The organism is Phaeodactylibacter sp. (assembly GCF_040219495.1).
Taxonomy (GTDB): domain Bacteria; phylum Bacteroidota; class Bacteroidia; order Chitinophagales; family Saprospiraceae; genus Phaeodactylibacter.
Genome location: NZ_JAVJSK010000116.1, coordinates 1 through 57671, shown reverse-complemented (window position 1 = coordinate 57671; position 57671 = coordinate 1). Strand labels below are relative to the sequence as shown.

General features: G+C 50.2%; 43 protein-coding genes (1 of these 43 running past the window's edge). 16 read left to right on the top strand and 27 right to left on the bottom strand.

Annotated elements, in window-relative coordinates:
• The 3 genes from RIC19_RS18060 to sucC all read right to left on the bottom strand — a co-directional run.
• Window positions 1-724: part of a hypothetical protein coding region (locus RIC19_RS18060; RefSeq protein ID WP_350179753.1), annotated on the bottom strand (this coding region is incomplete at its 3' end). 1100 nt of the annotated region lie to the left of the window's left edge; the window shows 724 of its 1824 annotated nt.
• Window positions 725-1839: 1115 nt separating this feature from the next.
• Complete coding sequence (locus RIC19_RS18055; protein ID WP_350179752.1) at window positions 1840-2013, bottom strand: DUF6435 family protein; 174 nt, start codon at window positions 2011-2013, stop codon at window positions 1840-1842.
• Between the two features lie 120 nt (window positions 2014-2133).
• A complete protein-coding gene (gene sucC, locus RIC19_RS18050) occupies window positions 2134-3336 on the bottom strand; it encodes an ADP-forming succinate--CoA ligase subunit beta (protein WP_350179751.1) in 1203 nt (400 codons plus the stop codon).
• A 208-nt stretch (window positions 3337-3544) separates the two neighbouring features.
• On the opposite strand from sucC, the gene RIC19_RS18045 reads away from it, so the two are divergent.
• On the top strand, window positions 3545-4063 hold the full coding sequence (locus RIC19_RS18045; RefSeq protein WP_350179750.1) for a DUF4442 domain-containing protein: 519 nt from the start codon (window positions 3545-3547) through the stop codon (window positions 4061-4063).
• A 4-nt stretch (window positions 4064-4067) separates the two neighbouring features.
• Here the strand turns inward: RIC19_RS18045 and topA are convergent, their stop codons facing one another.
• Complete coding sequence (gene topA, locus RIC19_RS18040) at window positions 4068-6656, bottom strand: type I DNA topoisomerase (RefSeq protein ID WP_350179749.1); 2589 nt, start codon at window positions 6654-6656, stop codon at window positions 4068-4070.
• Between the two features lie 276 nt (window positions 6657-6932).
• Here topA and RIC19_RS18035 point away from each other — a divergent pair, with 276 nt between their 5' ends.
• Window positions 6933-10271, top strand: a complete 3339-nt coding sequence (locus RIC19_RS18035; protein ID WP_350179748.1) for a WG repeat-containing protein — start codon at window positions 6933-6935, stop codon at window positions 10269-10271.
• A 178-nt stretch (window positions 10272-10449) separates the two neighbouring features.
• On the top strand, window positions 10450-11268 hold the full coding sequence (locus RIC19_RS18030; RefSeq protein ID WP_350179747.1) for an NINE protein: 819 nt from the start codon (window positions 10450-10452) through the stop codon (window positions 11266-11268).
• A 121-nt stretch (window positions 11269-11389) separates the two neighbouring features.
• Here the strand turns inward: RIC19_RS18030 and RIC19_RS18025 are convergent, their stop codons facing one another.
• From RIC19_RS18025 to RIC19_RS18000, 6 genes are all read right to left on the bottom strand, one after another.
• The gene (locus tag RIC19_RS18025) at window positions 11390-13045 is read right to left on the bottom strand and encodes a TonB-dependent receptor (protein WP_350179746.1); all 1656 of its coding nucleotides are present in this window, start codon (window positions 13043-13045) and stop codon (window positions 11390-11392) included.
• Between the two features lie 76 nt (window positions 13046-13121).
• On the bottom strand, window positions 13122-16235 hold the full coding sequence (locus RIC19_RS18020) for a tetratricopeptide repeat protein (protein ID WP_350179745.1): 3114 nt from the start codon (window positions 16233-16235) through the stop codon (window positions 13122-13124).
• Between the two features lie 254 nt (window positions 16236-16489).
• Entirely contained in the window at window positions 16490-17737 is a 1248-nt protein-coding gene (rocD, locus tag RIC19_RS18015) for an ornithine--oxo-acid transaminase (protein ID WP_350179744.1), read from the bottom strand.
• Between the two features lie 17 nt (window positions 17738-17754).
• Window positions 17755-18375, bottom strand: a complete 621-nt coding sequence (gene pncA, locus RIC19_RS18010; protein ID WP_350179743.1) for a bifunctional nicotinamidase/pyrazinamidase — start codon at window positions 18373-18375, stop codon at window positions 17755-17757.
• 15 nt (window positions 18376-18390) lie between these two features.
• Complete coding sequence (locus tag RIC19_RS18005; protein ID WP_350179742.1) at window positions 18391-19866, bottom strand: DUF389 domain-containing protein; 1476 nt, start codon at window positions 19864-19866, stop codon at window positions 18391-18393.
• A 10-nt stretch (window positions 19867-19876) separates the two neighbouring features.
• Window positions 19877-20527, bottom strand: a complete 651-nt coding sequence (locus RIC19_RS18000) for an ABC transporter ATP-binding protein (protein WP_350179741.1) — start codon at window positions 20525-20527, stop codon at window positions 19877-19879.
• A 220-nt stretch (window positions 20528-20747) separates the two neighbouring features.
• Between RIC19_RS18000 and RIC19_RS17995 the strand changes: the two genes are divergently transcribed.
• Entirely contained in the window at window positions 20748-21611 is an 864-nt protein-coding gene (locus tag RIC19_RS17995) for a hypothetical protein (RefSeq protein ID WP_350179740.1), read from the top strand.
• A gap of 111 nt (window positions 21612-21722) precedes the next feature.
• Window positions 21723-22598 carry a mechanosensitive ion channel family protein gene (locus RIC19_RS17990; protein ID WP_350179739.1) on the top strand — a complete coding sequence of 292 codons (876 nt, stop codon included), beginning with the start codon at window positions 21723-21725 and terminating at the stop codon, window positions 22596-22598.
• An 83-nt stretch (window positions 22599-22681) separates the two neighbouring features.
• On the opposite strand, the gene RIC19_RS17985 is transcribed toward RIC19_RS17990, so the two are convergent.
• Window positions 22682-24442, bottom strand: coding sequence for a sodium:solute symporter (locus tag RIC19_RS17985; protein WP_350179738.1), 1761 nt, complete (start codon window positions 24440-24442; stop codon window positions 22682-22684).
• A 506-nt stretch (window positions 24443-24948) separates the two neighbouring features.
• On the opposite strand from RIC19_RS17985, the gene RIC19_RS17980 reads away from it, so the two are divergent.
• The 8 genes from RIC19_RS17980 (at window position 24949) to RIC19_RS17945 (ending at window position 34164) form a co-directional block, all read left to right on the top strand.
• Window positions 24949-25686 carry a ThuA domain-containing protein gene (locus tag RIC19_RS17980; protein WP_350179737.1) on the top strand — a complete coding sequence of 246 codons (738 nt, stop codon included), beginning with the start codon at window positions 24949-24951 and terminating at the stop codon, window positions 25684-25686.
• A gap of 314 nt (window positions 25687-26000) precedes the next feature.
• Window positions 26001-26264, top strand: coding sequence for an acyl carrier protein (locus RIC19_RS17975; protein ID WP_350179736.1), 264 nt, complete (start codon window positions 26001-26003; stop codon window positions 26262-26264).
• Window positions 26248-27750 (top strand): amino acid adenylation domain-containing protein, encoded by a 1503-nt coding sequence (locus tag RIC19_RS17970; RefSeq protein ID WP_350179735.1) that lies wholly within the window; start codon window positions 26248-26250, stop codon window positions 27748-27750. The genes RIC19_RS17975 and RIC19_RS17970 overlap by 17 nt, the downstream gene beginning before the upstream one ends.
• Window positions 27750-28883, top strand: a complete 1134-nt coding sequence (locus tag RIC19_RS17965) for an acyl-CoA dehydrogenase family protein (protein WP_350179734.1) — start codon at window positions 27750-27752, stop codon at window positions 28881-28883. The genes RIC19_RS17970 and RIC19_RS17965 overlap by 1 nt, the downstream gene beginning before the upstream one ends.
• A gap of 12 nt (window positions 28884-28895) precedes the next feature.
• Entirely contained in the window at window positions 28896-30233 is a 1338-nt protein-coding gene (locus tag RIC19_RS17960; protein ID WP_350179733.1) for an NAD(P)/FAD-dependent oxidoreductase, read from the top strand.
• 36 nt (window positions 30234-30269) lie between these two features.
• A complete protein-coding gene (locus RIC19_RS17955) occupies window positions 30270-30971 on the top strand; it encodes a class I SAM-dependent methyltransferase (RefSeq protein ID WP_350179732.1) in 702 nt (233 codons plus the stop codon).
• Window positions 30972-31011: 40 nt separating this feature from the next.
• Window positions 31012-31380 carry a hypothetical protein gene (locus tag RIC19_RS17950; RefSeq protein ID WP_350179731.1) on the top strand — a complete coding sequence of 123 codons (369 nt, stop codon included), beginning with the start codon at window positions 31012-31014 and terminating at the stop codon, window positions 31378-31380.
• A 258-nt stretch (window positions 31381-31638) separates the two neighbouring features.
• Window positions 31639-34164 carry a hypothetical protein gene (locus tag RIC19_RS17945; protein ID WP_350179730.1) on the top strand — a complete coding sequence of 842 codons (2526 nt, stop codon included), beginning with the start codon at window positions 31639-31641 and terminating at the stop codon, window positions 34162-34164.
• Between the two features lie 30 nt (window positions 34165-34194).
• On the opposite strand, the gene RIC19_RS17940 is transcribed toward RIC19_RS17945, so the two are convergent.
• Together RIC19_RS17940 and RIC19_RS17935 are read right to left on the bottom strand one after the other, a co-directional pair.
• The gene (locus RIC19_RS17940; RefSeq protein WP_350179729.1) at window positions 34195-37347 is read right to left on the bottom strand and encodes a glycosyltransferase family protein; all 3153 of its coding nucleotides are present in this window, start codon (window positions 37345-37347) and stop codon (window positions 34195-34197) included.
• 12 nt (window positions 37348-37359) lie between these two features.
• Window positions 37360-39396: a glycosyltransferase gene (locus RIC19_RS17935; RefSeq protein ID WP_350179728.1), complete on the bottom strand. Its 2037-nt coding sequence runs from the start codon at window positions 39394-39396 to the stop codon at window positions 37360-37362.
• A 71-nt stretch (window positions 39397-39467) separates the two neighbouring features.
• Here RIC19_RS17935 and RIC19_RS17930 point away from each other — a divergent pair, with 71 nt between their 5' ends.
• Both RIC19_RS17930 and RIC19_RS17925 read left to right on the top strand, forming a co-directional pair.
• Window positions 39468-40487: a glycosyltransferase family protein gene (locus RIC19_RS17930; RefSeq protein WP_350179727.1), complete on the top strand. Its 1020-nt coding sequence runs from the start codon at window positions 39468-39470 to the stop codon at window positions 40485-40487.
• Entirely contained in the window at window positions 40477-41298 is an 822-nt protein-coding gene (locus RIC19_RS17925) for a hypothetical protein (protein WP_350179726.1), read from the top strand. Before RIC19_RS17930 ends, RIC19_RS17925 begins: the two co-directional genes overlap by 11 nt.
• A gap of 24 nt (window positions 41299-41322) precedes the next feature.
• Here the strand turns inward: RIC19_RS17925 and RIC19_RS17920 are convergent, their stop codons facing one another.
• The 7 genes from RIC19_RS17920 to RIC19_RS17890 all read right to left on the bottom strand — a co-directional run bounded on the left by RIC19_RS17920 (window position 41323) and on the right by RIC19_RS17890 (window position 48368).
• Entirely contained in the window at window positions 41323-42153 is an 831-nt protein-coding gene (locus RIC19_RS17920; protein WP_350179725.1) for an ABC transporter ATP-binding protein, read from the bottom strand.
• A 62-nt stretch (window positions 42154-42215) separates the two neighbouring features.
• Window positions 42216-43010: an ABC transporter permease gene (locus RIC19_RS17915; RefSeq protein ID WP_350179724.1), complete on the bottom strand. Its 795-nt coding sequence runs from the start codon at window positions 43008-43010 to the stop codon at window positions 42216-42218.
• Between the two features lie 197 nt (window positions 43011-43207).
• Complete coding sequence (locus RIC19_RS17910; protein WP_350179723.1) at window positions 43208-44611, bottom strand: sulfatase family protein; 1404 nt, start codon at window positions 44609-44611, stop codon at window positions 43208-43210.
• Window positions 44612-44831: 220 nt separating this feature from the next.
• Window positions 44832-45470, bottom strand: coding sequence for a sulfotransferase family 2 domain-containing protein (locus tag RIC19_RS17905; RefSeq protein WP_350179722.1), 639 nt, complete (start codon window positions 45468-45470; stop codon window positions 44832-44834).
• Window positions 45471-45482: 12 nt separating this feature from the next.
• A complete protein-coding gene (locus RIC19_RS17900; RefSeq protein WP_350179721.1) occupies window positions 45483-46502 on the bottom strand; it encodes a glycosyltransferase family protein in 1020 nt (339 codons plus the stop codon).
• Between the two features lie 12 nt (window positions 46503-46514).
• The gene (locus tag RIC19_RS17895; protein ID WP_350179720.1) at window positions 46515-47339 is read right to left on the bottom strand and encodes a sulfotransferase; all 825 of its coding nucleotides are present in this window, start codon (window positions 47337-47339) and stop codon (window positions 46515-46517) included.
• A 135-nt stretch (window positions 47340-47474) separates the two neighbouring features.
• Window positions 47475-48368, bottom strand: a complete 894-nt coding sequence (locus tag RIC19_RS17890; protein ID WP_350179719.1) for a hypothetical protein — start codon at window positions 48366-48368, stop codon at window positions 47475-47477.
• A gap of 274 nt (window positions 48369-48642) precedes the next feature.
• On the opposite strand from RIC19_RS17890, the gene fucP reads away from it, so the two are divergent.
• A complete protein-coding gene (fucP, locus tag RIC19_RS17885; protein ID WP_350179718.1) occupies window positions 48643-49866 on the top strand; it encodes an L-fucose:H+ symporter permease in 1224 nt (407 codons plus the stop codon).
• A 113-nt stretch (window positions 49867-49979) separates the two neighbouring features.
• On the opposite strand, the gene RIC19_RS17880 is transcribed toward fucP, so the two are convergent.
• From RIC19_RS17880 to RIC19_RS17850, 7 genes are all read right to left on the bottom strand, one after another.
• Window positions 49980-50207: a family 10 glycosylhydrolase gene (locus RIC19_RS17880; RefSeq protein ID WP_350179717.1), complete on the bottom strand. Its 228-nt coding sequence runs from the start codon at window positions 50205-50207 to the stop codon at window positions 49980-49982.
• Between the two features lie 66 nt (window positions 50208-50273).
• Window positions 50274-52157 (bottom strand): membrane protein insertase YidC, encoded by a 1884-nt coding sequence (gene yidC / locus RIC19_RS17875; RefSeq protein ID WP_350179716.1) that lies wholly within the window; start codon window positions 52155-52157, stop codon window positions 50274-50276.
• A gap of 185 nt (window positions 52158-52342) precedes the next feature.
• Window positions 52343-53566 (bottom strand): pyridoxal phosphate-dependent aminotransferase, encoded by a 1224-nt coding sequence (locus tag RIC19_RS17870; protein WP_350179715.1) that lies wholly within the window; start codon window positions 53564-53566, stop codon window positions 52343-52345.
• Window positions 53567-53662: 96 nt separating this feature from the next.
• The gene (locus RIC19_RS17865) at window positions 53663-54454 is read right to left on the bottom strand and encodes a hypothetical protein (protein WP_350179714.1); all 792 of its coding nucleotides are present in this window, start codon (window positions 54452-54454) and stop codon (window positions 53663-53665) included.
• Window positions 54455-54544: 90 nt separating this feature from the next.
• On the bottom strand, window positions 54545-55171 hold the full coding sequence (locus RIC19_RS17860; RefSeq protein WP_350179713.1) for a helix-hairpin-helix domain-containing protein: 627 nt from the start codon (window positions 55169-55171) through the stop codon (window positions 54545-54547).
• A 3-nt stretch (window positions 55172-55174) separates the two neighbouring features.
• Complete coding sequence (locus RIC19_RS17855) at window positions 55175-56017, bottom strand: OmpA family protein (protein WP_350179712.1); 843 nt, start codon at window positions 56015-56017, stop codon at window positions 55175-55177.
• Between the two features lie 490 nt (window positions 56018-56507).
• Window positions 56508-57176, bottom strand: coding sequence for a hypothetical protein (locus tag RIC19_RS17850; RefSeq protein WP_350179711.1), 669 nt, complete (start codon window positions 57174-57176; stop codon window positions 56508-56510).
• Window positions 57177-57671 lie beyond the last annotated feature (495 nt).

The window sequence follows — 57671 nt, the reverse complement described above, 5'->3', positions numbered from 1 at the left end:
GGCTGGGATTGATTAAACGAAGTAAACGGTCGGGGTTACCCGCACCTTCGCAGAACTCAACCGTTTCGGAGGGATGAGTAGGCGCATCCGGAATAGCTTCTACATAACCCGAAATCTCAATGTCATTGGTCGCATCTGCGAGACCGTTGCCAAACCAGAAACGATTGAAATCTGCGGAGGGATCCACGCTGTTGCCATAACCATACAATCGGAAGCTGACCGCGTTGCTACTGGTAGTGCAATTATCGAACAAACCAGTGGTGGTCAGATCAAAAGTGACCGTTTCGTAATTACCTGTACCATTGATGGTGCTGGTGTGAGAGCCAATCAGGGTGACAAAGTTGTCGCCGCCAGCATCGGTGAATAGCGCGAACTCATTGGGTCCATTGCCCTGACGTCCAATTTGGATAGTCAGCTCCGTCAGCTGTAAGCCAAAGCCGGCCTCGGGGCGGATGGATATTTTAACGTACTCGGAAGCCGAACGTGCGCCGACCAGGGTGGTATTGTCAAAATCCCGTGAAATGTAAACATTGTCGAAACCGCCTGCTGGAAAAGCGATAATGCCCGCGGCTCGACGGACGTCACCGGTGGTAGCACCGATACCAGTGGCGTTGAAGGTAGCTAAAGTAGGTCCTTCATCGCCATTGAATCCATCAAAGTCCCAGGCTTTCAGCAGCGTCTGCCCGGAAATCGGAATGGTGAAAGCTACTATGCAGATTAACATCAGTAGCTGCTTACAGCCAGCTGCTGAAGAAGATCGTGGATTTAACATCCCCTCAAGTGAGGCAAGCGCCAACAAGCTCGCTCGCCTGAAAAGCGCCGGATGGGCTTTACTGTCAGGCTTTCGCCTTCGAAAAAAAGTGTTAATGTAGTTCATAAAGAGTAATTATGGTTGTTTAGAGTTCATTTATGACCATAGGTCAGTTATGGGCATAAGTATATCATTTGGTTTGTTGACCATTCATTGCATTGTATCGTGGCGATTGCTAACCTAATACTCTGCCAACTCAAGATTTATAAATGCTGACTTGGCAGACTATACCCTAAACCTATGCCTAGCAGAGACCGGTTAAAAGCCGCTACGACCAGATATGTGCGCAACTTTTCAGTCTCCCGCACTCCTGAACATAAGAAGTAAGGATCATTCATACTGATTTAGTACCAAGAGCTCACCCCAACAGGAACTTACACAGGCACACTACCGGCAATTGACGGCGAATGACTCCCTAATCATTGCTATTGATAGGAAGGCAGGAACCGAGAATGCCTCGCAGATCACTACGGATGGAGCATTATCGTGCTATTATTTTGCAAAGAAAGAACCATTTTGCACCTTTCGGTAAGGAGGGAGTTATTGCGCAAAGTTCCAAGATATGCAGGACACTGCATTCTGAATAAAGGAAGTCAGGATAATGACTTTTAACCTCATCAAAAAGAAGCACACAACATGTCTAAGGTATTCTTTCTTTAAACTACACCAATAAATTTTGACTGTTGTTGTAATGTATACAGCCTAAAACCTACACTATCCAATAATTACTAAAGCCATAAACGTGCCATTAGAAACAGTTTGATAGTTGCTGGGAGGGGGTACTTCGATCTAAGCGAAGCTTTGTTTTGCTCTTTCAGAAGGCTAACCCTAAAGTAAAAGAGACGCGTGCATATTTGTATAGGACTTTGTCAAATATAAGGAGGATTTTGAAGAGTTCAAAGCATAACAATGCAACAATAAAAAAAAGGTGCTGCTTTTATCTTTTTGATGACAAAACACTACATTATGACAATAAATGCATAAATTTTTTATCCCGGAATCGTAACATCACAGAAGAAGCAACACTGTTACTTTTCATTTTTCAGGTCCTCGATTTCCTGGGCGACCCTTTCTGCTTCAGCTGACTTCTCTGCGTAGGCTTTAATATCTCCGCTACGCTGTATCTGCATAGCTTCTTCCATCAGTTTCAGGTATTGCTTTTCCAGTTTCTTGACCGGGTCTTTTTTGAATAGTCCGAACATAATTTTTGCTTTTGGTCAGGAAACAGCAAAGGCGCAAAATGGTTGCAAAAAGAAAGCCGGATACTGCTTCAAGAGCAATACCCGGCTATGGTATAGTTTTTAGCGGTCAGCTACCTGTAATCAGGCAACGGCCTCCTTGACCAGGTCTGCTGCTTCCTGAAGAAGGATAGCCGACTTCACAGCAAGGCCAGATTCATCAATTAGCTTCTTCGCTACATCTGCGTTTGTACCCTGGAGGCGCACGATGATGGGCACATTGATGTTGCCCATATTCTTATAGGCATCTACAACGCCCTGTGCCACACGATCACAGCGGACAATACCACCGAAGATATTAATCAGAATGGCTTTGACTTCCGGGTCTTTCAGGATGATCCGGAAAGCCTGCTCCACCCGCTTTGCATCTGCGGTACCTCCTACGTCGAGGAAGTTGGCCGGCTCGCCACCGGACAGCTTAATGATATCCATTGTAGCCATAGCCAGGCCTGCACCATTAACCATACAACCCACGTTTCCGTCGAGCTGCACATAATTCAGGCCATATTCCTTAGCTTCTACTTCAGTGGGGTCCTCTTCATCCGTATCACGGAGCTTGGCGAGGTCCGGATGACGGAACAGGGCATTATCGTCGAGGGTCACTTTGCAGTCTACCGCGATAATACGGTCATCACCGGTCTTGAGGCAGGGGTTGATTTCGAATAGTGACGCATCCGCTCCTACAAAAGCTTTGTAGAGTGAGCTGATAAACTTCACCATTTCTTTCATTGCCTTTCCATTCAGGCCAAGATTGAAGGCGATTTTACGCGCCTGAAAGCCCTGAAGGCCCTGAGTGGGGTCAATGTATTCTTTGTGCACGAGGTGCGGGGTTTCTTCCGCAACTGTTTCAATATCCATACCACCTTCAGTGGAATAGATGATAACGTTGCACTTCTTCTCTCGGTCCATAAGCACAGAGACGTAGAATTCATCGCACGCATCAGGAGAGGGCACGTAGGCATCTTCGGCAACCAGGATCTTTTTCACAAGCTTGCCCGGCCCTTCCATGCCACCCGGTGTCTGCGGGGTTTTGAGCATCATGCCGAGAATAGCACTTGCGTTTTCTTTGAGCCCTGCTTCATTTTTCACCAGTTTTACGCCACCGCCCTTGCCGCGTCCTCCGGCATGAATTTGAGCTTTGACTACTGCGAAGCCAGAGCCTGTTTTTTCTTTGATCGTTCCGTAAGCGGCAGCAGCTTCTTCCAGTGTATTGGCTACGAGGCCTTCCTGTATGGCTACGCCGTAGCTCTTCAACAATTCTTTTCCTTGGTATTCGTGAAGGTTCATGCGCTAATTAAATATGGTTAGTGATGGATGCCCAAATGTAGTGATTTTATACAGCTATCTGAAGCAATTGAAGGCAAAATGGCAAAGTTAAGCCCCTTGACTATCCGGTCTTTTTTGTACTTTGAGTGGTCGTTTACGGTCCGGCGGTCAGGTAATAGCCTGACTATCAGCTGAACGGTGCTTTTATTTTAAAAACCAAAGTGTTGTTATGACTGCAAATACCTCTGCCACAACTACGGCTTCCACCGCACCGGAAATGCAAAAGTTGATCCGGGATTTTACAGCCCCCTGGAAAATGCGCCTTTTTTTCCTGAAGCGGCTTCCTTCCTGCTTGTTTTGGGGCGTACGGGTGGAATCCTGTGACACAGACACCTGTGTGGTCAGCATCCCCTACCGCTGGACTACTCAGAACCCCTTCCGGTCTGCTTACTTCGCTGCACTAAGCGGGGCTGCTGAACTGTCAACGGGTACACTGGCACTTCTTGCCCTTGCCGGTAAGGGCAAGGTCTCGATGCTTATCACCGGGTTTGAGGCACGTTTTATCAAAAAAGCCGACACCCGCACCTACTTTACCTGTAGTGCGGGTGCCGAAATCAGGGCTGCAGTGGACACCGCTATTGCTACCGGTGCAGGGCAGGAAGTAACCGTACGCACCACAGGCAGGAACACCCGGAGGGAGGCGGTCTGTGAAGTACAGCTCACCTGGTCCTTCAAGCAAAAACGTTAGCGGTCTACTTTTTCTTTTTAGCAGGAGCTTTCTTCGCCCCTGCTCCCTTTTTCTTCGCCGGCTTCTTCTTCGGCGCTTTGAAAGTGCCCGGCATTTCCGCTTCGATAATGCCTTTGACTTGCTCAAGGGTCAGTTCCTTCGCTGCTTCAGGCGTCATCCGCTCTCCATCCACTTTGGGGATTTTTACGCTTTTCTTTTTGTAGCGTATAAATGGCCCCCATCGGCCATTCTCCACTGCGATCTTTTCTTCATCCCAGCGGTGGATGTAGCGATTGGCTTCCTTTTCAATCTTTTTCTCAATGAGCTCATGCATGTCTTCGATTGAGATATTCTCGAAGTCATACTTTCGGGGCACATTCACAAATAAGCCATCGTATTTGAGGAAAGGCCCAAACCGGCCCTTGCCTTTTGTAATAGGCTTACCTTTGTAAGTGCCCACCGGCGCATCTTCTTTTTGTTTCGCTTTGACCAGCTCCAAAGCCCGCTCCCGGGTCAGTTCCAGTGGGTCTTCTCCTTTCGGGATAGACACAAAGAACTTTTCCCCCATCCGCACATAAGGGCCGTACCGGCCTATACCGATTTGCACCGGCTCCCCTTCGTACTCGCCCATATCCCTGGGCAGTTCAAACAGCTTCAGAGCTTCCTCAAAGGTGATGGTCTCCATAGACTGCCCGTGGCGCAGGTTGGCATACTTGGGCTTTTCCTCTTCTTCCAGTTCATCGGGCGCACCAATTTGCGCTACCGGGCCATTGCGGGTCATACGGGTCAGCAGGGTGCGGCCCGATTCAGGGTCTTTGCCCAAAACCCGTTCCCGGGTGGGGCGCTCTGCATTTTCCAGGGTTTTTTCCACGGTTTCGTGAAAGGGCCCGTAAAAAGCCTTGAGGATATTGGTCCACTCCTTGCTCCCTTCAGCGATGGAGTCAAACTGCTTTTCAATATCAGCGGTAAAGCTGTAGTTCATGATATCCTTGAAGTGCTCACTCAGGAAATCAGCTACCGTGATCCCCATATCTGTAGCAAACAGGCGATTTTTGACGGCGCCCGTTATCTCGGTCTTCGTCTCTTTGTTGATCTCACCGCTCTTAGTGAGGGTCAGTAACTGGTATTCACGCTCGGTGCCATCACGGGTCTCTTTGGTAATATAGCCCCGCTCCGGCTCCATAATTTTACTGATCGTTGGCGCGTAAGTAGAAGGGCGGCCAATGCCAAGTTCTTCGAGCTTCTTAACCAGCGCTGCCTCCGTATACCGCGACGGTGGCCGGGTAAACCGTTCGGTAGCGATCATGTTGAACAGGTTCAGTGACTGCCCGATTTTCAATGGTGGCAGCATGCCTTTTGCTTCCTGATCTTCGTCCTCATCATCGGTCGACTCCAAGTACACTTTGAGGAAGCCATCGAACTTCAACACCTCCCCTTCTGCTTTCAGATAGCTATCAGGCATCGTAGAAATTCCGATTTTAACGATGGTCTTCTCCAGTTCAGCATCTGACATTTGCGAAGCAATCGTCCGCTTCCAGATCAGTTCATAGAGGCGCTGCTCATCGCGGTTGCCGGACACATTCTGATTGGAAATATAGGTTGGCCGGATGGCTTCGTGCGCTTCCTGTGCGGAGGCAGACTTGCCTTTATAGCGCCGTGTCTTCAGATAGTTAGCCCCATAAAGGTGTTCGATTTCCTTGGCAATACTTTTCAGCGCCACTTCGCTCAGGGACACCGAATCGGTACGCATGTAGGTAATGTGGCCAGCCTCGTAGAGGCGCTGCGCAACGCTCATGGTGCGTTGTACACTATAGCCCAGCTTCCGGCTGGCTTCCTGTTGCAGAGTAGAAGTCGTAAACGGTGCGGTAGGGCGGCGCTTCAGCGGCTTCACATCAATATCGGTGATGCTGAAGATCGCATCCCGGCACTGCTTTAGAAATTGCTCGGCATCTTTCTCGGCAGAAAAGCGGGACGGGTTTTCCGCTTTTAGCTTCACGGACTTGCCCTGCTCGTTTTTTACATCAAATAGTGCATTGACACGGAAAAAGGGTGCGGACTCAAAATTCATAATTTCCCGCTCCCGTTCTACCAACAGCTTTACCGCTACGGACTGCACCCGGCCCGCCGACAGCTTACCTTTGATCTTTTTCCACAGGATTTCGGATAACTCATACCCCACCAGCCGGTCCAGGATACGGCGGGCCTGCTGAGCATTCACCAGGTTTACATCCACCAGGCGGGGCTGGGTAATGGCTTTTTGGATAGCCGGCTTGGTAATTTCCCGGAATACGATCCGCTTAGTGGAAGCTTCATCGAGGCCCAGGACCTTGCACAAATGCCAGGAAATGGCTTCTCCTTCGCGGTCTTCATCCGTGGCGAGCCAGACCTCGTCCGACTTTTTCGCAAGGTCCCTGAGTTCCTTTACCACCCGCTTTTTGTCCGCTGAGACGACGTACTTGGGTTCGAAATTATTTTCGATATCCACGGCTCCGCCCCGCTTGTCCAGATCACGGACGTGACCGAAGCTCGACTTGACGGTGAAGTCTTTACCGAGTATCTTTTCTATGGTCTTCGCCTTGGCCGGCGACTCTACTATTAATAAGTTCTTTGGCATAATTCTTTATTGGTACAAAGCGCTCTTACGACTGCAAATGTATAAAAAACATGAATTGTTCAAACCCCACAGCGGTCAGATCCCCCTTATATACGCAAAAAACTGGAATCTAAGTGTATATTTGTGATAACATACAGTTCTTAATTTTCTTCATATATAACAAATCGCAACTGAGCGAAGGAGCAGTCTTTTTAAAGTAAAATTAATTCCCTCGTTTTACGTTATTAGGGCACTCTGATTCCTCAATTTTTTAAAAGCGGTTTCCATCTTTTGCCTATGCGCCTGTTTTTCATCCTGATCTCCATACTGCTTTTTGGCGGCACACTGCCGGGCCAGCGGTATTTCCCGATCAAGAAAGACAACAAGTGGGGGCTTATTGATGCCTCCGGTACCCTGGTTCAGGCCCCTGTCTACGATGCGATTGGCGAATTCAAGCAATTTGGCTACGCTGTCATGCAGTTTGAAGGGAAAGTGGGGCTGCTCGGGGCCAACGGCCAGCGTATTCTGCAACCTAAATACGAAGACATCAAAGTCCTGGATTCCACCCTCATCGCGGTGATGGACGAAGAAGCCTGGATGGTCGTCAACCTCTTCGGCAAAGTCGTATTGGAAAAAGGCTATGAGCGGGTTCATGTGGTACGGCAGCATTTCCTCACCTACCAAAAAGAAGGCAAATGGGGCCTGACCAATCAATTTGGGCACCGCCTCGCTCCCGCTGTCTATGATGAAATCAAAGCCTTTGACAATAACTGCTTCCTGACCCGCAAAGGCCAAAACCTGGGCCTTCTGTCCGGGACCGGCCGGGTGATTATTGACAACCGGGCAGAAGATATTCAGGTGTATCAGGATAGCCTGTTCTTTTTCCGCGAAGACTACCACTGGGGCGCTGTTGACTTCTATGGTATTGAGCGCATACCTGCTGTATTCAAAGGGTACAGCAAAATTGACAACGGCTACATCAAACTGAGCAGCGAAAAGGGCAATAAGGTCTTTAGCCTGTACTGCAATCGTATCATCACCCCGGACTGGCACCACGACTACTACAGCTTTTCGCCCCGTTACCTGATTGTAAAGGAAAGCCGCCGCCTCGGGCTCATCAACTGGTGCGGGCAGGAAGTATTCCCCCCGGTTTACAACGAAATACAGCCCTACACCCGTGACCACTTCCGGGTCAATAAGGACGGGCAGTGGGGCGTGGCGGACAAGGCAGGCACTTTACTCATCCCGCTGGCCTATGACTACATCGCACCGCTGAGGGGCAAGGTCTGTGTTGTAAAAAAAGAAAATCAGTTTGGCCTGGTCCATATTGACGGTACCGAAATCGTCGCGCCTGAATACGACCGTATCGTCCTCGAAAAGCAGGAAGCAAAAGCCTACACACGCACTCCGGATGGCCCGGAAAAACTGACGTTGCTCACCTTAGATGCTGAAGGGCGCTTAAGAGATGCCAATAAGTTGGAGCAACATTTCCAGGTCAAAATTGGCAGCAAAGAAGTCAACAAGAGCCCCACCAGGGAGTTGGGCGCTAACGCTCAAAACAGCCAACTGTTGGAACAATTCGAGTGGTTCTACGCTCCGGAAGAGGACCGCTGGGGCCTGCGGCGGCTCAATGACGGAGGCGTGCAAATCGAGCCCATGTTTTCCTTTGTTCAGGTTGAACATGCACTCGGCCTGACTCTGGTAGGCATCCCACAGTCTCATACCAATGGCTTTGACCGGACCCATTTCCGGTTTGACCGGACGTATGGTATTGTGAATAATGCGTTGGGGCTTCTGGTCACAGAGTTGGAGTTTCTGGATATCCGCCTGAGTGATTTTCGGCAGGGTGGACAGCTGGCCCGTTGTGTATTTAGTAACGGCCGCCACGGATTGATTGACTCCACCGGCCGGGTTGCGCGACGTGATTTAGCTTTCATCGGCCTCTTTGTTAACGGAGTGGCTCGTTTTAGTTTTTCGGGCCAACTCTCAGGCAGTGTGGAAGCTGAACTTCACCTCGGCAGCATCAATCAGTACCTGAGAAGCCTTGCGGCACCCAGCATCATGCAGGATTACACACAGTACGATATTAAATTCAAAGCCGATGCCAACCTGATCTGCGAAGGCTGTGAATGGGGCTATCTGGACCAAACCGGAGCAGTGGTGGTCCCGCCGCAGTACACCTTCGCCAAAGATTTTGTGAATGATGTGGGGATTGTAGCCTGCCACGACAAGTGGGGCATGGTGAACCAGAAGGCAAAAGTCATTCTCCCCTGTCAGTACGATGGGGTCCACTTCATGGAAAACACAGACAATCAGATGGTCCGGGTCTACATACAGGAGCCCAAGTATGGGCTGGTAGATACACTGGGGCAAATTACGGTAAGCGCGGTGTACGATGAGCTGGGCTACTTCAGTGAAGGCCGGCTGGCTGTACGCCGCAACGGGCTATGGGGCTTCGTCAACACCGATGGCATGGAGGTTATCCCCTGCCGCTTCCGGGAAGTTCAGAATTTCAGTCAGGGGCTCGCGGCCGTCCGCCTGGGCTCTGGCTGGGGCTTTATTGATAAGCAGGGGCGCATCATCATTGATTTGCAGTACCGGCGCGTGGGCAGCTTTTCGGATGGGCTGGCGTGGGTCGCTACGGATGAAGGGGTGGGCTATATCAATGAAGCAGGCCATAAAGCCATTCCCCCAAATTTTGACCGGGCTTATGATTTCCAGCAGGGTACTGCGAGAGTAGTGGTAGATCAGGATTACGGGCTCATTGATGTTGCCGGAGACTACATACAACGGCCCAAATACAACCACATCGGGCCATTTGATGCCAACGGCCTGGCCATTGCACAGGATGGCGGGCACTCGGTGCACTACGCGCTGATTGACCGACGGGGCACTGCGGTTACCAACCAAAAATTCAAAGCCATCACCCCGTTTGAGGAAGGGCTGGCTGTTGTCAAAACCAAAAATGGATATGGCTACATAGACGTCCGCGGCAATCTGGTCATCGAAGACCGGTTTTCTAAAGCAAGCTCATTCTCCGAGGGCTTTGCAGCCGTTCAGTTAGATGGGCAGTGCGGCTATATCGACTTATCCGGACAAGTGGTGGTCCCCTGCAATTATTCCAAATGCCTGGACTTTGAGGGCGGGCGGGCAGTCGTTTACAAAGGTATGCGCCGGGCCGGGCTGATTGACCAATCCGGTAATTTGCTCATTGAGCCCAGCCTTGACCGCCTGCTGAATTTCCAGGAAGGGCGGGGGCTTGTGCGTGACGAACAATACCGGTTTTACTACATCACCGAACAGGCGAGCCCGTACAACGGGTACTACGAGCAGGCCACAGAGTTCAAGTACGGGGTAGCGGTGGTACAGATTAATGGCAAATGGGGCATTATCAATCAGAAAGGCATTGAGATCATTCCGCCCCGCTACGACAAAATCGAGTCTTTCCGAGATGGCTACGCCCGGGTGAGAATTCAGGGTTTTAATGGCCTGGCCAGTCTTGAAGGCGAGCTGCTGGTACAGCCGGACTACGAATACATCAGCTACGCGGGTGAAGGGCTGTACCGGGTAGAAAAGGGAGACAAAATCGGGTATTTTGACCAATCCGGACAGTGGGTTTGGGCTCTGAACCGGTAAGCAAACCCAGCTCCTCCCCTTCAGCTGCTGAAGGCTTATGTCCGTAAATGCCCCCAGATTTATCTATTTTCTGCCGTCCTTGGCATAAGGTTATTGAAAAAGGCTGAGTGATGCCTTATTTTAGCTGCCTGGTTAATCCGGTGCCGTACACTGGGACAATTTTGAAAGCATTCCACCTATGAAGAATAAGAACGTAGCAGGCTTTTTGGCATTAATTTTTGGTTTTTTTGGTGTTCACCGGTTTTACCTGGGGCAACGCGCTTTCGGTATACTCTACATGATCATTGCATTCTTTGCTATTTTAATTACCGCTGAAGAAGGAGTGCCCTTTATCCTTGCTCCTGCCATACTTGCACTTGTGGATGCCGTTCTCTTCTTTGCCATGCCCAAAGAAGACTTTGACCGCCGGTACAACAAAGCGCGCAACTGGTACGGGCGGCATTACCAAAACTCAGACCGGTTCCCGGCACCAAGCCGCCGCCGAAGGGTACATCAATCTGAGTTTGAAATCATCAAGCGGCGGGGAATTCAAAACTTCCGGGATTACCGATTTGATGAAGCTGCCGAAGATTTTGAACAAGCGTTAAGCCTCGACCCTGAAAATGCTGCCATTCATTACAACCTGGCGGCCACTTATTCTATGCTGGAGGACGAACAACTGGGCTTTCAGCACCTCGAAGACGCTGTAGAGTACGGATTTGATCAGGTGGAGAAGATTCATAACCACGATGCCCTCGCCTTCCTTCGCTCCCGCCCCGCTTTTCAGTCTTTCGTAGATAATGGTTATCAGATGCCCCTACCGGGGCTGGAAGCTCCGGAAGAAGAACTGGAGCTCGAGCCTGCCCCTCAGCAGCCCGATCAGTCAACACCAGACAGCAACAGTGCACAACTCCTGGAGCAAATCGTTGAACTGGGCAAACTGCGCGACCGCGGTATTCTTACCGATGCAGAATTTGCGCAGCAGAAAGAAAAAATCCTGTTGAAGCAGAAAGGATAAGAGCTGCTATGTTTAGCTCTTAACAACATTCACGTTACCAAACACGACCCGGTGCCAAAAAAAATCAGGCATGAATCTAAAGCGATTCATGCCTGATTTTTTGATACTTTGCGGGCGACTGCTAGAACCGGAATGTCACGCCCACCATGGCATTGATGCCCAATATGGGATAGCGGAACCAACGCTCCCGACGGTTATTCGCCAGGTTGTTGATTTGCACAAACCCGCCAAACTTTTCAGAGAAGAAAAAGTCTGCACCAAGGCTCAGGTCAAACAAGCCGTTCAGGTTGTCGGCTTCCATGGTTTCCGGGTTCAGATAAGGCACACCGTTTTCCAGGAAAAAATCACCTTTTACAGTCAATCGGTCCTCAAGCGTAGTGTAACGCAGCCCTACATTCACAGACAAAGCAGGCAGGTGCCATGGCTTTTCCTCATTGTCCAGGCTGTAGATATTCTGGCTAAAGGAGCCAACAGCTTTGAAGCCTTCGAATATAGGAGCAGTAACAGAGCCTTTAATGGTCACGATACTGCCGTCATCATAGACCACATCGAAGCGGGGTATATCATCAAAGGGGTCAAACAAGCGGAAGGTTGCCAGGTCATCCACTGCCTGATACCCCACCTGAAAATCATAATCGATGCCTTCCACATTACCCCGCACCCCACCGTAGTAACTGTAGTACAAGGTGTTCCGGATACTCAGTGGCGAGCCCACAAAGGGGTTGTAAGTAGCCAGGCGCCGGTAGGTATTCTTCTGCAGCGTACCGTCAGCACCAACGTAGGCATTCACGATGCCTTCCAAAATGACTGCCGTAGCTTCAATATCCGGGAAAAAGGTGAAGTTATCGTCGTTGGCAGCCAGGTTGAAACCCAGCTTCACGCGGAAGCGGTCTGCATGATAGGTATAGTTAGGGCGCAGGAAGAAGTTGTTCAGCGTTTGGTCGCCCTCTATATCGTCATAGCTGGTGAAGTCGGTCTGAATTTCCACAGACAAAGGGTGGGTATCATCAAACCACTTGGTGCCCCGGAATACGAGGTCGAAACCATTCTCCCGAGAGGGAGAGTAGCTATCGTTCATCAGGTAGGTTTTGAAGCCGGCATAGTAGTTGAAGTCAGCTTCTGTGCGGGCACTGTTGTAGATGCTGGCCTCGCCGTCAAAAATAGAAAAACGCTGCCGCACCGTTTCCTGATCAAAGGTGATGGTTTCGTCAAGCGCCTCTGCGACTTCGTTGTAGCCGTAGTAGTGTACGGTATTGGAGGTATATTCCAAATGGGCATTGACCGCAAAGCCCTGATCGAAGTGGTAGGTGCCGTCTACCCCGCCGTTGCTATTGCTGAAGCGCTGATTCTCTACATTCTGCCCGTTGTTGGCTGAATGGTGATTGGCAAAGAGGTCAATACTGAGGTTCTCATTGTTATTGATATTGTAGTAGCCCTCTCCGAATAAGGCAGCCGGGAAGCCGCCCCCGGCTTTCAGGTAGCCGTTATAGCCCGCTTCCGTTTTTTCGCGCTTCATAGACAGGGGGCGGATTTTGGGCGGCAGGTACTCTACGGGCAGGGTGCGGGTGAATACATTATACTCCAGGCGCCGGCCGGTCGTATCCAAGGGCGGCAGCTCCGGGTCTACGCGGTAGCGTTCCGCATCACCAAGGCGGGCATCGAAGCTTTTGATGATATCGATTTCTCCGGAAGCCAGATCGTCCGGGTCCTGAGCAAAAGCAGGGGTTGAAAAGGCGAAGCCAATCAGCAGGAAAAATAAGAACTTGCAGTATTTCATCGGGCTATGCGCTATTTTTCTGAAGATTAAAGGAATAGTGCGCCGTGCCTCAAAGGCACGGGCTGAGGTTTCGGAATTAATTACCACCATCGGTATCCATGAAGCTGTCGTCTTCCGGGCTGGTATTCAGGCGGCTCGACTGATTGATGAGGCTATTGATGGTTTGCAGTTTTTCCCGGGCTTCGTTGACCAGTTTAGGGTCGCCATCGTAGTTTTCCAGGAGGGCTTCCAGGGCAGCGCGGGCGTTGTAGAGGTCGCCTTTCTCCCGCAGGATATCCGATAACAAGATGACACTTTTAGCCACCCAAAACGGATAACCGGAGCTCTCCTTATTGGCATTGATACAAATCTCCTGTGCCCGCTCAAGGTCTCGCCGCAGGTAGAAAACATAAGCTTTGAGGTAACGAGCCTCAGCAGTTTGTTCGTTATCGCTCAGCCGGATGACCTCATTGAAAGCCGTGAGGGCGTTCTCGTAATCCTGCCGGTCGTATGCCATCTTACCCAGATAAAAATTAGCCGTGGCAATCTGTAATTGTGAAGCGTTAGGATTGGTAGCAACCTTGCGGGCCAGGGTGTAAACCGCATCGTTTTTGCCTACCCGGTAAGCCGAGCGCAGTGCGCCCAGCTGTGCTTCAAACCGTTGCTCTGCCGACTGAGCGACCTCTTCCAGCTCCGAGTATAAATCGAAGGCCAGAAGGAAGTCTTTTTCGTGGTTGTAAGCGATCAGTGCCGCCTTTTCGAGCGCCTTCACAAAGTAAGAGCTTGGCCCTTTATCCACTACGGCAGCATAGTCTTGCAGGGCACTGGAATACTGCCGGAGTACCGCATATGACTCCGCCCGGTGGTAGGTGGCAGGCAGGATGTACAACCCGCGCGGGAATTTGCGCAGGTAATCCGTATACGATTGTACGGCGCGCTCGTAATTCGCATTCTCAAACTGCGATTCCGCCGCCCGGAAGTTGATAGAGTCCCGGACTTCGTTCTCCACATTGCCCTGCACCGTTTCCAGAAAGGCGAAATAGGCATCCGGCTGACCGAGGTCATCCACATAGATTTCCTCCAGAGCTGCCATAGCCAGGTTCGACTCATTGGCGTCAGGGTTGGCTGAAAAGACCTGCTTATAGTAATTGATCGCGCCCTCCAGGTTGCCCTGATTGTAGCTAATAAGGCCCAGGCGGATCAGCGCTTTAGTCACCAATTCCGATTTGCCCTGATACCGGCGCAGCAATTGTTTGAGCGGTTCTGCCGCTTTGCTGAGCTGCCCGATTTCCTGGTACGTAGACCCCAGGGCCAGCAAGGCATCATCGGCGTATTCAGATTCCGGATATTCCCGCTCAATGCGTTCCAGGGCAAGGATTTTGCTGCTCGTCCGGCCCAGGAGGCCTTCAATAATAGCCTTTTGGTAGAGGGCGTACACAAAGCCTGTGTACTGCTTATTGACGGCCCGGTCGTAGTAGTTGACCGCCCGCAGGTACTGATTGCGCTTAAACAGGCAGTCGCCCGCCCGCAGCGTAGCATCCCCCAGCACCTTATCCCGCACTTTTGAATTGCGGATAAAAGACCGGTTGCGGTCGATACCATTCACAGCCTCTTCAAAAAACCCGAGAGCTGCCGTGAAGTTATCTTGTTTGAGATAATTGTACCCCTGCGTGTAGTTGGCCGTAAAAATGGAGGCCTCATCCGGCATATTGCTCAGGGTTTTGGCCAGCGTAAGGTATTGATTGAGCAAACGGATGCTGGCGTTGTAGGCCCCCTCCCGGTGCGCAATATCCCCCAGCCAGTAAATCGCAGTAGCCCGGGTGCGGGCATCAATAGAGACATCCAGTGATTTTTCGAAGTATTGCTTAGCAGCATCAATCTCTCCGTTTTGCAATAGCTGCAAGCCCCGGTAGTATGCTACCTTTTGGTAGGTTTCCTGAAGCTGAGGCGTACGGTTGGGCAGCGACTCGATGATGTCCATCGCCTGCTGATAATCCCGGTAGCTGAGGAAAATTTCACTCATCAGCTCCTGTGCTTCGATGTAGTAAGGCGACTCCGGGCGCAGTTCCTTCAGGGCATTGATGGCCTCGCGCGGATCTTTCAGCTCATAGCTGAGTTTGGCGTAGTTCCAGAGGGCTTCTTCCTGAATACTTTCATCGTAAGGCATCCGCTTGGCATTACCAAAAGCCGTACGTGCGTCCTGCCGTTGATTGACCCGCAGGTAGGAATCCCCGAGGATGAACATGGCGTTCTGGCCGATCTCTGAATCTACAGTAACCAAATCCTTCAGGTACTGAATTGCCTTGGGGTAGTCCCCTACCTGATAATAGGTATAGCCAATCTGATACAGCTCTTCTTCCCGCAGCCGGCTGTTGCGCTCGGCGTAGTATTTCAGGTATGGCAGGGCTTTTTGGTATTGCCCTTTCTCAAAGTAGGACTGTCCGATGAGCTGTTTGATTTCGGTTTCCTTGCGCACGCCCTGCTGCTTGACGCGTGGCTCAGCGTAGGCAATCAGCTCATCAAACCGGCGCTCGGCAAAGTAGATTTGTGCCAGGTAGTAAGGCACATGGGGCTGATACTTGCGCGAGCGCTCCACAATGCGGAACTGTGCGATCGCAGCATCATAGCTGCCCTCAAAGAAATAGCAGAGCCCCAGGTAGTAATTGGTGGGATAGTAATAGTCGTTCTCCAGGTCTTTGATGCTCCGGAAGTTGGACTTGGCCTGGCTGAATTTTTTCTCTACAAAAAGAGCATAGCCCAGCTTAAACTTCACTTCTGCTTTTTGCTCCCGGCTCATACCGGTAGTCGGCACTTTGGAGAAAAAGTCGATTGCCTTCTCGTACTCCCGGGCGTTGTAGTAATAATTCGCCACTTCTATCAGGGCCTGATTGGCGATGGTATTGGGCGCGTATTTCCGCACGAATTCCAGGATCAGCTTTTCGCCATCCGGGGCCTGCATCCGGACGGCCGTCCGTGCGATATTGAGCTCCGATTTGGTCCTTAGCAGCTCAGCATCCGGTTCGTTGACGGGCAACAGCAGGTGATAAGCGCTTTCAAAGTGTTGCCTGGCTTTACCATAAATGCCCTGATCAAACATCAGCTCACCGGTCTTGTAGGCCTCATTGGCTTCTGTAAAGATGGCTGTTTGCTGGGCCCGAACGGACCAGCCCAACAACAGGAACATAAAAATTGGGGCGATTCTTTTTAACATGCTTAAGCGTTTTGTCATCGTTTTGCTTGGACGATTGGAACGGTTGTGTGAATCACGAATTTATAAAAAAATAATCCGTACACCAGCTTTTTGTAACTCCTGTACCGACAAATAACGCCGGGTTGATGGGAAAAATTACGTTTGGTGCGGGTAGATCAATCCGCGTTTTGCCCGCAGCGTCAGTTGTGGGTATAGAAAAGCCAGGAACCACTGACTGTAGCAACGATTCCTGGCCCTGCCTAACCTCTACGCTGCTAAGAGCGGAAGTTCAGGATAGTATCTTCAATAATATCGCAGCATTCGCTGAGCTGCGCCTCCGTCATGATCAAAGGTGGCGCAAAACGGATTTTGTTGCCATGCGTGGGCTTGGCCAAAAGGCCTTTTTCCGCCAGTTTCAGGCAGATATTCCACCCTGTCTTGCTATCTTCCTCATCATCAATAACGATGGCGTTAAGCAGGCCTTTGCCGCGCACTAGAGTTACGAGGTCCGTTTTATCGACCAGGTTTTTCTGCATTCGGTCCCGGAAAATTTGCCCCAGTCGCTCGGAGTTCTCCGCGAGTTTCTCGTCCCGGACCACTTCCAGTGCGGCCATGCCCACTGCACAGGCGATCGGATTGCCGCCAAAGGTAGAACCGTGTTCTCCCGGCTTGATGGTCAGCATAATCTCATCTCTTGTCAGTACAGCCGAAACCGGGAATACGCCACCGGAAAGGGCTTTGCCCAGGATAAGAATATCCGGCTTGAAGCCCTCATGCTCACAGGCGATGAGCTTGCCCGTACGGGCAATACCGGTCTGCACTTCGTCGGCGATAAACAGTACATTGCGCGACCGGCAGAGATCGTATGCTTTGCGCAGGTAGCCTTCATCGGGCACCACCACCCCGGCTTCCCCCTGAATGGGCTCTACCATGAAGCCCGCCACGTTGTCATCCTGAAGGGCCTCTTCCAGTGCGGAAAGGTCGTTGTAAGGGATAATTTCATAACCTGGCATATACGGCCCAAAGCCAGCGGTACTGCTGGAGTCGGTAGAAGAAGAAATGGCCCCCAGAGTACGGCCCCAGAAGTTGCCGGTCACAAAAATGATCTTGGCCTGATTAGTGGGTACGCCTTTGACTTCGTAGGCCCACTTGCGGCACAGCTTGATTGCCGTTTCGCCCGCTTCTACTCCGGTATTCATAGGCAGGACGCGGTCGTAGCCGAAAAATTCAGTGATGAACTTTTCGTAAGGCCCCAACATATCATTGTGGAAGGCACGGGAGGTGAGTGTCAACTGCTCTGCCTGCTTTTTGAGGGCATTCACAATATGTGGGTGGCAATGCCCCTGATTGACCGCAGAATAGGCAGCCAGGAAATCATAGTATTTTTTGCCTTCAACGTCCCAGAGGTAAGCGCCCTCTCCCCGGGCAAGCACTACAGGCAGCGGATGATAGTTGTGCGCACCGTAACGGTCTTCCAAATCGATATAGTCTTTCGAGGAGCGTAGTGTTTCCTGTTGTACCATGGGTTATTTGTTTCTTATTAGATAGTTATAATCTGGTCTGACTGCGCAATGATAGCACCTTTTTCGCGCATTTCCGAAAGGGCTTTATCCGAATCGCCTTCATTGAGATTGACGCCACGGCAGCCGTCTTCCACGAGGTAGGTTTTGAAGCCCAGCCCGAGGGCATCAAGTACGGTAAATTTCACACAAACATCAAGGGCCAGCCCCAGAATACCAACCTCTTTGATACCTTTCTCTTTGAGGTAGTCGCCCAGACCAGTGGCCTTGCGGTGCCCATTATCAAAGAACCCACTGTAACTGTCAATCTCGGGGTCGGTCCCTTTGACAAACACCTTTTCGAAGGCATCGGTGTTGAGCCCGGGAGCGAATTCAGCGCCAAAACTACCCTGCACACAGTGAATAGGCCAGAGAATTTGTTCCAGCCCATTGAGCTTGATCACATTCCCCGGATAGCGCCAGGGATGCATGGCGGCAAAACTTTTGTGGTTCGCCGGGTGCCAGTCCTGGGTTGCCACCACCAGGTCGAAATGGGGCATCAGCTCATTGGCAACCGGGATGACCTGATCACCTTCTTTGACTTCCAGAGCGCCGCCCGGGCAGAAGTCGTTTTGTATATCAACACAGATTAATGCTCTCATGACACATGGATAGTTTTAATACGAAATCAGTTGCAAAGTATCCAGCCCTGCACTTATCCGGAGAATGCGTTCGAGGCGGTCTTTGTTTAGGGGCGTGGCTTTTCGGTTGGCCCAGTCTACCATAAAAACCGGAGGCAGCTGAACGGTAGCCGAATCGTTGACAGCCCGGACTTCCGGAGCGTATTGGATAGCCTCTATATCCTCCCCAAAAGCTTCCCGTGCCAGCCGGAGGCTTTTCGCAATGAGTGTGGAATCGCTCTCGCGCCGGGCCAATTGTTGCCTGAGGGCTTCGGTTTCTTCCACAGCCGTATTGGCGATCCGGCGCTCCGACTCCAGCAGGCCTACCACTTCCTGCCGTTGTGCCTGCAGGGAGGTTTTGATGTCTTCCAGGCTCATTTCTGCCTGCATGGGGAAAAGGCGTACAGGGGTATTTAAGTCATATTGCGCGTGCAGCAACTCTTGATAATAGAGTATGGAGTCTTCGGATATGCGCCGGCCGAGCAACTGAAGGATAAGCTTATTGGTATCCTGGTCGATACTAGTCAGCTCGTAATTAATACACGCCCGGGGGAAGTAGGTCTCCACAAAAGCTTTGACCTCTGCCTTATCCTGCTGCATTTCGTATAAGTTATAGAGGATGATCCCACTGGGCAGGGAAACCAACAGGCTGAAAAACGCCGTAATCATCCGGTTGCGCCGGGCTTCCCGGGCATCCACGTAGGATTTCAGAGGGAACCGCAGCAGCCGGATGATGATGTAGGTCGTCAGCGCAATAAAAAAGGAGTTGAGGAAAAACAGATAGAAAGACCCTCCGATGATCCCAAAAGCACGGTTGAGTTCGGCTGAGAACATTTGGGGCTCCATACTGCCTTTTTTAATCCAAAGCTCAAAGACCTCAGCCACCCCAAACCCGGTCACACATAGCGGCGGCATCAAAGCCGTAGCAATCGCTACGCCCGGTATGGCGTTCGTCTTGTCCTTTCGGGTGGAAGATATGATACCGGCAAAACCTCCGAAAATAGCCACCAGGCCATCCAGGAAAGTGGGCGAAGTCCTGCCCTGTATTTCCGGGGTGACATTACCGAAAGGCGTGACAAAAAAGTAGAGGGTGCTTACAAACAGCGCAATCAGGATAGCGATCGCAAAGTGCCGCATGGAGGTGAACATGGAGTCCTTGTCATTGATGGCTACGCCCAGACCAATGCCCAGTATCGGCGACATCAGGGGCGACACCAACATCGCGCCGATAATTACGGCCGGCGAGTTCAGGTCAAGCCCGAGGGAAGCAATCATAATGGAGCACCCGAGGAGCCAGGCGTTAGCACCCTGCATGCGCTTGTTGTTACGGATTGCAATAATGGTGCCTTCGCGGTCGAGCCCGGATTCAAGGTCGAGCAGGGTGTGGAACCACTCTCGTGTGGCCTGCCAGAGGTCAGACAGGGCCTCGCCGATGGTTCTGGAAGACGAATTGGGTGTAGGAGTCGATGCCATAGGGTTTGGTTTAGCTAATCAAGCCATCCTTCATTTCCAGCCGCCGGTCGCTCATCTGCGCCAGTTCTTCGTTGTGGGTGACGATTACGAAGGTCTGCTGGAAATCGTCCCGGAGCTGAAACAGCAACTGATGCAGTTCCTGAGAAGAAGAAGAATCAAGATTACCGGAAGGCTCATCTGCAAAAACAATGCCCGGCTGGTTCATCAGCGCGCGCGCCACAGCCACCCGCTGCTGTTCCCCACCGGAAAGCTGTCCAGGTTTATGCTGCAGGCGGTCGCTGAGCCCCAGGTAGTCCAGCAGTTCACCTGCCCGTTTGCGGGCCTCGCCTTCCGGCTTTTTGGCGATCAGGGCAGGCATGAGCACATTTTCCACAGCGCTAAATTCCGGCAGCAGGTGGTGGAACTGGAAAACGAAACCAATATTCAGGTTGCGGAAGGCCGCCAGCTTTTTGGTGCCCATTTTCTCAACTGCCGTGTCATTGATCAGCAGCTCACCACTGTCCGGGCGGTCGAGGGTGCCTAAAATATGGAGCAGGGTGCTCTTTCCAGCTCCAGACTTCCCGACGATGGAAACAAACTCCCCTTTACCAATCGAGAGGTCTACTCCTTTGAGTACCTGAAGTTGCCCGTATGCTTTTTGAATGCCTGATGCCTGAATCACAAGCCGTGGATTTTGTGAGCGGTAAAAATAGAAAAAAGTGGGAGGTTTCCGCCAGGTCAGGGGTATTCCTGCACGGCTTTTTATAAAAAACCGAGATCCTTAAATGATGAGTCCTTCGTGTGTTAAATCTTTTTCTGAAGCACAGAAAAAACAGGTGCCAATCGTTTTTACTTAGGAATGTTTATTATATGTCGCCCTCATATTTCAAAAAACTCCTGTTATGAATTTACATGACCGCTTTCTACAGCTCGATCTTCAATATGGCCTTGTCGGTGGAAAGGCAACAGGCACTTCTGGACAACTTCCCAAAATAGCTATCAAACGCTACTTTTTCGTAATACCCCTGTTCTTATGGCTCGGAGTTCTACCTCAACTATCCGCCCAGCAATCCTCCAGTTTGGAGCTTCACCTGCTGGCTGGGCGGAGTGATGCCGTGTGGATTGATAGGGATCACCCATTACCTATAAGCGGAAGCGGTGTTGTAAACTCAGGGGCATCACCAACCTTCGAATTCCAACTGCGCCATACCCTACCCCTTTCAGAACACTGGCGGTGGGTGAATGGCCTGGCTTTTGGAGTGGACTCCTACAAATTAAATCCTTATGTAGATAAGGACTTCAACCGCTACGGATCAGAAAATTCTGATTATTTTATTAATGCAGGCATCTACCACTTTGCCTTGCTCACTGCCATGCGTTATGACCGGTCGTTCAATGAGAAGCATGGCTTTTGGGTGCAGTTAGGGCTTCAGGCGACCTATTTTGTACGGGGTTATGTTGATATAGAACTGGCTGCTTTTATTGGTAATGGTCAAGCTGAAGAGCTTTTCCATTCTGAATTGATCATCAATGATGCTAACGAGATCGCCTTTGCACCTGAAATCCAGCTCGCCTACCGCCGCACCCTGGGGCAAAGCCGGTGGAAGCTGTTCCTGGGCACCAGTGTTGTTATTTCCAGGTTTGAATCCGCACAAGGCACCTTTCAAATCTTTGGAGACAATGAGGTGCGATCTGGAACATTGCAAAAAAGATGGCTGAAGGCGGGGCTTAATTTGGGGGCTCAGTATGCGCTTGCTAAGCCTTAGAATAGAATTTAGTACCTGAAAAGACGAATTCGCCACCAAACCAAACTATCGGTATCATCCCGGGTTCAACAAAAAGAAGGGCACCTAATCCTATATTCCAAATTTTAGAACATGTGGCAAGAATTCGTTTCCTCGTTTGAGGAATTTCAAAACTCCCTCATTGATCAATCACCGGAGATTGCCTTGGGCATATTGATGTTGATTGCATTTACGTTTCTGGGGATATTTCTGCGTTCAGTTACCCAGAAAAGGCTTTCCAGGCGGGTGGAAGACCGGTTGTTGGTGAATTTTATCGGGAGGATGATTTTCTTGGTTTTCCTGATTTGTGGGATCACCATTTTCTTAAATCAAATAGGTCTTGGCAAAACAGCAAGTGGGTTGCTAGCTGGCGCAGGTGTATCGGCTATAATTTTAGGTTTCGCTTTTAAAGATATCGGAGAGAACTTTCTTGCCGGCTTTTTCCTGGCTTTCAGCAGGCCTTTTGGAACCGGCGATTACATTGAAGTCGAGGGTCTGACAGGCATAGTAAAAGCCTTGAATTTTCGCAACACCCACATCCGGACATTTGAAGGGAAAGATATATTTATCCCTAATGCCATGCTAATCAAAAACCCTTTGATCAATTACACACGCGATGGGCTGTTGCGGCACGATTTCGTGATTGGCATCGATTACGGCAATGATATCCTGGAAGCCCGGCGGCTTATTCTAAAGTCCATACGAGCTGACCAGCGAATCGAGCAGGGAAATGACCTCGAACCCTTTATGCTACTGGAAGAATTCGGTACGAGCACGGTGAACATCCGCGTATTCTACTGGATCAATTCCTATAATTTCACAGGCCAAATAGCCCGTTTGAAAACAGAAGTCATGAACAGCATTCTTCTGAATTTAACCAAAAACGGATTTAGCCTCCCTGCTGATATTGTTGAGCTGAAAATCTACCAGGAAGGGAAGCCTATTCCTGTGCAGCTGATGAAAAATTAGAATACGCGCCTTTCGAAAGCTTGCTGCGTTGATGGGATGGTAATCTGCCGCCAACACCCAATACGCCGGCGGCAGATCACCCACTACCAGAAATACCCTACCACCACCGCCGTAATCAACAGCAGGATAATCGCCAGGTAGCGATAGTTTTGGTACCAGGGCAAGCTACGCAGTTCCGCCGTTTCTTCCCGGAACAATCGGCGGTTCCAGGTCAGGCTATTGACCTGCTCTTCAGTTGGAGCGGGAGAAGAAAGGCTCACCAGAGCATGCACGATCAGGCAAAGTATCCACATGATGAAAGCCATGGTCAGGAAGTGGATATCGGTAAGGGCGGCAATCCAGCCGGCCGGGGCTTCACCTTCGGGCAGCCCGCCTACGTAGACCTTTAGTATGAGCATAATCACCGCGAAAACAAAGCCAAAAAGCAGGCTAACGATAGAACCTCTCGCACTTGCCCGCTTCCAGAAGAGGCCAAGGACAAAGGTGGCTACTGCCGGAGGCGCTGTATAACTGATCACCAGCTGCAGATACTGCCAAAGCGAGTCGGAGACCTTCTCAATAAAGGGCACCCAGGCAGCGGCCAGTACGACCAGGACGATAGTCGCAATCTGCCCGGCACGTACCAACTGCTTGCTGGTCATGCCAGGTCTGATGTTGCGAATAAAGTCCATGGTGATCAGTGTGGAAGCCGAGTTAAAAGTAGCCGAGACTGAAGACATCATAGCGGCCAGCAAGCCAGCGACCACCAGCCCGAGGATGCCGGAAGGCAGCAGTTGCATGAGCAGCACCGGGTACGTCAGGTTGGCACACTCAGAAAGGTCCTGGCAGGGCGTCCCATCTGCGGTGATGTAGTTGAGGCCGGAAATATCGAGTTCGGAATAAACCAGGAGCGCCAGTACACCGGGCACTACCATAATAAAGATGACCGGCAGTTTGAGCAAACCGGCAAACAGGGCACCCCAGCGGCCGTGGTTGAGGTCGCGCGCACCGAGCACCCGCTGTACCATGAACTGGTTGTTGGCCCAGAAATAAAACCCGAGCAGCGGCACACCGGTAAGCAAACCGTACCAGGGCATAAACTCATCATTGCCCGGCCGGACCAGGCTGAAGGCTTCTTCGGCATTGCTGGGCGCATAATGTCCCGCGGCCTTTGCCGCTTCCACACTGGCGACTCCGCCGGATTGAATCTTTTCGGTGAGCGCGGCCATCATATCACCCCATCCGCCACCGAATTCCTGGAAGGCGAAGTAGGTGAGCAGGCAGGACCCAATGACCAGAAGAATAGCTTGAATGACCTCGGTCTGAATCACCGAGTTCAATCCACCGGGAATGGTGTAAGCTGCCGCTGCGATGGCCAGCAGAAGAATGATTTGGTAGGAAGGCAGAGATGGGAACAACAGCTTCAGCACAATACTGCCGACATAAAGGCCGGCTGCGGTATCCACCATGACATTACCGACGATGGTAATGAAAGAGAAATAGTACCGTGATTTCCGGTCGTACCGCTTTTCCAGGAACTCGGGCATGGTGTATACGCCCGATTTCAGGTAAAACGGCAGGAAGAAGATGGCAAAGAAAATCAATACTACCACCGCAAACCACTCGTAGTTGTAGACGTGGATGTTGGTTTTGTAGGCATCGCCCGCCAGGCCAATCAACGTAGAACTGGAAATATTGGCAGAAAACAAGGCAATCCCCACAATCGGCCAGGTCATGCCTCTGCCGGCCAGGAAGTAATCTTCGGAACTGTCACGTTTGCCATGATAGATACCGTACCCGATAATCAAGACGGCATAAGTGAGCATGATGCCGATATCAAGCCCACTGAGCTGAAATTGGTTCATAATTTAGTTTGGTTAGTTTAACGTTTGTTTTGGTAAAATTTGGTCACAGAGGCATGGGCTAAAATAGAGCTTTTTTGGTTTCTGCAAGTAATTTGTGCCGCCTTTTGATAAATACGGAACAGAACCTACGGCAGTAGACAAAAAAAGAGCGGCGTCCTAAGACCCGCTCTTGTAAGAAATCACCCGACTGTTATTAAGAAGGAGTTGCCCCCTTCAAAATATACATTCTTATATGTCTTCAGAGGTTATGACCTCATTTATTACCTGTTTGAGATAGCAAAGTTAAAGAAAACAAGCCAAATGTTAAAACATTCTTAACATATTCACCAATTTCATTTAATTTTTACGCTAATATGAAACTAGAGAATATTCGCTATCTACACACTATTATATACAGAAAAAGGGTTCGTTTTGTTCCCGCGCAGCCAAATTTCCGACACCAAAAGGAGCCTTCTTTTACAGAAGAAAATACCGTTTTTTGTAGCTTTGAGAAAAATCAAATTAACATGCGACAGCCAACCTGCTTACGGATTATCCTCCTGCTTTTCATCCTCCCTGTGCTGAGCAGTGCACAGTCCGGCCCAATGAAAATCCTGGTCTTTTCAAAGACTGCTGGTTTCCGGCACGCCTCTATTGAAGATGGGCAACAGGCCTTGTTGCGGTTAGGGGAGCAAATGGGGATTCAGGTGGATACGACCGAAGATGCCCGGTTCTTCAATGCAGCGCAATTGAACAGCTACGGCACGGTGGTTTTCCTTAATACTACCGGCGACATTCTGAATGAAGCACAGGAGGCTGCATTTGAAGCCTACATCCAATCGGGCGGTGGCTATATGGGCATACATGCCGCCACCGATACAGAATATGACTGGCCCTGGTACGGCAGGCTCGCCGGCGCTTACTTCGACGGTCACCCGTCTGGCCCGAATGTACGCGAAGGGAAGGTCACGGTCATAGACCATGAACATCCCTCAACAGCAAACCTACCCGAAACCTGGGTAAAAACCGACGAATTCTACGATTTCAAATCTTACAACGAGGCTGTAACTCCGCTGATCAAAGTAGATGAAGCTTCGTACCATTGGAAAAAGATGGGGGCGTTCCACCCCTTGTCCTGGTACCACGAATACGATGGCGGACGAGCCTTCTACACCAACTTCGGGCACACCAAGGCCTCCTTCACAGAACCGTTGATGCTCGAGCACCTGAAGGGCGGGCTCCGATATTTATTACGAATGAAGTAAGCTTGACCGTCAAGGTATGTGGGAGGCTTGGCAACTGACAAAAGTTTTTTTGTGCTTTGGTATTTCCTTAGGAATATTGTTACTTTGCAACATAGGCGACACAAAGGCGGATTTAACATTGTTTTTCGTTGCGGACTTGATGTGTTTAAACCTAGGCATTTGACTATCAAACACTTAGCAAGATCAGGTGGTAGATAAGAGTACACATCACACCTGGATCAACGCCCTAGTTCCGCACCAACCAAAACTGTCGAGCCTGAAATAGTTCAAACTAAATTCAGGCTAGCCGAACTAGTAACAAATTATAAGACACCATGGAAAACTTTAAAACCCAACTGCGGGAGTACCTGCTCAATGACCTCAGTTTACCCCTTCAGCCGGACGAGCTCCAAGACGACACGCTATTGGTCAGCGACCGGATCATGGACTCTATTTCTTCACTCATGCTGGTGGAGTATCTGGAAAAGAACTTCGCTATCAATTTCGAACCCCACGAGGTCTCTGCCGAGAACCTGGATTCCATAAATATCATAGAAGCTTTTGTAAATGAGAAGTTAGCCCGTGCAAAAGCTGCATGATGCCATTCTGGAACAGTCGGCACTACGCCCCCAATCCGTGGCGCTGCATTGCCCGGCTGAGCAGGTTTCGCTCACTTACCATCAGCTTTGTACTGAAGCCGAAACCCTAAGCCAGGCCCTAAAAAGCCTGGAGCTCCCGGCAGGCAGTCTCATTGCACTCTACTTAGCCAAATCTTCCACAGCAATCGTTGCGGTGTTGGGTACCCTGATGGCAGATTTAGCTTATCTCCCATTGGATGTGGACGCCCCTGACCAACGCAACCAATATATTCTTGAACAGAGTCGGGCAAGAGCCGTTCTGGCAACAGCCGAGCGTAATTTCCCGTGGATGCAGGATGCGCCTGCTCAGGTTGATATTGCCGGAGAAATAACTGTTTACCCGGTCAGTTCCGGCGCCCCCCTGGCAGAGTTACCGCACGATCTTGCCTACGTCCTCTACACCTCCGGGTCTACAGGTACGCCCAAAGGCGTCATGATAACCCATACTGCCGCCCGGGCTTTTGTGGACTGGGCGGGCCATACTTTTTCATTAACCGCAAATGACACCCTTACCTCTATAGCCCCTTTGCACTTCGACCTTTCAGTGTTTGATGTTTTCGCGGGGCTGAGTGCAGGTGCGGCATTGGTTATCCTGACCCCTCAGGAATCCAAGAACCCGCTGCTGCTCAGCAGCTATATGGAGCGGTACGGCGTAACGACCCTTTATGCAACCCCTACCCTCCTCCAGCTGATGCCGCGGTTTGGCAAAGCAGACCGGTACGATCACCGGGCGCTACGGCAAGTTCTTTTCGCCGGAGAAGTATTTCCCATTCCCGCACTTCAGCTGTTGCAACGGGTATGGGCTACCGCCCGCTTCTACAACCTGTACGGGCCTACGGAGACCAACGTGTGCACATGGTACGCCCTTCCGCAGCAAGTGGAGGACAACCGTTTAACCCCCTATCCCATTGGCAAAGCCTGCCCCTACGATCAATGTGCCATTTTAAAAGGCAACGGAGAAGTAGAAGCACCGGCTTCCGGTAACGGTGAACTCTTGGTAGCAGGCGCGTCCCTCATGTCCGGCTATTTGGGAAAACCAGATCAAACGGAGGCTGCCTTTATCAGGCATAATGAACAGGTCTGGTACAGGACCGGTGATTTAGTAGAGGTAGACGAAAACGGGAACTTACTGTACCGGGGGCGCCGTGGCCGGATGGTGAAGCGCCGGGGTTATCGCATAGAGCTGGGAGAAATTGAAGCCGCTATGCACCAACACCCGGCCATTGAGCAAGCCGCCTGCCTGGCCCGGGAGGAAGAACAAACCGTGAAGTCTGTTGTCGTTTTCTACGTCGCACCGGGCGGCAAACTATCCCATGCCCAACTGATCGATTTTTTGGCGGAGCGGCTACCTGCCTATATGTTGCCAGACCAATTTATTCTACTGCCGCAAATCCCCCAGACTTCCAGTCAGAAAACGGACTATCAAGCTTTAAAGCACCAATCATAATGTACGCTTTTGCCCCATCTGAACAGCAGCTTGCCCTTAAACGCTCCACTGCCGAGTTTGTGCAGCAGGAGCTATGCCCTCTTATTACAGCAGGGGGCACTCAATTTCCGGCAGAAGCGTGGCAAAAAGCAGGAATGCTCCGCCTGCAGGGGCTCGCAATCCCGGAGATATATGGCGGTCGGGGGCTTGACGCGCTGCAGGTCTTCCTGGTTTTGGAAACCCTTGGCTATCATTGCGAAGACAACGGTTTTAATTTTGCCATAAGTGCGCACTTACTGGCTTGTGCCGTTCCGATAGGGCTGTTCGGGCAGGAGTCCATTAAAGCAGAATACCTGCCCCTGTTATCAGATGGCCGCCTCATCGCCGCTAATGCCATGACCGAGCCCGCCTCCGGCTCGAATGCCTTCCAAATGCAAACGCTGGCCGAGCCTGCTCCTGACGGAAGCTTTGTGCTCCAAGGGAATAAGTGCTTCTCGAGCAACGCACCGGTAGCCGATGTACTGGTTGTTTATGCTGCCAACGATCCCGAGCGGGCACACATGGGCGGCATTACGGCTTTCCTGGCAGATCGGGCAATCCACCCATTCACTACCGGTCCGGCTATTGAAAAGGCGGGGCTCCATACTTGTCCCTTAGGCGATGTATTTTTTGACCAGGTGACTATCCAAAACAAATTTGTAATCGGAAAAACCGGGCGCGGTGCGCTGATATTCAACCGGTCGATGGAGTGGGAACGGGCCTGCCTGGGGGCAACGCACGTTGGCAATATGCAGCGTTTGCTCGACAAGGCGATCCAACTCATGAAGCAATACGGAAAAGACACCTTTGGCGACGCTGCACGACAGGAGCTCGCTTACTGGCAGGCACAACTGGATGCCGTCCGGTTTATGGGGTATGCCCAGGCCTGGCAGCTCAACCAAAAGAAAGCGAACCCCAGAGGTGGATCTTCCTCAAAACTGTTAATCAGCGAATTGTACAAAAAAATGACAATAGGTCTGTGCAGACTACTAGGGGAAAAGCAATATCTTGATCAGGATTTTAGCCGATCTCAGGCAGATGCCGTTAGCAGCACCCTTTACTCCGGAACTTCCGAAATTCAAAAACAAATCATTGCTCAAGCCATTGGGCTATAAAATCATACACTCATGAAGACTTCAGCGGATATCATCATTATTGGAGGCGGACCCAGTGGCTCTTCCACTGCAACGCACCTAAGCAAGATGGGGTACGATGTGCTCGTATTGGAAAAAGCGCACTTCCCCCGGGAGCATGTCGGCGAATCCATGCTGCCATTCACCTACGACCTTTTTGAAGAGCTCGGCGTACTGGAAGATATGAAAGCCCGGTTTACCCGTAAGCCCGGTGTGACCTTTTCCAATGCAGACGCCAGCCAGGAATCCCACTGGTGTTTCAACCGGGTGATCGACGGGCCACAGGCCCTTTCTTTCCACGCCCGCCGGGCGCAGTTTGATGACCTCCTGCTGCGCAATAGCGAGCAAAACGGAGCTACCGTTATCGAGGGTGCTGCTGTCACCGATATGCACTTTGAAGATCAGGGTGTCAAAGTCATCGCTGAAGTTGACCATGGCGAGCCCCAAACCTTCACCGCCCGTTTTTTGGTGGACGCGAGTGGGCAAAATGCTTTCATTGCCCGCAAAATGGGTATGCAAAAGCCCTTCAAACGGCTCAACGTCCGTCAGGCTCTTTCTGCCCACTGGGTAAATGTGAAGCTGGACGACAGCCTGGCCAACGGGAATATCAAAATCGTACACCTGGGGGGAGAAAAACTCGGCTGGATATGGATGATCCCGATCAAGGACAGCCTTAGCATAGGGGTAGCGTTGAATATGAGCTACGCCAAACAGGAACGCAAGCGCCTGATGGCTGAGCACGGCCGTAAGGGTTGGGAAAAGGCACTCTACCTTCAGGAAATTCAGTCTTCTGCTGCCGTGATGAATGTCCTGCAAGGAGCTGAAATGATTGATGAGGTAGCCAGCAACGGCGACTTTTCCTACTACAGCGAAAAGAAGTTTGATGATCAATACGCCATAGTGGGCGATGCGGGCGGATTTCTTGACCCTATTTTCTCCAGTGGGATTTACCTGGGCATGATGGGGGCCAAACTTGCTGCAAAAGGGATTGACGACTTGCTGCAAGGACGGGGCAAAGACCGTCTGGAAGCAGCTTACCAGGATATTTCCGGCGGATATCAGGTCGTGGAAGAACTGATTTGTACGTTCTACGAGCCCAATTCCATCGCCTTTTCTGATATTACGGTAGATACCAACTTCAGTTTCAGGAAATTTGAAACGGCTTACTCTATCCTTCACCTCATTCTTGCGGGCGACTTTTTCACCAACCACGAGCGCTACCTCAAAGCGATCGCTACTCTGAAGAGTGCCGATATGATTGAGAAGTTTAAGAGCCTGACTGGCCATGCTGAAGAAGCCAAGATGCACGAGGTTTGCCTGATGCCGGCCTAAGAACATGTTTAAAGGTACAGTAAAGACCCATTTATAATGTACGGAAAATTCTGGGACGCCTTCTATCAAAAGACCTATGCGGCTGGCAAAGCCCTTTGGGATGTTCCGCCGGAGCAGTCCGTGTTAATTGACCATCAACGGTTTGGGCCTGTGTTCACTGTGGTGGATACCGTATTGGACATTGGCTGTGGTACGGGGGAGCAATCGAGGTATCTCGCGGGGCTCTACTCTACCGTTATCGGGATAGATGCCGCGCCCAGGGCCATAGAAATTGCCAACCAATTCGCAAATCCACCGAATGTCACCTTCCGGGCAGGCGATTTGGCCAACCCCGAATTGGTGCAAGACCTGCATGAAACCCACGGTGACCTAAACGTCTATATGCGCGGTGTACTTCATCAGATTAGAACCGCAGACCGGCAGCGTGTGGCAAAGCATTTGCTCCAACTCATCGGGGAAAAAGGTGCACTCTACCTCATAGAAGTAGGCAAGGGCATCAAAGATTATTTCAAGTCAGCCTCCCCTGCCTTTCACGAACTACCGGCTGCGGTGCAGGAGACCTTTATCAGCAATCTGCCTCCACACGGTGTGGATGAAGCGGAACTGGAAGCCCTTTTTCAGCAAAATGGATACCAGTTACTGCAACGGGGGACTGGCTTTCTCAACACCAATCTGCTGCTAAAAGACGGTACGCCCGTAAAAATACCGGCAGTTTTCGGGTTGATTGTTAAGAATTGATTTATTTTGGTTTTTTAAACCACTGCTAAATTCTGCTACAATGAAAAAGTGCTTAATTCTCGCCTGTACATTTGCACTGGGCTTTTTTATACTATCCTGCTCAGGAGATACTGCCGCAAGCGGTACGGAGAGCGCCGCTTCTGATGCTGCTACTAAAATGACTGAAGCCGTCAAGGAAAAAGGTGCAGCTATGCAAAAATCTATCGATGAGTTAGCTTTTGACAAGTTTCAAAAGAACCTGAAAAAGCGGGGGATTGAACTTACTGAAGCTCAAATCACCTCATTAAAGGCGGCCATTGCTGATGCAGGGCTGACCAAAGACAACTTCAAACAAAAGCGCACTGAGCTTGTCGAGAAGATCAAATCTGATATACTTACGGAAGATCAAAAACCATTGATGTCGAAGTAATCATCACACCGTGCAGAGGAAGAAGGGTGCGGTGCACGCTTCTTCCTTTTTTAGGTTCCTTGAAAACCCTCCTTGCCTGCAAATATCCGACTTCTCCGAAGTCGGTCTCCTGTGGTGTTGCCAAGGTAAAATGGTGTGACTTCTCCGAAGTCTTACAGTGCTTACTGGCTTAGCTCCCCTTTTTATTCCGTACTTGACAACGCACTGCCACACACTTCATTACGGGATATTCCCGCTACCCATTCACGATCATCCCTTATGCTGAAGAGCACCCTTATTGACGATACGAAGGTAAATCCAATCGCTCGCCCGGAATCCATAGGCATTGAGGACTACTCCATTGTCTTACTGTGCTTATCTATCATTGGGGCATTCGTTTACTACCTGAATATAGAAACGGCTATCGGGCTGTTCGGGCTGATCCCCTTTGTTGCTGTCGGTTTTGCAATTCATGCGCTTCTGCCTTTAGCATACCGGCTTAGATTTTTTTTCTTCTTGACGGTGGCGGCTGTTTTTCAGCTTTTTGGATGGAAAGACGGCAGTGCACTCCTGATTATAGGGCTTGGGCTCTGGAGTATTGTCAAGCTCCCTTTATCTGTCCGGCAGCGTACGCGAATTGCGGTGGTGGCGGCCATCGTTCTTGCTGCACTCCTGGCGACGGGCTACATGCCTGCTTTTTCAGGGCCAGTCATACCGGTGGTGGGGTCTATTTTTATGTTCCGAATGATTTTGTACCTGTACGAGCAGCGCTTCCAGCAAAAGCCGCAAAGCGTGTGGATGGACCTCAACTATTTTTTCCTATTGCCGAATTTGATCTTTTTCATTTTCCCGGTAGTGGATTATAAAACTTTCACGTCCCGCCATTATGCTAAACCTGCGTTTGAAACCTACCGAAAAGGCATCATCTGGATGATTAACGGAGTCATTCACTTGTTGCTCTACCGGATCATTTACTACTACCTGATCCCTGCGCCCTCGGAGATTTTGAACATCTACGATCTGCTGCAATTCCTGGCAGCCAGCTATGCCCTGATTGTCCGCCTGGCCGGCATCTTCCACTTTTCAGCTGGCGTAATATGCCTTTTCGGTTTTGACTTGCCGCCTACTTTCAACCATTACTTTTTTGCGCAAAGCTTTAGTGACCTGTGGCGCCGGATCAATATTTACTGGCGGGATTTCATTATGAAAGTCTTCTATTATCCTGTCTATTTCAAAATAAAGCACCTTGGCCCAATCCGGGCCATGTTCATCACGGTCCTCATCATCTTCGTGATCAACTGGTTTTTGCACGGCTATCAATGGTTTTGGATCCGGGGGCAATTCCCTCTGACCATTCAGGACGCCGTCTTTTGGGGGGTATTTGGGATTGCAGTGGCGTTGAACTCTATTGTGCAGGCCCGTACCAGGAAAAAGCGTCTGGACAAAGACCAGTTTTATCCAGCCCATGCGATTCGTACTTCGCTCAATGTCCTTGGCATCTTTTTATTTATGGCTGTTTTATGGTCTTTCTGGACAACCAATGACATCCGGGAATGGTGGCAAATGATGTTAATTGTCAAAACGATTTCGCTCGTGCAGTTGGTCAACCTTATACTTGGGTTGATGGTATTGATCACACTTGGCACAGGTATTCAGTACCTCGAATTTTCCCGGCATCGGCACAATCGATTTTCGTTCTTTTCTCCTGCGCGCACCCTATTTGCCAGCACTTCGGTGGTTGCCGTATTGGCCGTTCTGGCGATGCCAGGCATTCATCCAAAAGTGGACGAACTACTGGCCACGGATACCACGCCGATTATCAAGACTAAACTAAATGCTGCCGACCAGGAAAACTTATTTAAAGGCTATTACGAGACGTTACTCCCCAACAACAACCCAATGGCGAACCAGATCGAATCGCTGAAAGCGCAAATGCCAGATAGCTGGAAACCACTCCGGGCACTAAAAGGCATGGTTCAGGTTGATGATATCCGACTGAAAGAGCTTCGGCCAAATCTTGACCTCCTTTTTAAGGAAGCCCCCTTCACCACCAATGCCTTTGGCATGCATGCCCCTGAAATCACACCCGAAAAAGCGCCCGGCACATTCCGGGTTGGGCTGCTCGGCGGCTCCATAGAACTGGGCGGAGGCGTTCCGCTCGAACAAAACATGGCGCAGGTGGCTGAGGCAATCCTCAACCGAAAAACATCAGGCTCAAACCGCACTTTTGAAGTGCTCAACTTTGCTGTGACAGGCTACCACCTGCCGGAACAGGTTAAAGTCACGGAATTATTTGCCAAACAGTTCGATATTGATGCGCTGGTTTTCACTGCGCATACCGATGAACTGAGAAGACTAAAAAGAAGCCTCTACAAAGTCGTTGAGGAAGGACATCAAAAAAACTACCCGGAATTAGACGCGATTATTCATAAAGCGGATGCTGAAAAGACAGCGACACGAGGAGAATTCGAGCGCCGTATTGATCCTTTCCTGCCTGAAATCTATGAGTGGGGGCTGCAAGCGATTAGCCGTTATTGCCAGGCTAATGAAATAACCCCTGTCTGGGCTTACGTATTCGTTCCTGATAGTGAAGCCCGGCCGGAGGAAGAGTTCAGCGCCCTAACTGAAATTGCCAAAAGCCAGGGGTTCAGAGTTACAAATCTTTATCCATATATCGCAGACCTGAAAGAAGAAGACCTGATGCTCGCACCCTGGGACAGCCACCTGAGTGCGGAAGCCCACCGCCGTTATGGGGAAGGCTTGGCAGAGTCGCTGGCCAAAATCATCGGTGCCCCGGTACAGTAGGGATTACCCCGGAAAGCCCGTTGCTGAGCATCAATTGATCTCAAATAACAAATAACTCCCGCGGTAAACGGTTTCGCCCCGGATGCCAGCCCGGCCCGGAATGCGAAGTTTCCCCAAAGGGACCGTTTCACCCTGATCCCCTTTCACGACATTATCCGTAAAAATCAGCCGGGCCTTTGGCGAGGTGAACAACATTTGGGTAAAACGCCGGGTCTTTGCTGTCAGTGTCTTCTCGGGCGTCCGGTCAAGCGTGGCCGTATTCATATCAAAAAGAATGTACCGGAAACCGCTGGCCTTGAGCAAATCTATAAATGCGTCCTCATCCTCCTGATTGCGCATGAGGTCATCGTATTTCCCCAGCTGATTGTCTTCCAGTACCCGGCGGTCATTAAAATCGATGTGGTAATTGAAGAAGGTACCTACTCTGTAGACTTTGTCCGATTTATTCTGATTGATATACTCAATTGCTTCCCCCAGGTAGGGCTTGAAGGAAGAAAGCGTTTCGTTCTGGTCCAGCCCTTCTGCAAAGGACCGCAGCACCGGCTCCTGATAAATGAGGCCGGCATTTTTTGGAGGCTGCAAAGCAGAAATAAAAACCAGCGAATAGCCGCAGATTACGTAACTGCCCAAACTCAGCCAAGCAGCCCAGGCCGTAACGGAACGGGTGTTCGCACCGATCTGCTGTATGCTGTACAGCAGGTAGATCATCAGCGCCACCAGCATTGGGAAACCATACCACGGTATACCATTGCCCACAAGGAGCCACAACCCACCAAAGGACAGAACCAATACCAGTAAATACTTCAGCTTCTTGTCCTGTGCCTTCCACCGACTGCGCAGCGCCCAGCCTGCAACAATACCCAATGCTATTATTCCCACCAGCACCCCGGCAAAATTCAAATTAGCCAAGGCTTGAAACAGGCCTTCGAATGGGCGGGACACAGCCAACAGGGCAGCGTTGAGCCAGGACCAGGGACCGCTGGCAAACCCGGAATACGCATCAATGCTATTCGTACTGAGTTGCTCCTGTATCCGGGCGAAGCCTTCCTGATGCTCAACGGACCACGCACCCAGCAGCAAAAGCAGCAATGAGAGCACCGCAATGCCGGCATTACGCCAAACGGCTTTCATCTTGGCCTGAAAAAGCAAAAGCGGGAACAGCGCCAGGAACAGCAATCCGATATCAATGTATTGTGACTTGAGAATATTGGTGTTCATCGTCAGGTCATAAGGCAGTGAGGCATACAGTGGGAACCCGGATTCATAGCCCAGGTAGCGCTGTATTTCCTCTCTCCGGGCCAAGTCTCCGGCTGAGAAGAGGTTCTTCTTCCGGATATCCGTTTTTTCTTTGGTTTCTGACAGGCTGTTCAGGGCACCTTCTGTACGGAATTTCTGAAATACTTCTACCTGTGCCGGGGTTAGAATCTCCCCCCGGATTATTTCTGCCAGTGCCTGCCGGTCGAGGTCTTTAAGAGCTTGAGCTCCGGTAGCGCCGATAACCGTAATAAGCTTCTGCTTTTGGTCAGCACTAAGCTCTACATTTGCTCCAGACAGCTTCTGATCGAAGAGTGTAGCAACGCGCTCGGCAAACGCCATACTTTGGGTGGGGGCTGCCGCTTTGATTTGAGGAGTAGGATATGGCGCCTCCAGTAAGCCTGAGATACTAAGCTGCCCGTTCGAAGCGAGGTTATGTACAGCCCAGGGAGAGAAACAAAGTATTGACATTCCCCCCACCAGCAAAGCCGACTGCACGAAAGCTTTCAGGTTTTGATATTGCCTGAAGCTCAGCCCAAAGCAAACCGCACCAGCAAGTACGGAAATAAGGCCAGGCACATAAGGCGGCGTATCCCCATACGGGAAATATCCGAAACGGTCGGCGCCAAAGAAAAATAAGCTTCCTGCAAAGAAGGCGACCACAGCTGCCCCCAGCCAGTAGCTTCCATTACGGTAACCGATCATGGCCAGCGCTGTGGTAATACCGAGCAAGCCTGTGTATTTTATACCAAAAGCATAGCCCAACAGCCAACCTGCCAAAAGGAGCATGCCTTGTTCCAGGGTGAGTTTAAAAGGCAGTTTGGGCGTTGTGCCAACAGAGGCGGCTTCCTTGCGGCTGACTGCCCAAAACTCGATCATCAAGAGTAGCGCAGCAATGGTAATAAAGGTGAAACCTAAGTCTACCTTTTCGTCATGAATAAAGTGAAAGCTAAAACTTGGGTTGATCGACAGCAGCCATACCGCTGCCCACGACCAGCTCCGGCCCAGCAGTACACGAGCAAGCCGGAAGGCCGCCAGTAAGACCAGAATAAAGGCAAAATGCGCAATACCAATGGAAAAAACAGTTTTGCCGAACAGTACCTCGCCCAGGCTCAGTATCAACTGCCAGTTGTAAGCCTGCCCACCCTGTACCAGCCCCTGATACTCTACAATCAACTTCGTGGTATTCATGTACAGGGCGGCACCGTCAAAGCCGGTGGGAAAAGGCTTAACAGCAATCATCCCATTAACTGCCAAAGTAGTCAACAGGAGGAAAAGAGGGATTTGCAGCCATCGGTTCTCGTATTTATAGGCACTACGCTTGAGCAAGGTAACCTGCCAGAAGCGGAGCACCTGCCGGTAGCGCAGCCCCAATATCCCCAAGGTCAGAATGCCAGCCACTAGCGTCGTATAAATGTGGAATGCTCCAATCAGGAAAAGGACCAGGCTGATCAGGCTAATACCAACTGCCACGCTAAGGACGGTAACCGTCCCTGCAGACAGGTGGGCTAAAAAGGGGCTTAACAGGGGCTGCCCCGCCACATAGGCTAGTGTAAAAAGCAGGAATAAAGCTGCGTGCAGCAGTATATTCATGCCCAGAAAGGATAGTATGCCCGGTGCATCCAGCAATCCAAAATTAGCATTAAACACCAATAGCGAGCTGATCTGCAGCAGTAGAAACAGCCCGTAAACCTGAAATCCATTCACCTTTCGGGTACGCCCGGGCTTACCGCTATGCACCCACCACGCCCACGCCCCCCCAGCAATCAGCAAATTACTGAATACCAAACTGGCATTAGGCATCTCAATAAGGCTCGTGAAGTAGTACGGGTGGAAGCCCAAATAGGAAATCAGGATGATGCCTACCCAAGTGAGGCTGAATGCTGCAATCAGGATGCGATTGATGTTTTCTGATACTGGAGTTTTCATATTTGTCTAAAGTTATATGGGCTTTCGTTCAGATTGTTTGCTGGCACGCTGATAGACCAGGAAGGTTTCATAGGCAGTACGCAGCCATGAAAAGCCACGTGCACGGCGCAGAGCAGCTTTCCGCAATGCTTCTTCATCAGATGCCAGCAGCTGTTCCATACCTGACCGGATAGCTTCCACGCTGCCTGAGTCCGCGCCAATACCTCCCTGCTGTACCACCTCAGGCATGGAGCTGTTGTTGCCGAAGAGCACCGGAGTACCGCAAAGCATCGCTTCTAAAGGAGGTAACCCAAAGCCTTCATAATGTGCAACATAGCAAAGTGCCCTTGCACCGGAATAAATCGCAGCCAGATCTTCATCCGCCACGTAACCAGTGAAGTGGATGGCCGAGGCGTGCGGATGATCTGCATCATAAAGCATATTCACTTTCCAGCCGCGTTTCCCGCATACGACAAAGTTAAGGTTCTCGTAAGCACCCGAGGCTTTGAGCTGCAGAAATGCCGCCAGGGTATTCGCCAGGTTCTTACGGGGTTCAATCGTAGAAAGGCTCACCAGATAAGGCCCTTCCGGAATATGATATTGTTCCCGGGCACGTTGCAGGCGCTCCGGCTCCTTCATCGGGTGGAATAAATCACCATTAGCCGCTTCATAAACTACCTGTACCTGCTCTTCCGGTATATGGTAGTGAGCATGAATATCTTGCTTTGTGGCATTGGAAACCGCGATAAGTTGTGCGTTTACTTTTTGCAAAAAACGCATCCCGGCTTCCGAAAGCTTAATATTGTGCTTTTCGTGAAACTCCGGGAAGACCAGGTGAGTCAGGTCGTGCACGGTACCCACTACGGGCAGCTTGTAAGGCTTGACAAAAAAGTAATTTTGAGGCAGAGGGATGTGGACCAGGTCGTACGACTCCATGATACGCTGCAGTTCGGCACGGGATTTTATGCGCCTTACATTCAGGTTCAGCCAGTTCAGAAAAGACCGCGCCGGCGATTTGGTATACAACCGCCTTAAGGGCTCATAAATGGCAAGCGGCAGGTTATTGGCGAGCCAGGCTTTGAATTGCAGCAGAGTATGCTCGTAACCGGAGGGGGCTTCATCCTGAAGCAGCCCCTCATCCGTAACTTCATTTTCTTTACCGGTTTCTGCTTCTTTATTGACCATATCAATGATGGCCTCCAAGGGCTTAATCACATCACCAACCATGCAATCAATAGTAAGCATAGCCGGCAATTGTAGTTGTAAAGCCCTCAGCGCCTGCAATAATTCCACCTGATACCGGCGAACGCCATCCATAGTGGCATCAGATAGTTTATTGGCTTCCATCAGTACACGGACTGTGCGCAGGGAAGCCCCTGCATTATCCTCCCGCCTGTAGCCGAACTGCTCCAGGGTATCCCCATGCAGTTCATAAAACAAAGGCAAAAGCTCTGTCGGCATTTCTTCTTTCCAGGACCCCGCCTTGCCTTTGCGGAAATTCTTTTTAGCCAGTGCCGCAACCTCCTCTTCCCGGTCCAGAAAGGTAGCCCCGCTGCCATACTGTGGCTGCCCAAATTTGAGCTTTTCGAAAGTCGGCAAACGTTCCCGGTCGGGCTCCGGAAGGTCCATCACTTTGCGGAGCTTCTCTACTTCCCGCAACGGGTCCTCAATCAGGTCTTCGTAGCGGATAACCACATCGGCTTCGGCTGACCACTGCCTGACGTTCTCCGACCACCCGCCGAAGTAGCTGCCACCAAGGGCAAGCGTGGCTTCGAGAAGGTTAGTGTAGAAGTCCGTGCCTGGTTCAATAATATCTTTGCGGTGATGCGCCAGGGAAACCAGGGCATCCCTGCCATCGCGTACGATGTAGACCTTCGCAGCAGACCGGTGTTCCGCCGGGAGTTGCTCGGGCAGCAGGTGCGTCTTCACGAACGGATAGTCGGCGTAGTTTTCATCCATCGGGTAGTTGTCCTCCCGATGAAAAGTACTGGACTCCAGCCCGTAAACCTCAAAGAGGATATTTCTAAAAAAGGTATTACCTGAGCGAGGAAAGGAAGCCAACCATATCATATTTACCAAATCTATTTCTGAGCTCTAAGTTAAAAAAGTTAAATTTATGCCCTCAACAATCTATAAAAACTATGTCGGGAAAGCGCAGGGTACTTTTTCACCGGACCTGGACCAAACCCAATGGCGGGACAAGCGGCGGTCAGATGAAAGTGAGAGATGCGTTCCTGCACTTCAAGTCTTCCGGTCAATTTGAGCCCAAGGTTTACTTCCCTCCTACTACGCTGTGGACTGATAACCCGGGGAATGTCTGGCGGCCTTTCCGGCAGGAAGGACTGCCCGAATGGTCGGTACAGCCCGAAGATGTTTTGTTTTTCTCTGGCCATGACTGGAATATTCTGAGCAAAGCAGACCGACAGCATCCGCCGGCTCCCATTCTCAATATCGCTCAGCCCCGGCATACTAATCCCACAGATAAGCGAAATGCATTTCTTCGCCATCCTGCTATCCGGATTGCCAAAAGTTCAGTAGGGAAAGAAATACTGGAAGAATACGGTGTAAATGGGCCCGTATTTCTTATTCCTGACAGTATAGACTTTTCCCGGTTACCGGCACCTAACCCAGCTCCCGAAACAGACTTATTGATCGTAGGGATAAAAAATCCCGGATTGGCCAGACGGCTGGAGCAACGATTGAAGCGTAAGAACCGTTGGCGGTGGCGCAAGTGGAAAATCAAAGTACAAACGCCTCCCCTGCTGCCCACCCGTCAGGATTTTTTACATCTGCTCAACAGTGCAAAGACGATCGCATTTTTGCCGCTGGATGAAAGCCGTGGCGCGGAGGGTTTCTACCTTCCTGCTCTGGAAGGCATGTATTTGGAAAAGCTTGTCATCTGCCCATATGCTGTGGGTAATATCGACTTCTGTATCCCGGAAAAAACCTGTATACAGCCTGAGTATACGGAAGACGCTATCTTTGCAGCCATTCTTCGGACCTTATACCTTTCAGATAATGAACGGCGTCACTTTATCCAACAAGCGAAGGCAACAACTGCCAATCATGATATACGAAAGGAAAAACAGGCCATGCTAAACCTACTGCACCAGGCGGATACGCTTTGGTCAGACGAAACCTTATTCAAATATGGCAAATAAACAAGGCCAGAATATCATCCTCACCGGGCCACCCCGCTCAGGTACTACCCTGAGCTGCTTTTTGCTTAACCAATTGTCTAACACCATTGCACTGCACGAACCAATGAACCTTCAGCTTTTCAAGAGTCAGGAACAAGGGCTGGAAGAGACGGGCCGGTTCTTTACCGCCATGCGGGAGAGCTTGCTGAAGGAGGGGAAAGCATTATCCAAGGTCAAAGCCGGTGCCATACCTTCCAACCCTTTTGGCAAGGCGGACCATGGCAAGCGGGCAAGTACGGTACAAAAAGGTTGGATACACTTCGATAAACCTCTTAGCCCGGACTTTAGCCTAATCATTAAGCAAAATGCACACTTTACCTTTTTACTGGAACCACTTAATCTGCTTTATCCGGTCTACGCGATTATTCGAAACCCCGTTTCTACTATTGCTTCCTGGAATACTATACAGGCACCGGTATCTAAAGGTAATCTTACTGTGCTCAAAGGGTTACGCCCCTCCCTTTATCAGGAGCTTGAGCAAATCCCGGACTTACTGGACCGGCAGGTACGGTTGTTGCACGAGCTTTATTTGCCCCTCCGCCTGCTGAGGAAGGAACAGATCATAAGCTACGAAAGTATTATTGAATCCGATGGTGCCGTGCTGGATAGCATTGTTCCAAACCAGGGCCAAATTAAACACGCACTGGAAAGTAAAAACCGGAATGCCCTATACGACGATCAGCTAAGGGGGCAGATCACAGAACGGTTACTAGAGCTGAAGGGGGCTTACCTTAACTACTATACAGAAGAACAGTTAAAAAATGCTGTTTGAAAGCACATGCGTTTCAGACCAGTTCTACATCTCAAAATGCCGGATTTTTTTGAGCTTCATTTCTTTAAGGTCGTCGGCCATATTGTCCCCAACAATATCGTTAATATAAAACTCCATTGCCTCTGTCGTATCAAAACTATCCCTAATTATTTCTCCTTTTCGCATCACAATTACGCGGTTGGCTAGTGCCATAACTTTTCGGATACGGTTGGTGACATATAAAACAGCTCTTTCCTTTTCTTTGACATATTCACCAAGATGTTCGTAGCATTTAGCCTTGAAGAGGCTATCTCCAACTGCAAGGGCCTCATCAATAATGAACAAGTCTGGTTCAGTGGCAATAGCAACGGAATAAGAAAGCCGGGCACGCATACCTGAAGAATAGTTGCCCACCGGTGTTTTTAATGCATATTCAAGTTCTGAAAAATCAATAATGAAATCCAGTCTCTCTTTTAGCTTCTGTTCAGTCATACCAAATATTGCAGCTTTAAGCTTAATATTCTCCAGCCCTGTAAATTCATTGCGCAACCCAACGTTGAGTGCAAAGATAGGTGTAACTTTCAAGCCTTGCCGGTACCGGATTTTCCCTAAATTTGATTGATAAATACCAGCCACCATACGCATCAAAGTAGTCTTACCGGAACCATTCGCACCGATCACAGCGATTATTTCACCTGCATGGACCTCAAAGGAAACCTTGTTCACCGCCCAGAACTCTTCGGGGCGCAGCTCGAGTTGAGGAGTCAGGCCCAACGTTTGCCGGGCAACATCGGTAATACCGTAGTAAAGACTCCGTTTTAGCCTGCGGCAAAACTTCTTAGATAAGTCTTGAACTTCCAATATAGGTTCAGGCATTATTCAATTTTTGATTAGCGATAGAGTAAACCTCACCTTGTAAACCCCATCAAAACATGAGCTTAATTATTGATCAGACGCTCCAATACAATAGGACTGGATTTCATTAGAAACCGAAAAGCAACTATGAAAAGTAACAGGCTTACAAAAGTAAAAACAGCATACTGTACCGGCATAAAAAAAGTACCGCTTGTCAACAGGTCACGGCTGAAACCAATCAGGTAGGTCAGGGGGTTGTACTCCACGATGACTTGTAGCCAGCTTGTCGTTATTTTGGGGGTATAAACAATGGGCGTCAGGAACATGAGCAGCTTCATTCCTTCGTCTACCAAATTGGCAATGTCTACCATGATTATTCTAAATATAGCGATAACCATACCTATAGCCATTCCCAGCAGTAGTAGTGGGAACAGTGAGAATGGAAAGAGCAGAGCCACGGTAGAAAACCGGACGCCAAAGGCGAGCAATACGATAATATTGACGATAAACGGAATAATAAAGTTGATTAGGTGAACGACTACTTTTTGCATAAGAAGCGGCTCAAAAGGCACCTCTGACATAATCAACATCCTCCCGTTTTTGATAAGTAAATTGCTGGTTGATTTATAGGCTTCCAAAAAGAAACCCCAAATAGAAGTACTCAGGAGCACATAAGCCGGATAAGGAATATCCGTTTCGCCCGGATTCACCACGCCGGCTCCGTTGAGGACCACCCAGATGACAACCGCCAGGATCGGCAGAATAAACATCCACGCCATCCCCAGGAAGGACTTTTTGTACATCCCTACGATTTCCACCAGCGTCAGTTGCCTGACCAGGTACCACCAAGATTGTATTTTACCGATAAATCGCCACATTATATTTCCATTTCCAATCCTATTTCAGGTAGCCTACCTTGCAAAGATAGTGTATCTTTATTCGTATCCCTTTACTTTTTCGTTTGCAGGAAGCCTTGCAAAATTGCAAAATAAGGGGATTACCGGAAAACAGACTTTGAAAAATCCTTTAAGTGCCCCTGACTTTATTACTCTGATAAAGTCTAATTTAGATCAGGTCATTGTTGAGACAACATCAGTTCAAACATGGCTTTTGCACGATCAGTGTCCTCAAGGACAAGATTCCTGCTTTCTTCAGGATCAGCTTCCAGGTCAAACAATAGTGGGTAATACCCCTGAAATTGATGCATTAATGCTTCAGGCACTTTAGGTTCTGCCTGATTAAGGTAATACGCCGCTCTTATGGAATTCGTTTGGCGAGGAATAAAAACTGCTTTATATCTCCCTTTTCGTATTGCTTTCGTTCCACCAAAATCCCAGTATAGCAATCTGGGATCCTCGGTTTCGGTAAACTTTGTGCCACTAGTTGAAGCATTGAAATCAAAAATCGGGATGCCACCTGACGCAGAATTAGGCCTGCATGAGGCTGCAGATAATAGCGTTTGAAACAAATCGAATACCGTATGCGGCTCATCAACATTCAGCCCTCCCTCAATCTTCCCCGGCCAGTACATAATCGCCGGAACCCTGAGCCCACCTTCAAGCAATAGCCCTTTCCCACCGCTCAAAGAACCATTGCTGCTCACACCAGAAGGTGCGCCATGATCAGAAATGAAGACAAACAACGTATTTGGGTCTTTTTCCCATATGACATTCAATAGAGCACCGATTTGCTCGTCAAGTAACGCTACCATTTGCTGATACTTTACTATGGGACTCGACTGTTCGTTAACTGGATTGCCTTCTGGCAGAATATATGGCTTATGCGGGTTTGCATAGGCCAGCATCAAAAAATAGGGATTGGGCAGATCATAAGCAGTCACATATTCTACTGCTTCGGTGGTTAGTCTTTGAGTTAAGTGTACTCCATCTGCTTCTACTGGCTGGCCATTTTTCAACAACCCAACTATTCCATTGGAGCTATGGTAGGTGTTGTAGTCGATTCGTCCACCAATAAAACCAGTAAATTCGTCAAATCCAAGCGCTAGCGGAGATGTCGCCGCTTCATACCCTAAATGCCATTTTCCAATCAGACAGGATTGGTAGTTTTGCTGCTTAAGAAGGGTAGGCAATAACGGGATCTTTGTGCTAATGCCCTCCTGCCGGCTTTTCCGATGTTGCATCAACACCTTGGGAACATTAACTTCCCAGGGCTGCATACCTGACAATATGGACGCCCGACTGGGAGAACAAACCGGGCTGGAAACATAAAACTGTGTCAGTTTACTCCCCTGAGCAGCGACTTTATCGAGGTTTGGTGTGTTGATGGCTTTGCTTCCATAAGCCCCAAGCGCCCCATAACCAAGGTCATCAGCTACAACCAACACAATATTGGGAAGGTTATTTTTTTCTTTCTGCTCCGATGGGGAATGCTCCTCTCCACATCCGCCCAGCCAGAGAGCTACATATGCCAGAGATAGCCCGAAGAGGCTATCAGTTAATTGACCGCGCCATTGCCGCATATTTTAAAGCTATTTTTTGAGTTTAAGAGCGTGTTGGGACTTTAGTAATCGGTCTGCAAACTACACTTTTTCGCTTATACTTCGTCCCGAAAATCCTCATTTAGCTAAGGCTAAACTCCGGTTTTCGTGCCTCGTCTAACCAAAAAATTGTTAGTTTTCGACTAGAAGACAAAAGTCCCAACACGCTCTAAAGTGATATCTCAGAACCACTGCAAAATACTCATAACGGCCCTCCCCCTGGCACCTTATAACCATACAGCCCCATGAAAAAGGCAAAAACATCTCTGGCTCTGTCAAGCGCCTCGGGCGTATAGAAAGTCCAGTATTCCTGCGCTTTCTTCCTGGTAGGGTTGACCGGAGTTAATGGCGGCGGCCCTGATTTGATCCCCAGGGAGGAAAGTACATGCTGAAAATCAGCATTGAGATGCTCATACCTGATGATATGATCCATATAGCGCAGAGTATGCTCATAAAAACCCACCCCGTAAGGCTTCGTATAAAACTTCAGAAAATAATCCGAAAAAGACGCATTGGTTCCCTGCAAATACTGGTAACGCTCCATTGCCTCCGGATTTATCGGGCGCCCATTTTTAAAATGCCCACGGGAAAACTTCCCATTGTGGTCAGATTTCTTTTTAAAATATTCACTGACCGCGGAGTCCATAGGGTGCCGTACCCCTGCAAAAGTAAAGTATTGCCGCTCCTCCGGTACCGCGGTTTGCAGAAATGACTCGTAAGAACTGTGCTTTTTACCTTTTTGGTGCCCATCGCAGTTGGCTTTCAGGTACTGGGAAATGGCAGTGGAAGCGGTCCGGGGCACACTAAAAAAACAATACTTGTAGGTATGGCTGATTATCATAACTTGTAATTGCTATAAGGCTCGGAACAGTGACTGATCACGCCACAGTTCATCAGTCCGGCCTGCCAGTTCTAAAATGCTTTTGCGCTCTTCTTCAAGGGTATGCCGGTTGGCTATCTTACGGCCTGCCTTTACGATTTCCTGGAACTGCTCCTTACTCATTTTCAATGCCGCAAGCAGGGCTGAAAAAATGTCGTTTGCGTTATAATCCGGCTGCAGGCATGTTTCCCCGGGGATGCAAAAATCCGCATTGCCCACCGCATAGGGGCAAATCACCAATTTCTCCATCACCATACCTTCCAGGGCTGGCAGGTAGAAGCCTTCGGCGCCCTGCGCTTCCGTGAGCGGCAAATAGACGACGATCCGGGCCTGATTCACCAGATTCAAAAAATCCTGCCGGGTTGGAAGCTTGGGCGGCACCTGCACCTTGAACCGAACCTTTTTGCGCCTCAAAAAATTGTACCACCTCAGGCGGCGCTCCAGGGCTTTGGCTATCTCCGGGTTCTTCAGGCCAACGATCAGGACATCGACATCCGGATCCGGATTCGGGGCAGGCAACAGGCTGAAGTCGATAGCATCCGGGATAAAAAAGACCGGTCCGTTGACACCGTAGTCCTCCAGTTTTTCCTTCCCGACAGAGCTCTTGGCAATGCGGATCGCCGGGTGCTTCAGGAAGTCACGCCGGGCATCCGGAAGCATAATCTGACGGGGCTGCGCGATATTCAGAACCGGCACCGGAGGACTATGCCGTTGGGCAGGTGGCAGTACTTTCCAATCCCAGCCCGCGAAAAAAAGCAGGTCCCGCTCTTCGATAACCCACTTTTTTAGCGCCTGCTCCCGGTAAGGTAGCCATACGTTACCGGGGTTATCGTACCAAACTGTTTCCGGTCCAAAATACACCCGGGGCTCAAAGCCCTCAGCGGAACCGAAATGCTCAAAGGCATCCCGGACTTTCAGCTGTCCGCCACTTGTGCCCCCGTTATATTTGGCCCAGGAACGGTGAAACAAAACCCTCCGTACTGTGGTCTGCATTCGTATTCACAATTAATCTTCAAAATGATAGCCCTCAAAATAAGGCGTCTCTTCCATTCTCTTGTACACATAACCGATGGTTTTGGGTGTCCATAGGTTTAGCCTGCTGCGCCGCCGGGGAGGCTTTTTGAATAAAATGCGGGTGCAATTGTCCAGGTATTCGGCTTCAGCCTCCAGTGAGAACCGGTGCAGTAGGTCTTTCAAAATCATTGCGGGGGATTCCAAAAATACTTCCGCCCTTATCCCCTGGACCTCAAACAGGCCTTCTTTCTCAAACTGCCAGATGAGCGTGGCGTGGTCAAAAAAATGATCAATCTTGCGAAACAAATCGGTCTCCCCAAATTCTTTACCACGCCTTTTCTGGCTTCTGAAAAAACTCGTCGATATGGTATCAAAAGGGTTCCGGTACATGTGTACAAAAAGCGTATCCGGAAACAGAGTACGCAGGCGTGCAAACAACGCAGGGTTGTTTGCATACCACTTTGTAGTCGTGCCCCCACGCTTATCGCCTACCAGTCTTAGCTGGGTTACTTCCCCCTGCCTTCCTCCCGGTACTATATAATTGTACCCCATCCACTGATTACCGGCTTTGGCAAATTGGCGGGACCGGTAGATCATCATCTGAACCAGTTGCCGCTTTGAGAATCCCGCATCCACGAAAGCCAGTGCATCCAGCTCGTGACTAAGCACCACACTAGGATGGGCATCCAGTAAAGCGCCCAGAATAGAATGGCCGCTTCTCGGGTAGCCGATAAAAAACAGTCCCTGATCCACTTTTTCGAACGCAGATTTGCTTTCCAGGCAGGAACGGATGCGCCAATAACTTGAAGGTGGCAAATCTTTTATCGTCCGGTTTTTTGTAATGATTTGTTTGCGCTTTTTCATTCGTGTCTGAAGATCATTCAGGTTCGTTTAAACATACGAGCTTGTTGGGATTTCACACTTCGGCTGCTCTTACCAAATTTTGCCCTGCTATTGCTGGCCTTCGTAAAAAGTGTACAAAGCCTCTACCTCGGTCCGGTCATAAAATCGCCAGCAGTGATGGTCTTTTGCTGCAAGGAGTGCTTCCCCCATCCTCAGCATTTGGTCCCTGGAATACACAGTTCCCTTATTTTTGCCAGACAAAGGGGTCTTTACTTCGTAGGAATGGCCAATGATCTCCTCTAATACGCTACCGTTAGAACTAATCAGGTTTTCATAACGCAATATATGATGCTGAGGGAGTTCGGTATAGGTTTTGAAGTAAAAATCGAGGAGGAACAACTGACGGTTCAACAACCCCTCGATTTGCACTAACTTTTCCTGTGCTTCCGGATTCAATAACCCCAGGTAGCGTATCTGGCCTCTGGAAACGGGCACGCTCACCGTAGACCAAGACCCCAGCACTGCGAGTGGATTGCGCACCATAGCGTAGCAGGGGTAGCAGGTGCTCAGTTCGTCAAGCAACAAAGTGAATACTGCATTATGCTTTACAAAAAGCTTAAAGTCTTCATTCAGCGGCTTACTAAAAACGACCCTGGAACGTTTGATCACCCGCTTCCGGTTACCGCTGGCTGTTCGCTCAAAGTGATTATCCGTAATCCGTCCGTCTTTGCCACGTACCGGAGCGGCTCCGTCCCTCAGGAGGCCTTCTCGGAAGGCTGCCAGGCTCTCATGAATTCTGGATACCGCGTCTTTTCGGGACTGCAGCTCCCGAAAAGGGATAGGTTCATTCAGTCCCACCACCTGTTTCTGCTCAGACAGCAACTTGCAAGTTAGCGTGGTGCCTGCTCTCGGTATCCCCGTAAGAATGTAACAATCCGGAACAGGGCCTGACTCAGGCGACCTACCCACCAACTGCTTGAAGAAGTGCATCAACTTTGGCATAGTAGAATCAAATATAGGGTATACCCCAGACTTTATTGTCATCAGAGGTGGCTAAGAGCAATCAATAACTGTCGGTTTTCCAGGAGGGCTTTTGAGGCGTATGCTTCAAAAGCAAGGTTGACTGACCGCAGCCCTAACACCGTTCTTCTTTCGTTCCCACCCGGTGGCCCCACCATTTTTTTTGCACCTGAATGCAAAAATTATCCTATCATCGCATTACAAACCGCTGTGATAGCCGGTCATCAAACTAACGAAACGAAAAAACCTAGCGTACATGAAAAAGAACCCGTATCTTATTCCTTTCATTTTGGTTACGAGCCTCTTCTTCCTGTGGGGGCTGGCCAATATCCTCAATTCCGCACTGATTTCCCACTTCCAGCCGGTCTTTGAAATTAGCCGGGCGCAGGCACTGCTGGTGGAGACTGCCTTTTACCTGGGCTACTTCACTATTGCCGTACCCGCAGGGCTGTATATGGAAAAGTACACCTATAAAAAGGGGATCATCCTCGGGCTGTTGCTCTATGCCATCGGGGCCTTACTATTCATCCCCGCTGCCAAGATGCTCACCTTTGGTTTTTTCCTGATGGCGCTTTACGTAATCGCCAGCGGGCTGGCCTTTTTAGAAACAGCCGCCAATCCTTACGTGACCATCCTCGGCCCCAAAGAGAACGCCACCCAACGCCTCAATTTTGCCCAGTCTTTCAACGGTATCGCTCTCGTTGTCGGCCCTTTCCTTGCCGGTATGCTGATCTTCTCGGGCAATGAAGGGGATATGGCGACGCAGGAGGCCAAGGTACAAGCTGCTAATGCAGTAGTCGTCCCTTACGTAGGTATTGCAGTGGCTGTTCTGGTTGTCGCATTCCTAATCTGGCGCACCCAAATGCCGGAGCCGGATAAAGGAGACAAACTAAAATTCGATCCGGTCATCTTCAAATTCCGCCACCTGATGCTGGCCGTACTTGCACAATTGCTGTACGTAGGTGCTCAGGCGGGCTTGTGGGGCATTACCATAGACTTTGTCACTGCTATGATGCCTGGCGTAAGCAAAGAAGTAGCTTCCGGGGCTTACCTCGCTGCGGGCACCCTGCTTTTTGTTATCGGCCGGTTCCTCGGTACCTTCCTGATGTCTTATATTAAGGAAAGTACCCTACTTGGGATTTACGGGCTGATTGCTGCCGGGCTTTGCCTGACCGGTATCTTTGCGGAAGGCGCCTTTGGTGTCTATGCGATCCTCTCCATTAATTTCTTCATGTCTATCATGTTCCCTACCATCTTCGGGCTAGGGGTACGTGATTTGGGCAAGCATACCAAACTGGGGTCTTCCTTCATCATCATGGCAATCGTTGGGGGCGCTATTTTCCCACCCATCATGGGCCTGCTTTCTGAGTCTTACAGTATTCAGGGCAGCTTCTGGATTCCGGTTGCCTCCTTCCTGTTTGTGGCCTTCTACGGATTTAAAGGGCATGTACACCCGAAAGGGTTTGTAGCGGCAGAGTAACCGCAACGCACCAACGCAAAAGGGCCGCCTGTGCTTGTAGCATGGGCGGCCCTTTTAAGTTTTACAAGTCGGGAAAAATAGCCGGTGCAGGATAAACCGCCCTGAATACATCTTCATTGGCAATCGGTTGACCGGAGGATTGGCGCCACCATGATCAGCCTGATATAAGCTGACCGTATAATCGTCATACCCACCTTCAGAGGCATTGCCGGCAGGCGGTCGTCACCTTGCACCCCATCGATATCCGGGTATTCGTTGACCACTTCAAGGATCAAATCCATCATGAAGCCCCTGACTTCCGGCAGCATAGGGTTCAGCCAGTGAAACCCGTTTTTAACCACCGGCTCGCCGTTTACATCAATCGCTGCCCAGTCCGGATAAGTATCCAGAATAGGTCCGGGGCTATTTTACTTCTTACCCTTTTTCTTCTGCTCCTGAATGGCCTGCTGCTCCTTCAGGGCTTTTTCCAGACGTTGCTGAAAGCCTTTTTTCTTCTTTGGTTTTTGTTTATAAGCATCCAGCTCCCGGTTGATCTTCTCATTGTCGATAATATAATTCTTGGTGACAATGGTCTGCGCAATATTGATCAGGTTACTAAAGAGCAGGTAACAAGTCAGCCCGGCAGCAAAACTGTTGAAGAAGCCCATGAACATGATCGGCATGATGTACTGCATGTACTTCATGGCGGGGTTGGTCCCCATGTCCATATGACGGGTATTGTAGTAAGTGTAGATCAGCGTGGTCACCGCCCAGAGCAGGGTAAATAGGCTGATGTGCGCTCCAAACCCAAAGGGGATCTCGAAGGGCAGTTTCCAGAAAATATCGTAGGAAGACAAATCATTCGCCCAAAGGAAACCCGCTTGCCGGAACTCGATAGAAGCCGGGAAGAACCGGTACAGGGCAAACCAGATCGGCATCTGCAGCACCATAGGCATACAGCCGCCCAGGGGGTTCACCCCAAACTCCCGGTACATCTTCATGGTCTCCATCTGTTGTTGCTGCTGATCGTCTTTGTACTTTTCCTTGACCCCTTCCATACGAGGCTTCAGAGCCGACATTTTCGACTGGGAGTACAACATCTTGTAGGTGAGCGGGTACAGTACCAGCTTAACGACAAAGGTGAGCAGCAGGATAACGATGCCAGCGCTACCGATAAAACCAGACAGGAAATTGAAGACCGGACGGATGATCCACCGGTTGATAGATCCGAAAATACTCCAGCCGAAAGGGATCACATCCTGCAGGCCGTGCCCCATGTTGTACAACCGGTCAAATTCATTCGGGCCCACATACATGTGCATAGCGAAGGTCTCACTCGCCGAGCGGCCGTACGGAATCTCCATCTCAGAGACCAGTAGTTTCAAATCCGCTGCTTCCTCAGGAAGCATCTTGGTTTCAAAGGTCCCTCCGTCAAATCCGTTCTCCGCGACAATAGAAGTATTGAAGAACTGATTGGCATTGGACACCCACTTCAGGCGCTGCCCCTCAAGCTCTTCTGTATCATCGCCTGTACAGCTGCAGTAGTCGGGGTCATCCTCCATAGGCTTGAAGTAGACCGTGGAATAACGACGCTCGTAGTCTTCGTTATGTTCCAGCTTATCCAGGTAGTTGACCCAGCTGAGCTTGATTTTATTGACGCCCTGTGAAACCACCGTATTGAGCTGCTCCATTTTGATATCGTAATCGATATTATAGGTGCCGTCCGTTATACGGTAAGATTGCTCAAAGTAGCCCCCCGTTGAGGTGGGCGCTCTCAGGACGATGCTCTTTCCGTCATTTTGAATGACGTCGAAAAACAGCTCACCGGTGCTGACACCACCCGAAGGCAAATTGGCGACCGGAAGCAGGTATTCGAACTTGTTCTTTTCATCTTCCAGAAGATAAAGCGGTTCTTCCTCTGTAGAGCCATCCTCCAGATATCGGAGCTTTTTGTGGTTCTTAATCAATACAGAAGTGATACGGCCACCCTTGGTAGACAAGTTCACCTTCATGAGGTCATTCTCCAGAATGACGTCTTCTTCAGTCCCATCCGCAGCTGCTGAAAAGGGGCCAAATGCGGCTTCCTGACGGAGTAATGCCAGAGAGTCATCAACGGTTTCCACCAAATCTACTGCCTCAACCGTGTCCTTTGCGATCGCTTTCAGGCTATCCTGACGAGCTTGTACCTGTGCGATTGAATCCTGTCGGATCTGCTGTTCTTGTATTTCTGCTTCGGTCGGAGCCATATACTGCTGCCAGACCATCAACAGGATAAAGATGAGCGTAAGTCCGATTATCGTATTTCTATCCATTCAGATCTTGAACTTTTTTCACCAATACTGCACCACTAAACAACTGACGATCAAAAAATTAGATTCTGTAGTTGTCTTTTAGCAGCGGCACAGCGCTTTTAAAGCACGGCAAAAGTACAACTTTAGGTGCGCATGCGGTAAACACAATAGATGTTTATTGAGAATTGTTCGGCCAGCCTTTGCTTTTATAAGGCTGAAACCGGTTCAAGCTGAGCTTCCACTCCTTTGTATACTTCCAAAGCTACCTCCAGGCAATCCATTGCTTTGCCAAGGTCATGCTCATTGAGAATGTAGGCAATCCGGGCTTCATCCCTGCCCAGCCCCGGGGTGGCATAAAAGCCTTCCCCGGGCGACAGCATTACGGTGGCCCCTTCGTGGTCAAAGGACTCCAGGAGCCACTGACAGAAGTGCTCTGCACTGCGTACCGGTAATTTGACAAAACAATAAAAGGCACCTCCTGGCAAATAACTGACCACCCCGGGCATGCCCTTCAGGCGGTTGTAGACCACCTGACGGCGGCGGTTGTATTCTTCCGTGACCTGATCCATATAGTCGGTCCCCATATCCAGAGTAGCTTCCGCTAAAATCTGCGCCAGGCCGGGAGGGCTCAGGCGGAGCTTGGCGTAGCGGGTAGCAGCCTCTAAGACCCCTTCATTCCGGGTCACTAAAGCACCGATGCGCGCACCGCAGGCACTGTACCGCTTCGAAATGGAGTCCACCACAATCACGTGGTCTTCCATGCCCTCCAGGCGCAGGGCCGAGAAGAACTCCTGACCATCGTAGCAAAACTCGCGGTACACCTCGTCCACAAAAAGGAAAAGATCGTAAGCTTTGCACAGGCGGGCCAGCTTTTCCAAATCTTCCCGGGTGTAAAAGCAGCCGGTGGGGTTGTTCGGGTTGGTAATGAAAATGCCACGGGTCTTATCTGTAACCACCGCCTCGAAAGCTTCTATTGGGGGAAGGGCAAAACCATCCTCAATATGACAGGTGATTGGCCGTACAAGCAAGCTGCCGATCTGAGCAAAGCCGTTGTAGTTGGCGTAGAAGGGCTCTGGGACAATCACTTCGTCCCCGATATCAAAACACGAGAGCATGGCAAACTGTATGGCTTCCGAGCCACCTGTGGTGACGATAATGTCATCCGGGGTAAGTTCAATATCGAACTTCTGGTAATAGTCAACCAGCTTTTTGCGGTAGCTGAGCTGGCCGACTGCCGGGCTGTAAGCCAGCACACGCAGTTGATTTTCCCGGACCTGCTGCAGGGCATACAGCGGTGTTTCGATATCCGGCTGACCGATATTTAAATGATAGACATGCTTACCCGCCTCTTTGGCTTTGTCAGCAAAAGGGACCAGTTTACGGAAGGGAGAAAGGGGCACGTTTTTACCCCGATAGGAAGTAGAAGGCATGGCGCTAATGTTTCTTTTAAAATTAGCGCCAAAGATAGGCTAAAACACATCAGAGAAAACCCAGGCATTGTTAAATACGCCTGTTAATTACGATAGCTACTCCAGCCGGAAAGCCTCATCAGAGCGGTTGCGAAGTACTTCTATGCCCGTGATCTTCCGCTCTCCGCGGTCTCCGCTCAACTTCAGCCCGTTATAATCCTGATAATTTTGCCATGGAATTACAAAAGCCGGGGCTTCATCTTCTGCATTGCCGAAGTAGGCCCACTGACGCACCAGATGGTCTTCTTTGCCTACCCAGACCAGGTATTTATTCTGGGGCGTATCGCCTACCGCTTCAAAGGTGAGCTGCAGCAAATCAGCGGGCTCCCCGGCTTGAGTGGTATCCACACCTTGATGCTTTAGGGTCACACCGGAGTCTTTTAGCTTGAAAGGCATGAATACCCAGTAGGCATCATTGATCCAGATGCTTTTGCCCTGTTGTAAGAGATTTTCCAGGCTGTCCGGTTCCGTAACGAGCGCTCCATCTACCCGGACCTGCCCTTCTCCGGTATTCAGGTTGAAAGCCATGACGGTACTGCTGTCCGGCAGCATCGTGATCCGTACATTGCCGGTTTTTTTATCCCAAAGCAGAGTGCGACGGTTGAAGAAATTCCAGTGGAAATAACGGGCCTCATCCCAGGCTTTCCGCCCGCCCATAGCTTCCATCACGGAGTCAGCAATAGCGATGGCTTCAGCGTCTGAAGCCCCTGCATTAAAACCAGGTGCAGCAGGATTGGGATAAGGCTGAGGATTGGCAGTCGGCTCATTTGACCCATTTGCCGGTCCACCGGACTGACAGGCCATGAGGCTCATCAGAAGTCCGAACAGAAAATATCGTTTTGCAGGCATGGCTTTCATTTTTGATCAGAACAGCAAGCCCGCTAATGGGTTCACAAAAGCCGGGCTGTATTTAGAGCTTGGTGCTTTCAGGTAACAAGCTTACCCTTTGTCCACCCCACCCTGTAGTTCGTCCTGCAACTTGGTGAGCGCTTCCCACTCACCTGCTGCGGCCAGCGCAGCTTGCCGGGGCCAGGTATCGGGTTGCGCCAGCCGGAAGTGGCCGCCCGCATTGCTCAGTATTCCCCGCAGGTGTTCCACACTGGCATCTGCCACGTTCTGCCAGGAAAGAATCCCCTCCTCCTTCAGCAAAGCCTCAATCTTCGGCCCGATCCCTTCAATGATTTTCAGGTCTTCACCCTCAGAAGAAGAGGGCACCGTTACAGGCGCAGCCGCACCCAGAGCAAAGTCCCCCTCCCCTTTCTGTTTTTCGAGCTTCGATTTCAAAACACGATTGTCAGCCTCGCAGCTATTCAACCTGGCGCGGGCTTCTTTCAGCGCTGCTTCTGTTTGCTCGTGCTGGTACTTAAGCCCTACATAATCTTTTTCCCAGTTGTTCGCCCGGGCAAGGAGGGCGGCATTCTCTGTTTCCAGCTCCTGCAATTTCTTCTTATTGCCACAAAGCAGGCAACCCAGCAGCGCCCCCAGAATGAAGGCCAGGGCAGAAAGGATGAGCCACCACAGCCAGCAGGGCTCAAGCGTTGCCAGTAATAGTGTTCCGTATTCCATGGTTTAGTCTTTTTGTTGAGGTTCAGCAGATGGTACGAACTGGATTTCCACACGCCGGTTTTGGTGGCGGCCTTCTTCTGTATCATTGGCAGCCACTGGCAAATCACTACCCCTTGAGGCGATCAATATTTGAGCAGCCGGTACGCCGTTTGCAACCAGAATCTTCCTGACGGACTCGGCCCGCGCCAGTCCCAGCTTCTGGTTTTGTGCGGGCAGGCCCGAATTATCGGTATGCCCGGTAAGTTTCACTCGTCCTCCTGTGCTCTTTAACTGCCCGGCAAGCTGAACCAGATAAGCGTCTACCTCAGGGGCATACTCCCGGGCAGCAGAACCCGGTGGGAAACGAATGGACACCCGATCCGCCAGCCGGTCTACTGAATTGGACACCTCGGGGTCCACCCACTCCAAGAGTGCCCCTTCAAATACCACCCTCGTCGCACCCTCCGGTGGCTCCACCTGACGGGCACGGAGCTGCAGCTCATCCGGGCTGAGTTTGCCATCAAACAAGCGCGCCACTTCACTGGCTCTGGCCAAGCCCATATTTTCGGCTCCCAAAGGGACATCCTCCCCTTCAAAGTACAACCCCGTAATTTGCAGCACCTGTGCGGTATCTCCACGCTGAAGTTCCTGCTGTACCCAGGCTTCAATTCCCTTGCCAACGTAGGCTTCAGGGTCAGACCACTTGAAATAAAGCGGCAGGGCTTTTTCGGCCTCTATTGTATCGGTTGGAGAAACAGGTGGTGGGGCACAGGCCATACAAAGCTCCTGCTGGCAACTCCTGAACGTCACCAGATAAAACAGGAGCCAAACCACAGTCGCGACCAACAGTTTAATTGGGAAAGTCATGATGTGTGAATCGTTTTGTTTTGTTTGCTCAAAAGCCAGGGAAGCCCTCCCTTTCCGGAAGTTCCTGGTTAGACTGTGCAATACCCGTAGCTGAAAACTGATATGATGCAAGCAGGGGCCTGGAAAGGCACATGCCCGGATTTGAGTAGTGAATTTGAAACAGGCACCTCCCAACACGCTCTAAGAGCATGTTTGGAGCTCGTTACTATTGCAAATCAACGCTTTATGAACCCCGCAGAAATGCGGGGCAAGCTCTGACTTCCTCACTAAATTTTCATTTAGCCCGCTAAACTCAAATTTAGTGACTTTGCCAGAACCATAAATCCTTGATTTTCAAGACGAAATCGCTCCAAACATGCTCTAATGGCGAATGCTGAAACACCAAATACGTTGATTCCTCGGGTAAGGAGTGCTTGCTTACCACATACTCATTGCGATTCAAGTGAATGACGTTCTTCTTACCTTCATCATTATTGAATGTTGGATACCATCAGTTTTTTTGTCCCTCCAAATAGTACACCACACCCACAACATACCGCCACCGGGCATGTATACTCTCAAAATCAGGATTACTGCTGTGCCGGAATATAGCACCGTAAGCCTCCCAGCCACCCGTAAGAGCATAGCTTGCCTTTACAAAGGGCTCAGTATGAAAAGGCTCATAGTCAATCTCATAAAGCGAATACGTCTGTGGGGGAGTGGACAGAATGTAGTAGTAGGTGATTGTGGAATTCCGGTTGTCCGTCGCAAGGGTGTACAACAACCGCATACCAAAACTGACCGACACCCGACCTTCCCGAAAACCTGCTGATATGGGAAGGGTTAGAAAATACGCTTTGCGGTCCCTGTATTCTTCAAATCGAGTCAGCCCAAACGCAAGTTCCGAGTCAACACCGCGCCGGTATATCCGGTGCGAGTGATTAAAATTGAGGCCCAGCTCAAAAAATACGGGCACTTCACGGAAGCTCACCTCTGCCAGCCCTCCTGCCGATAGCAGGGGCCGGAAGGGAACTTCAAAATCCTGCCGCGTTACTGCTTCCCCATTGCTGAACTGCTCAATACCAATACCCGCCTGTATGCCATACCTGAAAACCTGCGCATCAAGTTGACTAACGAGCACCACTAATAGCACAACGAGCCCTGCTTTTATTTTTTCCAAAATTACCCTGCTTTGATTAGACTTGATGCGTCGGGGATCATTACAGGGTTAAAATAGCTCATTTTTCCCACTGCGCTGACCCGACGCATCAAGTCTATTGATTAAACCGGTAGACGGCACCCTGAAGTTTAGCTGCCCGAACTCTACCTTTTCTAAAAAGACTAAACAAAAAAGGTACGAAAAGTCTAGCAGAATATACTCATTCAGGATCTTAACTTCCAGCTAAACCACTCCGTGCCGGGCATAGCTCAGATAAGAACTCTTTGCTGCTCAGTTGTGGTTATTGGGAGGTGTACACCAGTAGAAATCGATTTTCTAAAAAAAAAGGCTGCCCTGATGCCACTAGCAGAAAAACGGCTGCTTTTGGACAGCAGCCACCACAAGTTGAGCTTGAGCAGGCAGTGCAGGCTGTTAAGTATCAACAGGTCCTCGCTATACTATAAACCGAGGGCAGCTTCGGAACTGAACCTGGAGCTGATGCGCCTGATGGACAAG

Coding starts and splice junctions, on each gene's coding strand:
- RIC19_RS18055 (WP_350179752.1), bottom strand. CDS start 2,013: ATGTTCGGACTATTCAAAAAAGACCCGGTCAAGAAACTGGAAAAGCAA.
- sucC (WP_350179751.1), bottom strand. CDS start 3,336: ATGAACCTTCACGAATACCAAGGAAAAGAATTGTTGAAGAGCTACGGC.
- RIC19_RS18045 (WP_350179750.1), top strand. CDS start 3,545: ATGACTGCAAATACCTCTGCCACAACTACGGCTTCCACCGCACCGGAA.
- topA (WP_350179749.1), bottom strand. CDS start 6,656: ATGCCAAAGAACTTATTAATAGTAGAGTCGCCGGCCAAGGCGAAGACC.
- RIC19_RS18035 (WP_350179748.1), top strand. CDS start 6,933: ATGCGCCTGTTTTTCATCCTGATCTCCATACTGCTTTTTGGCGGCACA.
- RIC19_RS18030 (WP_350179747.1), top strand. CDS start 10,450: ATGAAGAATAAGAACGTAGCAGGCTTTTTGGCATTAATTTTTGGTTTT.
- RIC19_RS18025 (WP_350179746.1), bottom strand. CDS start 13,045: ATGAAATACTGCAAGTTCTTATTTTTCCTGCTGATTGGCTTCGCCTTT.
- RIC19_RS18020 (WP_350179745.1), bottom strand. CDS start 16,235: ATGTTAAAAAGAATCGCCCCAATTTTTATGTTCCTGTTGTTGGGCTGG.
- rocD (WP_350179744.1), bottom strand. CDS start 17,737: ATGGTACAACAGGAAACACTACGCTCCTCGAAAGACTATATCGATTTG.
- pncA (WP_350179743.1), bottom strand. CDS start 18,375: ATGAGAGCATTAATCTGTGTTGATATACAAAACGACTTCTGCCCGGGC.
- RIC19_RS18005 (WP_350179742.1), bottom strand. CDS start 19,866: ATGGCATCGACTCCTACACCCAATTCGTCTTCCAGAACCATCGGCGAG.
- RIC19_RS17995 (WP_350179740.1), top strand. CDS start 20,748: ATGAATTTACATGACCGCTTTCTACAGCTCGATCTTCAATATGGCCTT.
- RIC19_RS17990 (WP_350179739.1), top strand. CDS start 21,723: ATGTGGCAAGAATTCGTTTCCTCGTTTGAGGAATTTCAAAACTCCCTC.
- RIC19_RS17985 (WP_350179738.1), bottom strand. CDS start 24,442: ATGAACCAATTTCAGCTCAGTGGGCTTGATATCGGCATCATGCTCACT.
- RIC19_RS17980 (WP_350179737.1), top strand. CDS start 24,949: ATGCGACAGCCAACCTGCTTACGGATTATCCTCCTGCTTTTCATCCTC.
- RIC19_RS17975 (WP_350179736.1), top strand. CDS start 26,001: ATGGAAAACTTTAAAACCCAACTGCGGGAGTACCTGCTCAATGACCTC.
- RIC19_RS17965 (WP_350179734.1), top strand. CDS start 27,750: ATGTACGCTTTTGCCCCATCTGAACAGCAGCTTGCCCTTAAACGCTCC.
- RIC19_RS17960 (WP_350179733.1), top strand. CDS start 28,896: ATGAAGACTTCAGCGGATATCATCATTATTGGAGGCGGACCCAGTGGC.
- RIC19_RS17955 (WP_350179732.1), top strand. CDS start 30,270: ATGTACGGAAAATTCTGGGACGCCTTCTATCAAAAGACCTATGCGGCT.
- RIC19_RS17950 (WP_350179731.1), top strand. CDS start 31,012: ATGAAAAAGTGCTTAATTCTCGCCTGTACATTTGCACTGGGCTTTTTT.
- RIC19_RS17945 (WP_350179730.1), top strand. CDS start 31,639: ATGCTGAAGAGCACCCTTATTGACGATACGAAGGTAAATCCAATCGCT.
- RIC19_RS17940 (WP_350179729.1), bottom strand. CDS start 37,347: ATGAAAACTCCAGTATCAGAAAACATCAATCGCATCCTGATTGCAGCA.
- RIC19_RS17935 (WP_350179728.1), bottom strand. CDS start 39,396: ATGATATGGTTGGCTTCCTTTCCTCGCTCAGGTAATACCTTTTTTAGA.
- RIC19_RS17930 (WP_350179727.1), top strand. CDS start 39,468: ATGTCGGGAAAGCGCAGGGTACTTTTTCACCGGACCTGGACCAAACCC.
- RIC19_RS17925 (WP_350179726.1), top strand. CDS start 40,477: ATGGCAAATAAACAAGGCCAGAATATCATCCTCACCGGGCCACCCCGC.
- RIC19_RS17920 (WP_350179725.1), bottom strand. CDS start 42,153: ATGCCTGAACCTATATTGGAAGTTCAAGACTTATCTAAGAAGTTTTGC.
- RIC19_RS17915 (WP_350179724.1), bottom strand. CDS start 43,010: ATGTGGCGATTTATCGGTAAAATACAATCTTGGTGGTACCTGGTCAGG.
- RIC19_RS17910 (WP_350179723.1), bottom strand. CDS start 44,611: ATGCGGCAATGGCGCGGTCAATTAACTGATAGCCTCTTCGGGCTATCT.
- RIC19_RS17905 (WP_350179722.1), bottom strand. CDS start 45,470: ATGATAATCAGCCATACCTACAAGTATTGTTTTTTTAGTGTGCCCCGG.
- RIC19_RS17900 (WP_350179721.1), bottom strand. CDS start 46,502: ATGCAGACCACAGTACGGAGGGTTTTGTTTCACCGTTCCTGGGCCAAA.
- RIC19_RS17890 (WP_350179719.1), bottom strand. CDS start 48,368: ATGCCAAAGTTGATGCACTTCTTCAAGCAGTTGGTGGGTAGGTCGCCT.
- fucP (WP_350179718.1), top strand. CDS start 48,643: ATGAAAAAGAACCCGTATCTTATTCCTTTCATTTTGGTTACGAGCCTC.
- yidC (WP_350179716.1), bottom strand. CDS start 52,157: ATGGATAGAAATACGATAATCGGACTTACGCTCATCTTTATCCTGTTG.
- RIC19_RS17870 (WP_350179715.1), bottom strand. CDS start 53,566: ATGCCTTCTACTTCCTATCGGGGTAAAAACGTGCCCCTTTCTCCCTTC.
- RIC19_RS17865 (WP_350179714.1), bottom strand. CDS start 54,454: ATGCCTGCAAAACGATATTTTCTGTTCGGACTTCTGATGAGCCTCATG.
- RIC19_RS17860 (WP_350179713.1), bottom strand. CDS start 55,171: ATGGAATACGGAACACTATTACTGGCAACGCTTGAGCCCTGCTGGCTG.
- RIC19_RS17855 (WP_350179712.1), bottom strand. CDS start 56,017: ATGACTTTCCCAATTAAACTGTTGGTCGCGACTGTGGTTTGGCTCCTG.